This is a genomic window from Faunimonas sp. B44 (assembly GCF_052655945.1).
In genome coordinates this window covers 1-55956 of sequence record NZ_JBQYEX010000011.1, presented here as the reverse complement: position 1 = coordinate 55956, position 55956 = coordinate 1, and the positions used below count along the sequence as shown (strand labels likewise).

Here is a 55956-nt window from a genome sequence, read left to right as displayed (position 1 = left end):
CGAAGAAGCCGGTCAGGATGCCGACCGGCTTCCAGCATTACGGGCTGCGCAAGGGCTAGGCCGTCTCTCCGGCGAAGATCTCCTTCCGGATGATGGCGTGGACGCCCCAATTGCCGTCCACGACCTGCGTGATGCCGAAGTCGACGCCGACCGACATCAGCGAGATCGCCTCGTCCTCGGTGAGGCCCTTCGCGTGCATCAGGAACTGCCGCATCTTGCGGAACGCATCGCGCAGCGCCCCGTCCACGGACGACTTGCCGTAGATCTCCGACTGCGCCTGCGGCCCGAGCTCCTCGAGGTAGTTGCGGTAGGTGAAGCCGTGGACGACCCAGTCGTCCTTGGTCTCGAGCATCGGGTAATCGAGCCCTTCGAGGGCGGTCCCGGCGAGATCGGCCTTCTTGTGCACGATGAGCTGGAACGTGCCGGTGAGGGAGCATTCGATCGCGGTGCCGCACAGCTCCGAATCGCCCTGTGAAGCGTGCGGGTCGCCCATCGAGACGAGCGCGCCCTCGACCGCGACCGGGTAGTACATGGTCGCGCCCTTGCCGATGCGCCAATTGTCCATGTTGCCGCCGAAATAGCCGGGCGGGATGGAATCGACGAAATCGGCCTCGCTCGGCGCAAGCGCGATCACGCCGAAATGGGGCCGGATCGGCACGCGGACGTTCTTCAGCACATCGAAATTCCGGCTGGTCGTGGAATGATCGACCGGTACGCCCGGATAGTCGATGGTCTGGTGGACGACGCCGAACGGGTCGGTCTGCGGCACCCAGCGGAAATTGTAGACCGCCCGCGCCCAGTTCCGCTCGCCGGTCGCGTCGATCTCGTAGATCGTGACGACCTCGCGCTCCTTGGGCTCGGTCACGAGGTCCTTGTAGTGGAAGCCCCACCAGGCGGCCGCGTTGCTGCCGAACGCCTTGCCCTTGAATTGGGCATTCGCCGAAGGGCGCGGCGTCACGTCGAGGATGCGGACCTCGAGCACGTCGCCCGGCTCCGCGCCCTCGACGTAGATCGGGCCGGTCATGATGTGCACGCCCATGCCTTCGCCGGCGCCGCGGCCGTAGACCGAGGCGTCCATCGGCCCCGCGCCGCGCCGGTCCACGTTCTTCCGCTCCTTCGTCCAGTGATAGACGCTCTCCGCGCCGGGATCGCCCTCGACCATGCGCTCGGCGTCGTCATTGGCGTGGTGGGTGAGCGTCTCGACCGTGACGTAGTCGCCCGAACGCACGCGGGCCCGCGGCTCCAGCAGCTTGCTGAAATAGCCCCAATGGACGGTCTGGTCGTTCGCGGACAGGTGCACGTGCTGCTTCTGCGCCGGCTGGTGCGCGGCGGCCATCTCGGCCATGGCCGGCGTGATCAGGGAGAGCCCGCCGGCGCCGAGCGCAGAAAGCCCGCCGGCGCCGACGAAGGCCGACTTTAGGAAGGAGCGCCGCTCATGGTCCATCTCGGCCATGAACGCCGCCCGGTGTTGCTCGAACTCCGGACAGGACCTGTCGTCACCGATGCACATCTCGAACTCCTCATGCCGCGGAGCCGCGCTCCGCCGCATCGGCCGATACAAGCCGCGTGCCAGAAGCGCTGGGGGAGGTGTCTTGCAGCGAGGCGCCGCATCGGCGCGCGATCGGACGCCAGCCCGTGACCTGCACGCGACCGTGACCACGTAGCCCATGCGACGGGGTTGAATTCGCGCGCCCGCAGCGCCTTATGCTCATGCGACCATTCAGGAGGCCCGACGTGCTGGAACGCACCCCGAACGGCGACCAGCGCCGCGACGAGATGATGGCGGTGAGGCTGCCGGCCGACCATCCGCCCGTGCGGGCGAAACGCATCGGCGTGCTGCTCGTGAACCTCGGCACACCGGACGGCACCGACTACTGGCCGATGCGGCGTTACCTCAGCGAGTTCCTGTCCGACCGGCGGGTGATCGAGTGGCCGCGCGCCGTCTGGTACCCGATCCTGCAGGGCATCGTGCTCAGCACCCGGCCGAAGAAGAGCGGCGCCGCCTACGACAAGATCTGGAACCGCGAACGGAACGAATCGCCGCTCAGGACCTTCACGCGCGCGCAGGCCGACAAGCTCGCCGTCGAACTCGCCACCGAACCGGAAGTCACGGTCGACTGGGCGATGCGCTACGGCCGGCCGTCCATGAAGGAGCGGCTGGAGCATCTCCAGCAGCAGGGCTGCGAACGCATCCTGATCTTCCCGCTCTACCCGCAGTACAGCGCCTCCACGACGGCGACGGTGAACGACAAGGCCTTCGAGGCGCTGATGGCGATGCGCTGGCAGCCGGCGATCCGGACCGTGCCGCCCTATCACGACGAGCCGGTCTATATCGATGCGCTGGCGGAGACCATCGAGGCCAAGCTCTCAAGCCTCACTTTCGAGCCGGAGGTGGTGATCGCCTCCTATCACGGCATCCCGCAATCCTACTTCGACAAGGGCGATCCGTATCACTGCCACTGCCAGAAGACGTCGCGGCTGCTCTCAGAGCGGCTCGGCTGGCCGAAAGGACGGCTGATCACGACATTCCAGTCGCGCTTCGGGCCGGAGGAATGGCTGAAGCCCTACACCGACGAGACGGTGAAGCGGCTCGCCGACGACGGCGTGAAACGGCTGGCGGTGCTCAATCCGGGCTTCGTCTCGGATTGCCTGGAGACGCTGGAGGAGATCGCCGAGCAGAACGCGGAATTCTTCCACGAGCATGGCGGCGAGCAGTTCGCCCACATTCCGTGCCTCAACGACAGCGTCCAGGGCATGCGCGTCATCTCGACCGTCGTGCTGCGCGAGCTCCAGGGCTGGATCTGAGGGCACGGTCTGCGAGGAGGCCGGGCCGAGGGGTGCCCGGATCGCCAGCTCGGGAACCGTTCAAAGGGCCTTCGCCATCCGCAACAGCGGCACCGGGGCTCCGCCGCTTGCGTCGGAGACGTCTTCGATCGGCCGATAGCCACAGGCCCGGTAAAGAGGTTCGCCTGACATCGTGGCCATGACCTCGACCCGCCTGAAGCCTTCGCTTCGCGCGGCTGCCTCGCAGAGTTCGAGAATCAGGCGCCCCACGCCGCGGCGCGTGAAGCCCGGATGCGTATACATGGCACGCACGCGGGCGGCGTCATTTGCAGGGTCGAGCAGCGCCGCATCGCGCCCGGGCGAGTCGTCGCTGCCGTAGAGCGTTGCCCGTCGGCTCCAGCCGCCGCAGCCGGCCAGCTCGCCGTTCTGCTCGACCACGAAATACGTGCCGTCATCGATGAGACGGCTGTCCAGGCCCATGATGGTTCGGCTCGAAGCAATCTGTTCCTCGGTGAGGAACGGCTTCTGAAGCTCGCCGATGGCAGCATTCATCAGGCTGGCGAGCGCGGGGATATCGGCGGGGGTCGCCAGCCGATGATCCAAGGGAATCTCCGCATTCTTCATCGGGTCCATCCGATCTGCTTCGCGGTCGGCACGGGGCGGGACATTCGGCCCATGCAGGGCCGGGCGCTGCGCGGCCGCGCCCGAGTGCCCCATCCGCGGGTCCAATACCAAGTCGCCGCCGGGCCGGGCCTGCTATAGGATGCCGCCCCAAACGGGCCGGCACGGGGGCGGCCGCGGCGGGGGATTGGCATGATCGGCTTCGACATTGCGGTCATCGTTCTGGTGATCCTGGTGGTCCTGGTCCTGTTTTCCGGGATCAAGACCGTGCCGCAGGGCTACAATTACACGATCGAGCGGTTCGGGAGATACACCCGAACGCTGCATCCCGGGCTGAACCTGATCGTCCCGTTCGTCGACCGCGTCGGCGCCCGCATGAACATGATGGAGACGGTGCTCGACGTGCCGAGCCAAGAGGTCATCACGCGCGACAATGCGACGGTGACGGCAAACGGCGTCGGCTTCTACCAGGTCCTCAACGCGCCGCAGGCGGCCTACGAGGTGAACAACCTCGAGAACGCGATCATCAATCTCACCATGACGAACATCCGCTCGGTCATGGGCTCGATGGACCTCGACGAATTGCTGTCGAACCGCGACGAGATCAACGAGCGGCTGCTGCGGGTGGTCGACGCGGCGGCGGCGCCCTGGGGCATCAAGATCACCCGCATCGAGATCAAGGACATCGATCCGCCGCGCGACCTGATCGATTCCATGGCGCGCCAGATGAAGGCGGAGCGCGAGAAGCGCGCCACCGTGCTGGAGGCGCAGGGCGAGCGGGAGGCGAAGATCCTGCGGGCGGAGGGCGAGAAGCAGGCGCAGATCCTGGAGGCCGAGGGCCGGCGCGAGGCCGCGTTCCGCGATGCGGAGGCGCGCGAGCGCGAGGCAGAGGCCGAAGCGAAGGCGACCGAGATGGTCAGCCGCGCGATCGGGCAGGGCGACATGCAGGCGATCAACTATTTCGTCGCCCAGAAGTATATCGAGGCGCTCGCCGCCTTCGCCAATTCGGCGAACCAGAAGACCTTCCTGATGCCGGTGGAGGCGTCGGCGGTGATCGGCGCGCTCGGCGGCATCGGCGAGATCGCGCGCCAGGCGTTCAGCGGCGATCCGGCGCGCGACGCGCGGCCGGCCCGCGCACCCGGCCGGGTGCCGGCCTCGCCGGCTGCCGGACCTCTGCCCGGCCGGGAACCGGCGCCATGATCGCAACGATCGTCGAGGCGCTCGGCGGCTGGGCCTGGTGGGTCCTCGGGCTCGTGCTGCTCGGCGTCGAGATCCTCGCCCCGGGGTTCCTGTTCCTCTGGTTCGGCATCGCCGCCATCCTGATCGGGATCGGGTCGCTGCTCTTCGCCTGGCCCTGGCAGGTGCAGGTGATCGGCTTCGCCGTTCTCTCGGTGGTGACGGCGGTCCTCGGCCGGCGGCTGATGGGCTCCCTCAGCACGTCCTCCGACGCCGCCCCGCACCTCAACGAGCCCGCCATGCGGTATGTCGGCCGCAGCTTCGTGCTGACCGAGCCGGTCGCGAACGGGGCGGGCAGGGTCCGCGCCGACGACAGCGTGTGGCGCATCGAAGGGCCGGACAGCCCGGCGGGCGCCCGCATCAGGATCGTCGGCGCGCGCGGGACGACGCTGCTGTTCGAGCCGGCCCCAGAGGCTTCCGGCGTGGCGGGCGGAGGCTAGGCGTCAGCCTGTTGCGCTTTGCTGCTCACAACGGCTGGTCCTTTTCGAACTCGGTCTGATCGGGCGAGGGCGCAGTAGGCTACGTCAACCGCAAGCGGACACTGCGAGGCTTCACTAGTAGCGGTTGACGCGCTGGAATGAAGCAGCCCGGGTGTCTCTAATTGATCAGAACGAGTACGCTTACTGAGCCATCCAGGCGATTTCTCTGGCGAGTCCCACAAGTACGGATTGCGATGTATGCTGATCCCTTTAGCTCTTGCTCTGACTTTCCGACGCGTTGACCGTGCTTCAATCTGGAGCAATCTAACAAACTCATGACGGGCGCGCCAGACTTGCTTCCGCAAGAATTCTCCGTCGTGTCTTCCGCTCTTCGCCAAAATACGAGCTACGTAGAACGTTTTTAGAACTTCATCCAATATCTTTACGCGATAACCTTTTTCATTGTCGGGAACTGGAACATCTGGAAAGAAGAAGCGCCCCTCGTCAATTAGAGAACTTGCTTTTTGGCTGAGCGCTTCTGCGGTATTCCTGTCAAAAGTCGCGCCATCATAAAATGGGTCACAGGTTGATTCGAGTTCCGCCATTAGGCGGATCACCCGCATACCCCACTCTGTCACTTCGACATCCCTTTGACGTCTTCTTGCACTGTAGTCGATGTACACTTGAACCGCAGCCAAAACGAGTCCTAACAGCGCTATCCCTGACGCCACGATAGCTTCGACTGGCAGCCACACGGCGTCCCCCAACTCGCCCTATGAGTGTCTCATGTTGCCCAGCATTGGTTAGGCAACGCAAGACAATAGAAGTGGCGACTCCGACGGTATAGCTAGGCGACGCCGATCCGCAGCAAATCGTGGAGGTGGACGATGCCGACCGGCTTCTCGTCCTCCACCACAAGGAGGGCGGTGATGGCGGCGGAGTTGAGGCTTTCGAGCGCGCTGGCGGCGAGCGCCTCAGGGCCGATCGTGCGCGGGCTCCTGGTCATCACGTCCTCCACGCGGCGGCTCATGATGTCGCCGTTGAGGTGGCGGCGGAGGTCGCCGTCGGTGATGATGCCGACGAGCTCGCCGCCTTCATCGGTGACGCCGAGGCAGCCGAACCCCTTCTGGCTGATGAGGATGATCGCCTCGTCCATGCGGGTGCTGAGGGGCGCGAGCGGCACCCGTTCGCCCGTGTGCATGATGTCGCGCACGTGCATCAGGCTGGCGCCGAGGCTGCCGCCGGGGTGGAAGGTGTGGAAGTCGGCGGCCGTGAAGCCGCGCCGCTCCAGGAGCGCGATGGCGAGCGCGTCGCCGAGCGCGAGCTGGATGAGCGCGGAGGTGGTCGGCGCGAGGCCGTGCGGGCAGGCCTCCTCGATCCGCGGCAGGGTCAATGCGACGTCGGCGGCCTGGGCGAGCGTCGAATCGGGCCGCGAGGTCATGGCGACGAACGGCACCCGGAAGCGCCGCGAGTAGAACACGACGTTCTTCATCTCGGCCGTCTCGCCCGACCAGGAGAGCGCCAGGACGACGTCGGACGGCGTGACCATGCCGAGATCGCCGTGGCTCGCTTCGGCCGGGTGGAGGAAGAAGGCCGGGGTGCCCGTGGAGGCCAAGGTGGCGGCGACCTTCGCGCCGATGTGGCCGCTCTTGCCCATGCCGGTCACGATGATCCGGCCGGTCGCCCGCGCCAGGAGATCGCAGGCGCGGTCGAAGGCGGTGCCGAGGTCGCCCGAAAGCGCTTCCGCGAGTGCAGCGAGGCCCCGCGTCTCCGTCTGAACCGTCCGCAGGGCGGCATCGGCGGACGACGGGCGCAACACATTCAGCTTCCGGCTCAACGGCATCCAGAGTTCCCTTTCGGCAGCGATTTAGCACGGGCGCGCGTGCGGAGGCGAGCGGGTTGTCGGCAACGTCCTCTTAACCATGTCGCTTTACGGTTTGGAAAGGAGGCCGGCACGGGGCCGGCAGACGGCTGAAAGGCGGCTTTTCGAGCCATGGGACCGCGCGTTCTCGCATTCGCCGGCCTGCTGGCTGCGGCGGGGTTCCCCGCCGTGGCGCATGCACAGGCGGGGAGCGAGGTCGATTTCATCCTGCGCGGGACGTCGTCGCCGGCACTGGCCGACGTCACCGGAGCGATCGGAGAGCCGGAGCCGGTCTTGGACAATGTCGGGAACAGCTCGCTTCCCGGTGTGGACGACCCGCTCGGTCCGGCGCTCGCCGGGCCGGTCGCGGACGAGGAACCGGCGCGCCGGCCGCGGCGGCCGCTGCCCGGCCGGATGGAGGACGAGGAGGATCCGTTCGCGCCGGTCGGCGTGAGCCTCTCGACCTTCCTGATCCGCCCGTCGATCGAGATCGGGGTGTCGGCGACGGACAACGCGGCGCTGACGCCGCGCAAGAAGGCTGCCGTCGGGCTTCTCGTCGCGCCCGATATCGAGATCACGTCGGACTGGTCACGCCATGCGCTGGAGGCGCGGCTCCGCGGCTCGGCCATCTATTACGGCGACGAGGAGATCGACGAGCGGGAAGGGTCGGCGGAGGTGCGGGGGCGGTACGATGTCTCCAGCCGGACGAACCTCAACGCCGCGCTCGGCTACCGGACGGACCTCGACCGCTACACCGATCCCGAGACGCCGGCGGGGGCCGTCGAGCGGCCCGCCAGGCACCTCCTCTACGGCGAGGCCGGCGCCACCCATCGCTTCAACCGCCTTTCCGTGACCGCGACCGGACGGGTCGAGCGGAGCATCTACGACGACGTCGCGGTCGCGGGCGGCGGGACCGTCTCGCGCTCCGATCTCGACAACACCGATTACGGGCTCCGCCTGCGGGGCGCTTACGAGATGGCGGTGATCTCGCCTTTCGTGGAGGTCGCCGGCGGGGCCACGCACTACGACGAGGCCGGTGCCCCCGGCACGCGGCGGAGCACGCCCTGGGGGGAACTCCGGGGCGGCATCATGGTCGACCTCGGGCCGAAGCTCGAGGGCGAGGTGTCGCTCGGCTACCGGCGCGAGCAGGCGCGCGATCCCGCCGTGAAGGATCTCGACGCGCTGATTGCCGCCGCCGCGCTGATGTGGTCGCCACGGCGCCTCACCGAGGTCCGGCTCGATCTCTCGACCGACACCCGCCCCACCTCGCTTCCGGGCTCTGCGGGGTCGGTGGTCTATGCCGGCACGCTGACGCTCTCCCGCCGGCTGCGGGAGGCGCTCAGCGCGGAGGCAGGGGTGGGCGTGGACTACGAGCGCTTCGCCGGCATTTCGCGCGACCAGATCGGCTACCGCGGCTTCCTCGGCTTCACCTACAATTTCAGCCGCGGCCTTGCGCTGGTCGGGCGCTACGAATACGAGCGCGTGGACGGCAGCGACCCCGCCGCGGATGCGGAGGCGAACACGGTCAGCCTGCGCCTCCGGCTGCGCCGGTGAGGGCGCCGGCACGCTCCTTCGATCGGAGGAGGGGGCGCGGCGAAACGCAGGAGATGGCCATGCCCCGCATTCCCGCGGTCGACCCGGATCGGCTCACGGCCGCCCAGCAGGCAGTCCACGACAGAATCGCCGGCGGGGAGCGCGGCGCGGTGCGCGGCCCCTTCCAGGTCCTCCTCCACAGCCCGGAGGCGGCCGACGTCGTCCAGGAGGCCGGGCGCTATCTGAGGTTCCATTCGGTGCTGCCGGAGCGGGTCCGCGAGCTCGCGATCACGGTCGTGGCGCGGCACTGGCATGCGGACTACGAGTGGGCAGCCCACGCGCCGAAGGCCGAACAGGCCGGGGTGCCGCGTCCGGTTATCGACGCGATCGCCACGGGGGCGGCGCCGGACCTCGACGAGAGCAACGACCGGATCGCGTACGATTACGTTTCGGCGGTCCTGAGATCGTCGGGATTCGATCCCGTTCCGGAAGCGGTGCTTGCGGCGGCCCGGGAGGCCTTCGGGATCGACGGGCTCGTCGATCTGACGGTGCTCACCGGCTATTACTCGATGCTCGCGATGGTGCTGAACACGTTCGAAGTCCGTCCCGCGGGGGACGGTGTGCCCTGGCGCGGCGGCGCCTGAACGACGCGGGCGCGCATGCCGGGCTTCAGCCGCCCGGCCGCTTCTTCGGCCGGCAGTAGAGCTCCAGGCGATGGCTCACGATCTCGTAGCCGTAGCGGTCGGCGATCTCCTCCTGCAGCTTCTCGATCTCGGCCGACCGGAACTCGATGATCTCGCCCTTCTCGATGTCGATCAGGTGGTCGTGGTGGCGCGCGTCCGCGATCTCGAAGCGGGCGGAGGCGCCTTCGAAGGCATGGCGGTGAACGAGGCCCTGCTGCTCGAGCGCTGCAAGCGTCCGGTAGACGGTCGCCAGCGACATGGTCGAGTCGATCTCGCGGGCCCGGCTGTGCAGCTCGTTGGCGTCCGGGTGGTCTTCCGACTCGGCGAGCACCTTCAGGAGCGCGGTGCGCTGGCGCGTAATGCGAACGCCGTCCGCCCTCAGCGCCTCTTCCAGCCGGCTGGCCTGACCCTTCGCCCTCGCCATGATACGCGCGCCCACCTCACCTCGGCCGATCCTGCCGGCATGGTAGCCCATCGCGGCAGTGCGCGCAGCCGTTCAAGCCCGGATCTGCCCGGTGCGGGCGGAGCGAAGGACGGTTCGAGCGAAGGCCACCGTGAAGGCGAGCGTCATCAGGAGCACGATGGTCGGAGCCGGCGCGCTGTCGATGAAAAAGCTGAGATAGACCCCGAAGAAGGACGCGAGCACCGCGATCGCGACCGCCAGGGCGAGCATGGCGCCGAAGCGGCGGGTGAGGAGAAAGGCGATCGCGCCGGGGGCGATCAGCATGGCGATCGCGAGGATGATCCCGACTGCCTTCAGCGCGCCGACGATGGTGAGGGACAGGATCGCAAGCAGGCCGTAATGCAGCACCCTGACCGGGAGCCCCACCGCCTTGGCCTGCGCCGGGTCGAAGGCGTGGAGCAGGAGGTCGCGCCATTTCGCGGCGATGATGCCGCCGACGAGGACGGCGATCGCCCCGCTCTCCGCGACGTCGCGCCAGCCGACGCCGAGCATGTCGCCGAAGAGGATGTGGTCGAGATGCACGTCGGCCTGGATCTTCGTGTAGAGCACGATGCCGAGGCCGAACATGCCGGAGAAGACGACGCCCATCACGGTGTCCTGCTTGATCCGGCTGTTCTCCTTCAGGAATCCGGTGGCGAGCGCGCACGCCATCCCCGCGCCGAAGGCACCGATCGCGAGCGGGATGCCGGCGATGTAGGCGAGCACCACGCCCGGCAGGACGGCATGCGAGATCGCGTCGCCCATCAGCGACCAGCCCTTCAGCACCAGGAAGCAGGAGAGGAGGGCGGTCGGGACTGCGACCAGCACCGCTATGACGAGGGCGGTGCGCATGAACTCGAACTGGAACGGCAGCAGCGCGGCGGCGGCGAACTCGCTCATCGCGGCGCCTCCAGCGCCTCGGACGCGCGGCGGCGCGCCGCGAGCAGGCCGTGCTTCGGCGCAAGCACGAAGGCGGCAAGGAAGAGCAGCGTCTGTAGCACGACGATGATCCCGCCCGTGGCGCCGTCGAGGAAGTAGCTCCAATAGGCGCCGACGAAGCTCGTCGCGGCGCCGATGGCGACGCTGAGGGCGATGAGGCGGGGAAAGCGGTCGGTGAGCAGATAAGCGGTCGCGCCCGGGGTCACGACCATCGCGATGACGAGGAAGGCGCCGACCGTCTGGAGTGCCGCGACGGTCGAGGCGCTGAGGAGCGTGAAGAACACGACCTTGAGCAGCGTCGGATTGAGCCCGATCGACCGGGCGTGGCTCTCGTCGAAGAAGACGACCATCAGGTCCTTCCACTTGGCGAGGAGGATTGCCAGCGAGACGAAGCCGATGATCGCAAGCTGAATCGTGTCCTCCGGCGTGATGGCGAGCACGTTGCCGAGGATGATGGTCTGGATATTCACCGAGGTGGGCGAGAGCGAGACCATGAACAGGCCGAGCCCGAAGAAGGAGGTAAAGATCAGCCCGATGATCGCGTCCTCCTTCAGCCGGGTGCGCTGGTTGAGGAACAGCATGGCACCGGCGGCGAGCGTGCCGGAAAAGAAGGCGCCGAGCGCGAAGGGCAGGCCCAGCATGTACGCGCCGGCGACGCCGGGCACGATCGAATGGGAGAGCGCGTCGCCGATGAGCGACCAGCCCTTCAGCATCAGATAGGCCGAAAGGAAGGCGCAGACGGCGCCGACCAGCGCGCTCACCCACATGGCGTTCACCATGTAGCCATAGGAGAACGGCTCGAGCAGCAGCGCCATCCGCTCAGCCTTTCCCGTTCCGGCCGGGCGGGGCGCCGTTCGCGCCGTAGAGGACGAACGGCCGCTCATCGTCTGTGAGGACGCCGACCGGACGGGGCATGCCGGCGGCGGTTTCGCCGATCACGAAGTGGCGGAGCACGCCGCCGAAGGTTCGCTCGAGGTTCGCCTGCGTGAAGATCTCCGCGGTCGGCCCGTAGGCCAGCACGGTGCCCTTCAGGAGCACGGTGCGGTCGCAGAACTCGGGCACGCTGCCGAGATTGTGGGTGGAGACGAGCATCACGCGCCCCTCGTCGCGGAGCGCGAGGAGGAGCGCCACGATCGCCTCCTCGGTCTTCACGTCGACGCCGGTGAAGGGCTCGTCGAGCAGGATGACGCGGCCGTCCTGCGCGAGGGCGCGGGCGAGGAACACCCGCTTCTTCTGGCCGCCGGAAAGCTCGCCGATCTGGCGCTTCCGGAAATCCAGCATGCCGACGCGGCCGAGCGCCGCCTCGACGGCGGCGTGGTCCTCCGGCCGCGGGATCCTCAGCCAGTTCATGCGGCCGTAGCGGCCCATCATGACGACGTCCTCGACGAGGACGGGGAAGTCCCAGTCGACGTCCTCGCTCTGCGGCACGTAGGCGACCAGGTTTTCCTTGAGCGCAGCCGGGACCGAGCGGCCGAGGATCGAGATCGATCCCCGCGCGGTGCGGACGAAGCCCATGACGGCCTTGAAGAGCGTGGACTTCCCGCTGCCGTTCACGCCGACGAGCGCCGTAACCGAGCCCGTCGGGATCTCGAACGTGGCGTCCCGGAGCGCGGTGTGCCCGTTGCGGTAGGTGACGGTGACGTCCTCGACCGCGAGCCCCGAGCCCGGCGCTCCGGGGGCCATCGGCGCTGCCTGGTTCACGTTCATTGCGCGAGGCCTTGCGCGATCGTCTCTGCCGTCACGCGCAGGAGATCGACATAGGTGGGCACCGGCCCGTCCGGCTCGCTGAGCGAATCGACGTAGAGCACGCCGCCGTAGCGCGCGCCGGTCTCGCGCGCGACCTGCTCGGCCGGCTTGGGCGAGACGGTGCTTTCGCTGAAGACGACGCCGATCCCGTTCTTCCTGATGGCGTCGATCACCTTGCGGACCTGCTGCGGCGTCCCCTGCTGGTCGGCGTTGACCGGCCAGAGGAAGAGCTCCCGCAAGCCGAAATCGCGCGCGAGATAGCTGAACGCGCCTTCGCTGGTGACGAGCCAGCGCTTCTCTTCCGGAATGGCATCGAGGGCGGCCCGGATCGGGGCGACCGCCTCCTCGATCCGCGCCTTGTAGGCTTCCGCGTTGGCGCGGTACGCGTCGGCATTCTGCGGATCGTGGGCGACGAAGGCGTCGCGGATGTTGTCGACGTAGACGAGAGCGTTCGCGGGCGACATCCAGGCGTGCGGGTTGGGTTTGCCCGCGTAAGGGCCGTCGCCGATGCTCATCGGCTCGATCCCGTCGGAGACGACGGCGCTCGGGACGTCGCGGAGGTTCTGGAAGAACTTCTCGAACCAGCGCTCGAGGTTGAGGCCGTTCCACAGGATCAGCTGCGCGTCCTGAGCCTCGAGGAGGTCACCCGGCGTCGGCTGGTAATTGTGGATCTCGGCGCCGGGCTTGGTGATGGATTCCACGACCGCCGCATCGCCCGCCACGTTCTGCGCCATGTCGGCAATGACGGTAAACGTGGTCACCGCCTTGAACTTCCCGGCCGCCGAAGCCCCCGCCGGCATCAGCCCGAAAGCGAGCGCCGCAGCGAGGGCGAAGCCGCGGTAGCGCGTACGATCGACCATGCCGTCCCCGATGTTGTTGCGAACCATTCGCAGCGAGATCGCACATCCGAACTGAAGATGCAACTCATTTGCAGGAAGCGGCACGCCGAGTTCGGCGGCGGCCTGCGGCCGGCGTACACGTTTCCGCCGACCGCTCTAGATGAACTCCTGCGCGGCCATTCGCGGCGCGCGCGGGCCAGCCGGAGGAAAGCTGCAATGTCCGTTATCCGCATGATCTTCGTCACGGTGCCCGGGGACATGACCGACCGGGCCGTCGGGAACTGGAAGACCGAATGCGCTCCGCTGATGATCCGGCAGCCGGGCTGCCGCTCGGAGCAGCTTCTGCAGTCGACCGACAATTCGGGCGAGTTCATCTCCTATTCCGAATGGGATTCGGAGGAGAGCATCGAGCGCTACCTGCAGAGCGAGGATCACCAGGAGATCAAGCGCCACAACCGCAACATCGAGGGTGCGTCGGTTTCGATCAGGCATTACCGGCCGGTCGACTGACGGGCCGCGATGCCGTCGGGCTGTGGCGCAAGGCCGCCCGCATGCAGAAACGGCCGCGGGCGGTGCCGCGGCCGTCTCTATGTCGTGCCGGCGAGGTTCGGCGCGCGGAGCGCGCCTACGCCGCCTTCGCCTTCTGGTTGACCGCCTTCTCGGCGAGCTGCGTCAGGAGCGCGTCGGTCTTCTTCTCCTCCTTGAGCGTCTCCTCAAGGAGGCCGACGGCGTCCTTCATGCCGAGCTGGGCGGCCCAGGTGCGCAGCGTGCCGTAGCGCGAGATCTCGTAGTGCTCAATCGTCTGGGCGGAGGCGAGGAGGCCCGCATCGAGTGCGTCGCTGTCCTTGAAGTCCTCCATGATCTCCTTGCCTTCCTCCACGAGGCCCTGCATGGCCTCGCAAGGCTTGCCCTGCGGCCGGCGCTCCATGATCTCGAAGACCTTCTCGAGACGCTCGATCTGGACCTCGGTCTCGTCGCGATGCGTCTCGAACGCCTTCCGCAGCTCGTCCGATTCGGCCGCCTTGGCCATCTTCGGCAGCGCGCGCAGGATCTGCTTCTCAGCGTGATAGACGTCCTTCAGCGTGTCCTGGAAGAGATCCTGGAGCGTCTTCTGCTTCGTCGCCATGAAAGTCCCCTCTGTCAGAGAAAGCGACTCAACCGCCGCGGGGGAGGAACGTTCCGCCACGCCGGATTGCGTACCGTCCGGGGCGGAGCATTCGATTGGCGCGGTCGAACCATCGCAGCGTGTGCGAGTTAGGGGACCGATGCTCGCGGCGGCGCAAACCCGGCCGGCGCGCGGCGCCGCCAATTCCCGCTCAGGTTACAGGCACGGTGCTCGGCTTTGCACATTCCGGACAATCTGGTTCTCGTCTTCGGCGGCGGCAACGCACTCGGCGCCTACCAGGCCGGCGCCTATGAGGCGCTTCACGAGCGCGGCCTTTCGCCGACGCGCCTCGCCGGCGCGTCGATCGGAGCGGTCAACGCGGCGCTCATCGCAGGCAACCCGCCCGATCGCCGGGTTCCGCGGCTGCGCGCCTTCTGGCGCCTCGCCGAGCAGTTCGGAAAGGCGACCCCGTCCGGCAGCATGCCGCCCGGGCGCGGCTCCTTCCTGACGAAGCGGATGGCGGCCGCACAGTCGATGGCGACGGGGCGGCCGGGGCTGTTCTCGCCGCGCATGCCGGGCCTCTGGTCGGCGCTGCCCGGAATGCCGGAGGACGTGAGCCTCTTCGACACCAGGCCGCTGCTCGCGACGCTGCGGGAGCTGATCGACTTCGATCTGCTGAACGAGGGCACGCTGCGCTTCACGGCCACGGCCGTCGACGTGGAGACCGGCGCCGACGTCTTCTTCGACAGCGCGACGATGCGGATCGAAGCCGAGCACATCCGGGCGAGCGCCGCGTTCCCGGTCGCCTATCCGCCGGTCGAGATCGACGGGCGCATGCTGGTCGACCCGGGGCTGTCGGCCAACCTGCCGCTCGCCGCGGCGCTTTCCGAACCGCCCGATACGGATTCGGTCTGCCTGGCGCTCGACCTGTTCGCGATCGAGGGCAGGCGCCCGGCGTCCCTCGGCGACGCCGCGATCCGCGCCCAGGACATCGTGTTCGCGTCGCAGGGGCGGCGCGCCATCGATGCGCTTGCGACGGAATACCGGCTGCGGGACGCGCTCCGGGCATCGGCGCGGCAGCCTACCCGTCGCCGCGGAGGTGGGCAGGAGCCTGCGTCGGGACGGGTCACGGTGCTCCACGTCGTCTACTCGGACGACGGGCACGAGGTCGCCGGCAAGATGCTCGACTACTCGGCCGATTCGGTCGGGCGGCGGTGGGCCTCCGGGTTTCGCGACATGCGTGCCGCGCTGGCCGCGCTCGAGCAGCTGCCGGAGCCGGGCGCGTCGGCGAGCTTCTCGGCCTACCGGCTGGAGAAGGGCCGGTTCGGCCCTGCGGGCCAGGCAGCGGCATAGCCGCCCCGCGCGGTCCAGGCCCGGGCGTCGCGGGCGCAGGCCTCGCGCCTCTTGAGGGCGGTCTTCGGCGGGGCGGAATGCCGCGGCAGAGTTGCAGCAGCTTGCCGGTGCCTGCAGCGCACCGTAGTCTGGAACCGTTCCAAACAAGAGGCCGACATGCTGATGCCGCAAGCGCTCGCCGCCTTCACGGGGAAGCGCCGCTTCGATGATCTTTCCGAGCAGGAGGTGCTCGCGCTCGCCATCTCGTCGGAGGAGGAGGACGGGCGCATCTACGCGGCCTATGCCGCCAAGCTGAGAGACCAGTATCCCGCCAGCGCGGCGGTTTTCGACGGCATGGCTGCGGAGGAGGGCGGGCACCGCCGCGCGCTGATCGAAACCTATCGCCGCCGGTTCGGGGACGTCATCGTTCCGATCCGGCGCGAGCACGTGGCCGACTTCTATGCGCGCCGCCCGGTCTGGCTGGTCGAGAACCTGGCGCTCGATCGGATCCGGCAGGAAGCCTTCGACATGGAGCGGCAGGCGCAGACCTTCTACACCCTGGCGGCCGCGCGCTCCACCGACGCCGAAACCAGGAAGCTGCTCGGCGATCTCGCCGCCGCGGAGGCGGGCCACGAAGCGCTGGCGGGCCGCCTTTCCGAGGAGCATCTCGGGGCCGAGGAGCGCGGCCTGGAGGACGAGGCCGCGCGCCGCCAGTTCATCCTGACATGGGTGCAGCCGGGATTGGCCGGCCTGATGGACGGCTCGGTCTCCACGCTCGCGCCGATCTTCGCCACCGCCTTCGCCACGATGAACCCGTGGACGACCTTCCTGGTCGGCCTGTCCGCCTCCGTCGGCGCCGGCATCTCCATGGGCTTTACGGAGGCCGCGCACGACGACGGGCGCCTCTCGGGGCGCGGGGCGCCGTGGAAGCGGGGGCTCGCCTCCGGCGTGATGACCACGCTCGGAGGGCTCGGCCATGCCTTGCCCTACCTGATCCCGAACTTCTGGGCTGCGACCACGCTCGCCCTCGTCGTCGTCTTCGTCGAGCTGTGGGCGATCGTCTGGATCCAGAACCGGTTCATGGAGACGCCGTTCCTGCGCGCCACCTTCCAGGTGGTGCTGGGCGGCAGCCTTGTGCTGGCGGCGGGCATCCTGATCGGCGGCGCCTGACCCGCCGTTCCGATCCGCCTGATGCGCAGGCGGGCTGCCGTGCGAGCCCCGTGCGCGGTTTGCATGCAGTGCCGAAAGCGTCTCTGCTGCGGGAATGGAGCCCAGTCCTGATTCGGCCGCCCGGGGGCGCAGCGATTTCCTCGGCAGCCTCAACGAGGCGCAGCGGCGCGCGGTTGAACTGGCCGCCGCGGGAGGGGATGCGGGCCCGCTCCTCGTCATCGCCGGCGCCGGGTCGGGCAAGACCAACACGCTCGCCCATCTGGTGGCACAGCTTCTCCTGAACGGCGCCGATCCCCGGCGGATCCTGCTCCTCACCTTCTCCCGCCGCGCGGCGAGGGAGATGACGCGGCGTGCGGAGCGGATCGCCGCGGCAGCCATCGGGACCGGCGCCGCCGGCGCGGCGCTCGACTGGGCCGGCACGTTCCACGGCATCGGCGCGCGGCTGCTGCGCGATCATGCCCATGCGATCGGGATCGATCCCGCCTTCACGATCCACGACCGGGAGGATTCGGCCGACCTCATGAACCTCGTCCGGCACGAGCTCGGCTTCTCGAACCTGCCGAGGCGCTTCCCGATGAAGGGGACGTGCCTGGCGATCTATTCCCGCACGGTGAATTCGGAAGCCGCGCTCGAGGACGTGCTCGCCGCCGCCTTTCCGTGGTGCGCGGAATGGGAGGAAGAGCTCCGGTCCCTCTTCGCCGCCTATGTCGAGGCGAAGCAGCGCCAGAACGTTCTCGATTACGACGACCTGCTCCTCTACTGGGCGCAGATGGTCGCGGAGCCCGCGATCGCCGCGGAGGTGGGCGGGCAGTTCGACCACCTCCTCGTCGACGAGTACCAGGACACCAACAGCCTGCAGGCCTCGATCCTGAAGGCGATGAAGCCCGACGGATGCGGGCTCACGGTCGTCGGCGACGACGCGCAGTCGATCTATTCCTTCCGATCGGCCACGGTGCGGAACATCCTCGACTTTCCGACCGCCTTCGCGCAGCAGGGCCGAGTCGTGACGCTCGACCGGAACTACCGTTCGACGCAGCCGATCCTGGCGGCGGCCAACGCCGTCATCGGGCTCGCACGCGAACGCTTCACGAAGAATCTCTGGACCGAACGAACCTCCGGCGAACGGCCCAGGCTCGTCTCGGTCCGCGACGAGGCGGGCCAGGCGGACTTCGTCGTGGCGAAGGTCCTGGAGAGCCGGGAAGGGGGCATACCCCTCAAGGCGCAGGCGGTGCTCTTCCGTGCCTCGCATCACAGCGGCCCGCTGGAGGTGGAGCTCACCCGCCGGAACATCCCCTTCGTGAAGTTCGGCGGCCTGAAGTTCCTGGAGGCGGCGCACATCAAGGACGTGCTCTCGATCTTGCGCTGGGCCGAGAATCCGCGCGACCGCGTGACGGGATTCCGGGTGCTCCAGCTCCTGCCGGGGATCGGGCCGGCGAACGCCGCGAAGGCCGTGGATGCGGCCGGCTCCGCCGGGGATGCGCTGAAGGCCCTGACGGCGTTCGCGCCGCCGGCGCGCGCGGCCGCGGACTGGCCGGCATTCATCGGCCTGATGGCGGACCTGCAACGGGCGGGATGGCCGGCCGAGATCGAGCGCGCGAGGCGCTGGTACGAGCCCCATCTCGACCGGCTCTACGAGGATGCTGCCCTGCGCCGCGCCGACATCCTGCAACTGGAGCAGATCGCCGCCGGCTATGGGTCGCGGGAGAAGTTCCTGACCGAGCTTACGCTCGACCCGCCGGACGCCACGAGCGACGAGGCGGGCGTTCCGCTGCGCGACGAGGATTACCTCATCCTGTCCACGATCCACTCGGCGAAGGGGCAGGAGTGGACGTCCGTCTTCGTGCTCAATGCCGTCGACGGCTGCATTCCCTCCGATCTCGGCACCGGCACGACCGAGGACCTGGAGGAGGAGCGCCGGCTCCTCTACGTCGCGATGACGCGGGCCAAGGACGATCTCCACCTCGTCATGCCGCAGCGCTTCTTCACGCATGGCCAGGCGGCGCGCGGGGATCGGCACGTCTATGCGGCGCGCACGCGCTTCATCCCGGATGCGATCCTCCAGGCGTTCGAGCTCTCGGCCTGGCCGCGGGCATCGGCCGCCCCCGGCTCCGAGGGCGCCCGGCAGGGCCCGGCGGTGGACATCCGCGAGCGGATGCGCGCCATGTGGCGTTAGGGCGAGGTCCGCACTGGACTTTGCCGCCGGAGGCTGAATTCTCGGGCCGCATGAACATCCTTCTCCATGCCGGGCTGCATCGCTGCGCGACGACGGCCTTCCAGTTCTGGCTGGAGGCAGAGCGCGCGAACCTCGCCGGTGCGGGCATCGCCGTCCTGACGCCGCAATCGACGCCCGGCACGCCATTCTCGGCGCTCGCCCGGAACGCGGCGCGCGCTTCGCCCGCGGCCGCCGGGGCAGCGCGGCTGGAGGCGTGGCTGCGCGATTACGTCGCCGAGATCGCAGGCCGGAGCGAATGGCTGGTCGTCAGCGAGGAGAACCTGTTCGGCCCGATGCCGGGCGTCCGGCCGCGCCTCATGGCCGGCCTGGACGCCGGCGCGGCGATCCTGCGGCGTGCGCTGCCCGACGCCGAGATCCACGTCCTCGTCGCGCTTCGCGAGCCGAAGCGGTTCCTCGCCTCCGCCTACAAGTTCCGCCTGAGCGTCGGCGACGTCCGGCCGCCGGAGGCCTTCGCGGTGAGCCTCGACCCGGCGGGCCTGTCCTTCCGCACGCTGTTCGACCGGCTGGTCGCGGCGTTCGGGCGCGAGCGGGTGGCGCTCGTCGATTTCGAGCGGATCGTGGCGACGCAAGGGGAGGAGTACATCGACCGCGCCGAGCGCATAACCGGGCGAGCGTGGCCGCATGCCCGTCCCCTGCCGATCGCCAACGAGACCTATCCGGACGTCATTGCAGCGGCAGTGGCGACGCTGAACGAGGCCGGGCTCGGGATCGGGAAGGCGGCGATCCAGGAAGGCTGTGCGCTCGCCGATGCGCTGCGGCGGCCGCACAATGCCGCGCCGGACATCCGGCGCGACCTCGCGGACCGGCTCGCGGCGATGCTCGCCACTTCCGCCGTTCCGATGCCGCGGCTCGTGACGGGTCAGGCGCGGTTCGGCCTCGCCGAGCGCCTCGGCCGGATGGGCGGGGGACGGCTGGTCTCGCGGGCAGCCCGCGAACGGATCGCGGCGGCCGTCCAGGCCGCGGCCGCCGGCGGACCCGGCGTGGCCGATGCGCTCTGGAACGCCCTCCCGGCGGAAAGCCGGACGCGCCTCGTCGAGGACTACGAGGCGCTGAAGCCGCTCACCGCGCCAGAAAGCGAGGCGACGCGGGCGGCCGCGGTCCGCTCAGGCGGTTGACGGGCCGGCGGCTCCGGACTCGTTCATCGCCAGCGCGGCCTGGGCGGCGGCGAGCCGCGCGATCGGCACGCGGTAGGGCGAGCACGAGACGTAGTCGAGCCCGATCGCCTCGCAGAACTTGATCGAGGCGGGGTCGCCGCCGTGCTCGCCGCAGAGGCCGAGCTTCAAGTCCGGCTTGGCCTTGCGGCCCTCATTGGCGCCGACCCGCATCAGGATGCCGACGCCCTCGGTGTCGAGGGTGATGAAGGGATCCTTCTCGATCAGCCCCATCTCCTGGTAGACGCCGAGGAAGCTCGCCGCGTCGTCGCGCGAGATGCCGTAGGTCGTCTGCGTCAGGTCGTTGGTGCCGAAGGAGAAGAAATCCGCCGCTTCGGCGATCTCCTGGGCCCGAAGGGCGGCGCGCGGCAGCTCGATCATCGTGCCGACGGTGTATTCGACAGCCTGTCCGAGGTCCTGCGCGACCGCGGCGGCCGTCTTGTCGATTGTCGCCTTCATGCGGTCGAGCTCGGACCGCATGCCGATGAGCGGGACCATGATCTCCGGGATGACCGGCTCGCCGGTCCGGCGGGCGGCTTCGGCCGCGGCCTCCAGGATCGCGCGCGTCTGCATCTCGGTGATTTCCGGGAAGGTCAGGAGCAGGCGGCAGCCGCGATAGCCGAGCATCGGGTTGGTCTCGGTGAGCGCCATCGCGCGTTCGCGCAGGAGCGCGGGGTCGACGCCCATCACGATCGCGACTTCGCCGATCTCCTCGTCCGTCTTCGGAAGGAACTCGTGGAGGGGCGGATCGAGCAGCCGGATGGTGACCGGCAGGCCGCGCATGATGGTGAAGAGCTCGACGAAGTCCTGCCGCTGCATCGGCAGGATCTTGTCGAGCGCGGCGCGGCGGCCCTCGGTGGAGTTGGCGAGGATCATTTCGCGGACGGCGATGATCCGGTCGCTTTCGAAGAACATGTGCTCCGTGCGGCAGAGCCCGATGCCTTCGGCGCCGAACTCGCGCGCGGCCCGCGCATCGTTCGGGGTGTCGGCGTTGGCGCGGATGCCGAGCCGGCGAACGCCGTCGGCCCATCCCATGAGGGTCGCAAACTCGCCGGTCATCTCCGGCTGAAGCATGGCGACCCTGCCTTCCATCACCTCGCCGGTGCCTCCGTCGATGGTGATGACCTCGCCCTCGCGCCAGACCCGGCCGCCGATCGACATCGTGCCGGCGCGATGGTCGATCTTCACGCTGCCGGCGCCGGACACGCACGGCTTGCCCATGCCGCGCGCCACGACGGCGGCGTGGCTCGTCATGCCGCCGCGGCTGGTCAGGATGCCGCGTGCGGCGATCATGCCGTGGATGTCCTCCGGGCTCGTCTCGGCGCGAACCAGGATGACCGCGCGACCGTCCTTGTTCCGTGCGGCCGCTTCCTCGGGGGTGAAGACGATCTCGCCGGTGGCCGCGCCCGGAGAGGCGGGCAGGCCGCGCGCAACCACGTTCCGCGCCGCCTGCGGATCGAGGGTCGGGTGCAGCAGCTGGTCGAGGGCGGCGGCGTCGATCCGCATCACCGCCTCCCGCTCCGTGATGAGGCCCTCGGCGGCCATATCGACGGCGATCTTGAGCGAAGCCTTGGCGGTGCGCTTGCCGGAGCGCGTCTGCAGCATCCAGAGCTTGCCGCGCTCGATCGTGAACTCGAGGTCCTGCATGTCGCGATAATGGGCCTCGAGACGCTCCGCGATGGTGCGGAACTCGGCGAAAGCCTCGGGCATCGCCGCCTCGAGCGAAGGCGCCTCGCTGCCCGCCTCGATGCGCGCCCGCTCGGTGAGGTCCTGCGGCGTGCGGATGCCGGCGACGACGTCCTCGCCCTGGGCGTTCACCAGGAACTCGCCGTAGAGCTCCTTCGCGCCGGTCGCCGGATTGCGCGTGAAGGCGACGCCGGTGGCCGACGTCTCGCCCATGTTGCCGAACACCATGGCCTGCACGTTCACGGCGGTTCCCCAGTCGGCGGGGATGTCGTGGAGCTGGCGATAGGCGATCGCGCGATTGTTCATCCACGAGCCGAACACGGCGCCGATCGCGCCCCAGAGCTGATCCTCCGGGTCCTGCGGGAAGGGGCGCTCGAGCAGTTCCTCCACCAGCGCCTTGTAGCGCTCCACGACGAGCTTCCAGTCCTCGGCGGTGAGGTCGGTGTCCTGTCCGACGCCGCGCTTCTCGCGCTCGATCTCGAGGATCGCCTCGAACTCGTGATGGTCCACGCCGAGCACGACGTTGCCGTACATCTGGATGAAGCGGCGATAGGAATCGTAGGCGAATCGCGGGTCGGCCGCCTTGGCGAGCGCGTTCACCGTCTCGTCGTTGAGGCCGAGATTGAGGACCGTGTCCATCATGCCCGGCATGGAGGCGCGCGCGCCGGAGCGGACCGAGACGAGCAGCGGGTTCCGGGGGTCGCCGAAGCGGCGGCCGGTCAGCCGGGCGACGTGCTCCAGCGCGGCCTGCACCTGCGCCACGAGGTCCTCGGGATAGCTGCGGCCGTGGGCGTAATAGTAGGTGCACACCTCGGTCGTGATGGTGAAGCCGGGCGGAACGGGGAGGCCGAGGCTCGCCATCTCGGCCAGATTGGCACCCTTGCCGCCGAGAAGATCCCGCATCGCGGATGCGCCTTCCGCCTGACCATCGCCGAACGTGTAGACCCACTTCGCCATCGGGAGCTCCTTCTTGCGCCGGCGCGTGGAGCCGGACGTGCTCTGCTCTTCGGCGGTTCTGCTATCCCCTATGGATACGTTACACAATGGCCCGCTCGCGCGCGGCCGTCCGGCGTACGAACGTGCGGCGGCGGCGGGATCAGCGGATGACGATGTCGAGGCCGAGGTCGAGCACCGGGGCCGAATGCGTGATCCAGCCCGAGGAGAGGAAATCCACCCCGGTCTCGGCGATGGCCGCGGCAGTCTCGAGCGTGATCCGGCCGGAGGCTTCCAGTACGGCTCGCCCGGCAGTGATTTCCACGGCCTCGCGCAGCGTGTCCGGGGCCATGTTGTCGAGGAGCACGACGTCCGGCCGTTCCGTCAGCGCCTCGCGCAGCTGGTCGAGCGTGTCGACCTCCACCTCGACCCGCACGAGGTGGCCGGCAAAGGCTTTGGCGCGCCGGATCGCCTCGGCGACCGAGCCGCAGACGGCGATGTGGTTGTCCTTGATGAGGACGGCGTCGTCGAGGCCGTAGCGGTGGTTCGAGCCGCCGCCGCATTTCACGGCGTACTTCTCGAAGGCGCGCAAGCCCGGCGTCGTTTTGCGGGTGCAGGTGATGCGGGCGCGCGTATGCGCGATCGAACCGGCGAATCGCGCGGTGGCGCTCGCAACGCCTGACAGGTGCCCGAGGAAGTTGAGGGCGACGCGCTCGGCGGACAGCAGCGGGCGCGCCGGGCCGGCGATGCGGGCGACGGCCGTGCCGGGGGAAAGACGCGCGCCGTCGCCCGCGAGCGCCTCGAAGGCGAGGTCGGGGCTCATCAGCCGGAACGCGGCGCGGGCGAGCGGCAGGCCGGCGAGGACGCCCTCCCGGCGGGCGACGATGACGGCTTCCGCAACGGCTCCGACCGGAATGGTCGCGGCCGAGGTGATGTCCCCGGCGCCGCCGAGATCCTCCAGGAGCGCCGCCGAGACGGCAGCATCCACGAGCGGCGGCGGCAGGTCCGGGAGCATGGTCGGCATCAGGCGGCGATCGCGTGACGGGCGGCCTGTTCGGCGTCGGCGAGCGTGAGGAAGGTCCGCCGCGCGAAGACGGGGTCGGCTTCCGGGAAGTCGCTGCGGTAGTGCCCGCCGCGGCTTTCCTGACGGGCGAGCGCGGCGCTGGCGACGAGGCGCGCCACCACCAGCGCGTTCTTCATCGCCGGACTGCGCGCCTGGTGGCCGAGGTCGGAGAAGATGGCAAGCGCCTCCACCAGACCGGTCCGGGTGCGCACGACCCCGACGTCGCGGCTCATCGTGGCGCGCAGCATGCGCATCGCGTCGTCGTCGCCGGCCTCGGCGAAACGGGCCTCGCCCGCCGGGGCGTCCGGCCAGGGCACCATCTTGTGGTTGGGCAGGAGGCCCTGGATGTCCTCGGCGATGCGGGCCGCGAAGACGACCGCCTCGAGGAGCGAGTTCGACGCGAGCCGGTTGGCGCCGTGCGCGCCGGTCGAGGCCGCCTCGCCGCAGGCCCACAGGCCGTCGAGCGAGGAGCGGCCGCGCGCGTCCACGTGCACACCGCCCATGTGGTAATGGGCCGCCGGCGCGATCGGGATCAGGTCGCCGACGGGGTCGATGCCGGCGGCGCGGCAGGAGGCGTAGACCGTCGGGAAGCGCTCGGGGAACGAGCCGCCGATCGCGGACCGGCAATCGAGGAATGCGCCGCGGCCGGAGCGTCGCGCCTCGTGGACGCCGCGGGCCACGATGTCGCGCGGCGCGAGCTCACCGTCCGGGTGAATCTCGAGCATGAACCGCCGGCCCTCCGAATCGACGATCGTCGCGCCCTCGCCGCGGAGCGCCTCGGTGGCGAGGGGAGCGGGATCGGTGCCGATGTCGACGGCGGTCGGATGGAACTGCACGAATTCCGGATCGGCGATCAGGGCTCCGGCACGCGCCGCCATTGCGAGACCCTCGCCGCGCGCCTCCGGAGGGTTGGTCGTGACCTCGTAGAGATGGCCGATGCCGCCCGAGGCGAGCACGACCGCGCGGGTCGCGAAATGCAGCCGGTCCGACAGGCCGCCGCGTCGGTCGCGGGCGACCACCCCGGTGACGTACTGGCCCTCCGTGCGCAGCTGCTCGCCGACGAAGCCCTCCAGCACGCGGATGGACGGCGTGCGGCGCACGGCGGCAACGAGCGCGCTCATGATCGCCTTGCCGGCCATGTCGCCGCTGACCCTGACGATCCGCCGCTGCGAATGCGCCGCCTCGCGGGAGAGGCGGAGCGCGCCGTCGAGATCGCGGTCGAAGGGGACGCCGTATTCGAGGAGGTCGTGGACCCGGTCCGCGGCCTCGGCCGCCATGCCGCGGGCGATCCGCGCGTCCACCAGCCCGGCGCCGGCGGCGATCGTGTCGGCGAGGTGGGACTCCACCGAATCGCCGGGCCCGACGGCGGCCGCGATTCCGCCCTGCGCCCAGGCCGAGGAGGCGCCTTCCCCGATCGGCGCGCCGGTGATGATCGTGACCGGGCGCGGCGCGAGCTTGAGCGCGCAGAACAGGCCGGCGAGACCGCCGCCGAGGATGACGACGTCGTCGATGCCGGCCCAGGACCGGGGAGGGAAGGAGGAGATCATCGGCCTCGGCATCCGCGCGGCGCGCCCCGGTGAGCCGTCCCGGCGCGCCGCCCGCCGGAACCGTGCAGGTTCTGATCCTCCCGGAGGAGGGCCGGTCCTCAGCTCTTCAGATTGACCATCCGCTCGACCGAGCGGCGCGCGCGCGCGGCGACGGCGGGGTCGATCATGACCTCTTCCCGCATGTAGACGAGGGAATCGAGGATCTTCGGCAGCTGGATCCGCTTCATGTGCGGACAGAGATTGCAGGGGCGAACGAAGCTCACCTCCGGCGTCTCGCTCGCCACGTTGTCGGCCATCGAGCACTCGGTGACGAGGAGCACCTTGGGCGGCCGCTTCTGCTTCACCCAGTCGATCATCTTCGCCGTGGAGCCGGTGAAGTCGGCGACCGCGATGACGTCGGGCGGGCACTCCGGATGGGCGATGATCCGGATCGAGGGATCGGCCGCCCGGTAGGCTTCCAGCTCTTCGGCGGTGAAGCGCTCGTGGACCTCGCAGGCGCCGTGCCAGGAGACGATCTCCACCTTCGTCTGCGAAGCCACCCATTTCGCGAGATAGCGGTCGGGGAGCATGATGACCCGCGGCGCGCCGAGGCTCTCGACGACCTGCACCGCGTTCGAGGACGTACAGCAGATGTCGACCTCCGCCTTCACGTCTGCGGTGGTGTTCACATAGGCGACGATCGGCACGCCCGGGTAGGAGTCGCGCAGCCTCCGGACATCCTCGCCGGTGATGGAAGCGGCGAGCGAGCAGCCGGCCTCGCTGTCCGGGATGAGCACGACCTTGTCGGGGCAGAGGATCTTCGACGTCTCGGCCATGAAGTGGACGCCGCACTGCACGATCACCTCGGCGTCGGCGCGGGCCGCCTCCTGGGCGAGCTGAAGGGAATCGCCCACGATGTCGGCGACGCAGTGGAAGATCTCCGGCGTCTGGTAGTTGTGCGCCAGGACGACGGCGTTCCGCACCGCCTTCAGGTCGTTGATCGCCTTGATGTAAGGGGCGAACACGGGCCATTCGACGGCCGGCACGACGTTGCGGACCCGCTCGTATAGGTGCCGCGTCGCCTCCGCGACCTCGGGCGTGTAGGCGAGATCCGGATAGGGTAGGGCCGGAAACCGGTCGCTTCTCGCGCGGCGGCCGATCGCGCTCTCCCGTACAGCCTCGATGAACGCCATCGCCCCGGTCTCCCCTCGTGGTTATGCTCACAATGAGCATAAGTGGGCGCAAGAAATGACCGGCACTGCCGGTCTGCCGGCTACATAATCGCCGATCGCCCGCTTCGCAAGACTGTCACAAACAGGCTGCCGCTGCAGCCGCCCAAGACCGCGATGCGGCAATCGGCGCAGCCCCCGCGGCAGGGCAGCGTTTCCGATCGACCAATTCCGTCCACCCAAAGCATCAGAACTATGCAATTTTCCAGTTCGCGCCGGCACGCTATGGCTGCCGAAAAGCTTGGGAAAGGCGCCGCCATGGCATTCTCGCAGGCCGGTTCCGCGGGGCGCATTGTCGTCCGCGCGCTGCCTCTGGTGATCGTCGCCGGATGCTTGATTTCGATGCTGTCGTTCGGACCACGCTCCGTGATGGGCCTTTTCCTCGCGCCCATGACGGAGGCGCGGGACTGGACGCGCGAGACCTTCGCGCTCTCGATCGCCCTTCAGAATCTCCTCTGGGGCTTCGGCCAGCCCATCGCCGGCGCGCTCGCGGACCGCTGGGGCTCCGCACGGGTGCTCGCCGGCGGCGGCCTCATCTACGCGACGGGGCTCTTCATCATGAGCTGGGCGCCGACGCCGCTCTGGCTGCACGCCTCGGCGGGCGTCCTGATCGGCATCGGACTGGCTGCGGCCTCCTTCTCCATCGTGCTGGCCGCCTTCGGGCGACGGGTGCCGCCCGAGAGGCGATCGATCGTGTTCGGGATCGGGACGGCAGCCGGATCCGCCGGCCAGTTCGTCTTCGCCCCGCTCGGCCAGGCGCTGATCGCCAATTACGGCTGGTCGCAGGCGCTCGTCTTCCTCGCCGTGTTGATGCTTGCCATCCCGGTTCTCGCACTCGCCTTCGCCGGCACCCCCGCTGCGCCGGCGGGGCCGGTGCGCGAGCAGAGCCTGCGCGAGGCGATCGGCGAGGCCTTCGCCTGGCGCAGCTACAATCTGCTGGTGGCCGGGTTTTTCGTGTGCGGCTTCCATGTCTCCTTCATCACGACGCACCTGCCGCCCTACATCGTCGACATCGGGCTTTCGCCGCAGGTGGGCGCGTGGGCGCTCGCCCTGATCGGCCTCTTCAACATCGTCGGCTCGCTCGCCTCCGGCGTCATCGCGCAGCGCTTCTCCAAGCCGATCTTTCTGGCCCTGATCTATCTGGCGCGGGGCGTCGCCATCACGCTCTTCGTCCTGACCCCGCCGAGCACGGTCACGGTGCTCGCGTTCGCCGCCGCGATGGGGCTGTTCTGGCTCTCCACCGTGCCGCCGACCTCCGGCCTTGTGGCGATCATGTTCGGGCCGCGCTATCTCGCGACCCTGATGGGGATCGTGTTCTTCTCCCACCAGGTCGGGGCCTTCCTGGGCGTCTGGCTGGGCGGCCGCCTCTATGACCAGACCGGCTCCTATGACATCGTCTGGTGGCTGGGCGTGGCGCTGGCCGTGTTCGCCGCCGTCGTGCACTGGCCGATCCGGGAGCGGCCGGCCCCGGGGGTCGTCCCCGCCTGACCATGAGTCGGTTCGGGGTCCAGCGTATGAACAGAGCGGCAGCCGGGGAGGCGGGCGTGGCGGAGCGGTTCCAGGCGATCCTGGTCGAGCGGGACGAGGCGAAGAAGCAGTCCGTGCGGATCGTCGAGCTCGGGCTCGGCGACCTCATGGAAGGCGACGTCGTCGTGCGAGTCTCCCATACGACCGTCAATTACAAGGATGCGCTCGCCGTCACGGGCAAGGCCCCGGTCGTCCGGCGCTGGCCGATGATCCCAGGCATCGATTTCGCCGGCGAGGTGGTCTCGTCCGAACACCCGGCCTTCAAGGCGGGCGACCCGGTCATCCTCAATGGCTGGGGCGTGGGCGAGACGCATTACGGCGGCTTCGCAGGGGTCGCGCGCGTGAAGGGCGACTGGCTCATCCAGCGGCCGCACGGCTTCACCGCCGAGCAGGCGATGGAAATCGGCACGGCCGGCTATACCGCGATGCTCGCGGTCATGGCGCTCGAGCGCCACGGCATCACGCCCGAGCGCGGGCCGGTGCTCGTCACCGGCGCGGCCGGCGGGGTCGGCTCGGTCGCGATCGCGCTGCTCGCACGGCTCGGGTACCGCGTCGTCGCCTCGACCGGCAGGGCGTCGGAGGCGAGCTACCTGACGAGCCTCGGCGCGACCGAGATCATCGCCCGCGAGGAGCTTGCCGGCGAGGGGCGGCCGCTCGGCAAGGAGCGCTGGGCGGCCGGGATCGACGCGGTCGGGTCGGCGACGCTCGCCAACGCGCTCTCGATGACGAGCTATGGCGGCGCCGTCGCAGCCTGCGGCCTGGCGGGCGGCATGGACCTGCCGGCGACGGTGGCGCCCTTCATCCTGCGCGGCGTGTCGCTGCTCGGCATCGATTCGGTCATGGCCCCGCGGCCCCTCCGCGAAGAGGCCTGGCGACGGCTTGCTGACGATCTCGACGTCGGGAAGCTCGGCGCGATGACCCGGCGGGTCGCGTTCGAGGACGTTCCGGAGGCCTCGGCCGATCTCCTCGACGGCAAGGTGAGGGGCCGGCTGGTGGTGCCGGTCCCCTAGTCGTCCGAAGCTCGGCTGCCGGATCGGCCGCCGGCGGCGTCAGCGGTTCTGCTGCGGCTGGTCCGAACCGGGTCCGGGCCCGCCCATTCCTGGGCGGCCGGCGCCAGGCCCGCCGCCGGGACCGGGCCGGGGCCCGCCGGGACCCATCATCCCCTGCAGCATCGGCCTGATCGCCTCCACGCACTCGCGGGTGGAATCCTCGTCGGCGCACTTGGCCACGATCCGGCCGCCGCCCGGGCGTTCGAACATGAAGAAGGCGCCCCGGCCGGCCATGCCGTAGCCCATTCCGTGGTGCATCCGGCGGTGGGTGGAGGCACCCGCTCCGCGGGGCTGGCCGCGGTCGCGCGCATCCCGCCGGTCACGGCGCTCCTGCCGTTCGCGCTGGACGCCCTCGAGGTCCGATCCGGGGGCGATCTCCGGGATGCTGCCCGGCGCGCCGACGGGCGGCGGCGAGGATGGCGGTATCGGCAGATCGGAGCGCGGGCCGGGCGGCGTCTGCGCGAGCGCTGCGGTGCCGCACAGGGCCAGGGCAGCGACGAACGTCGTCAATCCTCTCACGGCCATTTCCTTTCGCTTCTCGTCGACCCCCACCGGCGGCAACGGGCCGGTCGGGAGGCGGGTTCCCTACGCGCCGGCGAAGGGCGCCGATGCGCGGCCCGGCCTTGCGAGCCTCTTCGAAATTCGTCATGAGGATTCCACTTTCGAGCCATTTAGCCGCCGCAAGATCGTTCCATCGGGGGGCGCCATGACGATCCTTTCGCGCAGACAGACGCTCACGCTCGGCCTGGGCGCCGCGCTTGCAGCCGCGCTCTCCGGCCGGGCCGGAGCCGCGGCGGGCAATCCCCTGGTCAGGTTCGGCGAGCCGCGGCCCTTCTCGTTCGAGCTCCTGAAGGAGCGGGCGGAACGGCTCGCCCGCGAGCCCTTCCGGGACGGGCGGTCGCCGCATTCGGCGATCCTCGAGCGGATCGACTACACGGCGTTCCACGAGATCAAGTTCCGCGCCGACCATGCCCTGTGGGGAGACGAGGAGCCGCGGCCGGCGGTGCAGCTCTTTCATCTCGGCAAGTACTTCCAGGAGCCCTGCTCGATCCACGTGCTCGAGGCCGGCGAGGCGCGCGAGGTGCTCTACCGGCAGGACCTGTTCGACATGCCGGCCGACAGTCCGGCGCAGGACCTGCCCGACGATGTCGGATTCTCGGGGTTCCGCCTGATGAATCCGGAGCAGTACGGCGACTGGTTCGCCTTCCTCGGCGCCTCCTATTTCCGCTCGGCCGGCGAACTCGACCAGTACGGCCTCTCGGCGCGCGGCATCGCCATCAACACCGCGATGCCCGTACCGGAGGAGTTCCCGCGCTTCTCCGCATTCTGGCTGGAAGCGCCGGCGCAGGCCGCCGCGGAGCTCACCGTCTATGCGCTTCTCGACGGGGCGAGCCTCACCGGCGCCTACCGCATCGCCTGCCGTCGCGACGGCGCGGTGACGAACGATGTCGAGGCCGTCCTCCACCCCCGCCGCGCGATCGAGCGGCTCGGCGTCGCGCCGCTCACCTCCATGTTCTGGTACGGCGAGGGACAGCGGGTGCAGGCGATCGACTGGCGGCCCGAGATCCATGATTCCGACGGCTTGGCGATCCGGACCGGCTCCGGCGAGCAGATCTGGCGGCCGCTCAACAACCCGCCGACGGTCATGACCAACAGCTTCGTCGACGAAAGTCCGAAGGGGTTCGGGCTCCTCCAGCGCGACCGCGACTTCCGCAACTATCAGGACGACGCGGTGTTCTACGAGAAGCGGCCGTCGGTCTGGGTCGAGCCGGTCGGCGCCTGGGGCGCGGGCGAGGTACAGCTCGTGGAGATCCCGACCGTCGACGAGATCCACGACAACGTCGTCGCCTACTGGGTCCCGCGCGATCCGGTCGTGCCCGGCCAGCCGCTGGAGTTCCGCTACCGGCTGCACTGGGTGCGGGAGGTGCCGCAGCCTGCAGATCTCGCACGGGCCGACAGCCTCTATGTCGGCGTCGGCGGGATTCCGGGCCAGGAAAGGCCGGAGGGGGTGACGAAGTTCGTGGTGGACTTCGTCGGCGGCCGGCTCGCGGAGTTCGACGCGGAATCCGGGGTTGAGCCGGTCGTGTCGCTCTCCCGGGGGCGGCTGGGCGAGTCCGGCTGCTATCCGGTGCAAGGGGACCGCGGCCGGTTCCGGGCCGCCTTCGATGTCGCCGCCGTGGGCGAGGTCCCGGTCGACATGCGCCTGCACCTGCGACATCAGGGCGATGCGCTGACGGAGACGTGGCTCTACCAGTTCTTCCCGGACTTCGCGCGGCCCCGGCCGACCTGAGGAGGCCCTAAGGCGCGAATTCCGCGCCGGGATCGCGCGCGAGCGCCTCGACGGTATGGGCCTGGAGGCGCTGCGTCACCTCGAGCGCGTCTCCCTCGGCGATCCACTCGGTCGCCACGGGACGCCCGATGCGGATGCGGAAGGTCTTGCCGCGCTTGTTGAGGAGCTCGTGGAAGACGGTCATGTCGCGCAGTTCCGTGTTCCATTGCGCGAACCAGTAGAACAGCCCGGAATTGCGCGATTCCACGTGCATCGGCACGATCGGAACGGCGTGCTTGCGGGCGAGCGTCACGGCCGAGATCTGCCACGGCCGCTCGTTGAGGCGGCCGTCCTTCCAGTAGGCGATGCGGCCGGAGGGGAAGAGGACGACGGCGCGCTGCTCGAGGAAGGCGCGCGAGGACAATCTGAGCGTCTCCTTGGTCTTGGTGTGGTTGCGGTGCTCCTCCCGCCACTCGACCGGGATCAGCACGTCGGCGAGCCGCGGATTGACCCGCACCGCGTCCCGGTTCGTGAAGATCGCGATGTCCGGCCGCACCGCCTTCAAGGCGTCGAAGACAGCGACGCCGTCGGCGATGCCCGTCGGATGGTTGGCCGCAACCACGAAGGCGCCGCTCCGCGGCACGTTCTCCAGCCCGACGACGTCGAGATCGAGGGCGAGGAGGCCGCTGATGAAATCCATGGCGGCGGCCGAGCCCAGCGGAGCGAGGGCGTCGGCCATCCGTACCGCCTCGTCGTAGCGCAGGATGCGATAGAGCAGGGGCTTCAGCAGCGGCCACGCCCAGCTCTCGACGATCTTCTGTCCGCGTTCCGCGATCAGCTGGTCCACGACATGGGTGTCCATCCGGATCGCGTCGACAGGGATGTCGCTGCTGCGCAGCCGGCCCGAGTCCCCCGCTTTCGCCATTACCGAGATCCGCCCCTTGGTGACAAAAGGCCTAGGACGTGCCAGAAGCGGGGTCAAGCTGCCTCACCCGGACGCGGACCGGGCCGATGCGGACGCGGGCAGCATGACGAGGAGGACTCGATGAAGCTGCCGACGAGAGTGGTCGCGCCGATGGCAACTGCACTGCTGCTTGGGGCCTGCATGGGTCCGCTTGCGCAACGCCAGGCGCCTCCTCCCGCTCCGCCGCCGCTTCCCTCCGCACCCGTCGGCCGCGTCGCGCAGACCCCGCTGCCGCCTCCTGCCGCGCCCATGGCGCCGGGACCGATGCAGCAGGGACCCATGACGCAGGGGCCCATGGCAGAGGCTGCACCGGGACTGCCGCCCGGACCCGGCCTGCCGTCCGGGCCGGGAGGGCCGCCGACCGGCCCCGCCGGCCAGCAGACTGCGGCTGTCGCCCCAACCGCTGGTGCGCAGCCCGGACCTGCCCCCGCCGCCGGCGGCGTGGATGTCGGCCGGACCGACCTCCTCGGCGGCTGGACGGTGAGTTCCGGCGGCAGCTCGTGCCAGCTCTTCATGTCGCTGACCTCCTGGTCCGGCGGCTACCGGGCGACCACGCGCGGGTGCTCCGCCCCGGCGCTGCAGGGCGTATCGGCCTGGAACCTCGAAGGGCGGCAGGTGACGCTCGTCGACCAGTCCGGCGCAACGGTCGCGCGCCTCTATCCGTCGTCGAAGACGCAGTTCAACGGCCAGACTTCGGGCGGCGCCGCGGTCTCGTTCAGCCGCTAACGCCGACGGCGCTCCCGACGGAGCGCCGCCCGCGCCGTTCCCGCCAGCGCGCGCTCGCCGGAGGCAAGGCGTCCCGACGCCGGGGGCCGTGGCCCGGCTGAGGTATCGCCGGCGCGCAGGCCAGGCCTGCACACCCGTTCTTGCACTGCAGCATCGACGCCTCTATCGCTCGTCTGCGATGTGGAGCTGAGATGCGGGAATCCATCCTTCGCCGCTACGATGCGCTGGCACAGGCGGGGACGCTCGAGCCGGACCCCGTGCAGCGCGCCCTCGCGGGGCGCCTGGACCGGCTCGTCGAGACGCTCGCCGAGCGCCGGCTCGGTTCGAAGAAGAAGGCCTTCGGGTGGCTGTTTTCGCGCGCGCAGGCGCAGCAGCCGGCGGGCCTCTACATCTGGGGCTCCGTCGGGCGCGGCAAGACGCTGCTGATGGACCTCTTCTTCGCGGCCGCGCCGAACGAGCGCAAGCGCCGCGTCCATTTCCACGAGTTCATGGACGAGGTGCACCGACGGCTCGAGGCGTTCCGGCGCAAGCTGCGCAGCGGCGAGGCGAAGGGCGACGATCCGATCCCGCCGGTGGCGGCCGAGATCGCGGCGGAGACGCGCCTGCTCTGCCTGGACGAGTTCGCGGTCAACGACATCGCCGACGCGATGATCCTCAGCCGGCTCTTCGAGAGCCTGTTCAGGCGTGGCGTCGCGCTGGTCGCGACATCGAACACGCCGCCGCACGCGCTCTACAAGGACGGGCTGAACCGCGCGCTGTTCCTGCCCGCGATCGCCCTGATCGAGAAGAACATGGAGGTGTTCCACCTCCAGGCGCCGAAGGACTACCGGCGCGACAAGGCGGGCACCGCGGCCGTCTATCTCACGCCCGCAGGGCTGGCCGCCGACCAGAAGCTCGACAGGATCTTCCGCGAGCTCACCGGCCGCGAACGCGGCGAGCCGACGAAGCTTGACGCCGGCAGGCGCAAGATCCCCGTCCCGCAGGCGGCCGACGGCGTCGCCCGCTTCACCTTCGGCGAACTCTGCGCGGTGCCCCTCGGGGCGGCGGACTATCTGAAGATCGCGCGCGCGTTCGAGACGATCCTCGTCTCGGACATCCCGGTGATGACGCCGGCGACGCGCAACGAGGCCAAGCGCTTCATCAACCTCATCGACACGCTCTACGACAACGGCGTGTGCCTGATCGCGTCGGCCGAAGCGCCCCCCGACACGCTCTGGCGCGGCCAGACGGGCGTGGAGGCGCAGGAGTTCAAGCGCACGGCTTCGCGGCTCATCGAGATGCAGTCCGACGCCTACCGGAGCCGGAGCGCCGCCGCGCGCCGAAGGGCCTGCGTCTGAAGCGCGGAATCCCGCGCGTGCAGCTGGATGCAATCGGCTACGGAATCGGCCCGCGGCGACTTGCCTCACCACGGCAATCGCGGTAGTGACCACGCAACCGTTGGACCCGACCTTTACGTAAACGGAAGGCAAGCAAGGCTCATGGCCCGCAACAAGATCGCCCTGATCGGCTCCGGCCAGATCGGCGGCACCCTCGCTCATCTCGCCGGCCTGAAGGAACTCGGCGACATCGTCCTGTTCGACATTGCGGAAGGCGTTCCGAACGGCAAGGCGCTCGACATCGCGCAGTCCTCGCCGGTCGAAGGCTTCGATGCGCGGATCTCGGGCACGCAGGGCTACGAGGCGATCAGCGGCGCCGACGTCGTGATCGTCACCGCCGGCGTTCCGCGCAAGCCGGGCATGAGCCGCGACGACCTCCTGGAGATCAATCTCCGGGTCATGGAGCAGGTCGGCTCGGGCATTCGCAAATATGCGCCGGACGCCTTCGTCATCTGCATCACCAACCCGCTCGACGCGATGGTCTGGGCGCTGCAGAAGTTCTCCGACCTGCCCGCCAACCAGGTCGTCGGGATGGCCGGCGTGCTCGACAGCGCGCGCTTCCGCTATTTCCTCGCCGACGAGCTCGGCGTGTCGGTCGAGGATGTGACGGCCTTCGTGCTCGGCGGGCACGGCGACACCATGGTGCCGCTTACCCGCTATTCGACGGTCGCGGGCATTCCGCTCCCGGATCTGGTGAAGATGGGCTGGCTCGACGGCAAGCGGCTCGATGAGATCGTGCAGCGCACGCGCGACGGCGGCGCCGAGATCGTCGGCCTCCTGAAGACCGGATCGGCCTTCTACGCGCCGGCGGCGGCCGCGATCTCCATGGCCGAAAGCTATCTGCGGGACAAGAAGCGGGTGCTGCCCTGCGCGGCCTACCTGCAGGGGCAGTACGGGCTCAACGGCATCTATGTGGGCGTGCCGGTCGTGATCGGTGCAGGCGGCGTCGAACGGGTCATCGAGATCGATCTCGACCGCGCCGAGCGTCAGATGTTCGAGAAGTCGGTGCAGTCGGTCGAAAGCCTGATCGAGGCCTGCCGCAAGATCCAGCCGTCCCTGGCCTGACAATTGCCATTGTCATGCCGAAGGGACGGCATAGGTAGGGATCGAGCCGGCCTTCGGGCCGGCTTCTTGTCAAGTTCGCGCCCGGAGAGCTTCGGCTCGCGGGTTCGAAGGGGCGCCGGGTCGCTTGAGGGGGAGCGTGCCAGGCACTTGCGGCTCACGACGGGGCCGAGGGAACAGAGGGCGTCCGGAACGAGCCGGGCGGCCGCAGAGCGGGAGCACGGGCCGAAGAGGTCCGGACAGATCTGATGCCAAGGCAAGACGCGAACGAAGCCTTTCAAACCTCCTCATTCCTCTATGGCGGCAACGCCTCCTATCTCGAAGACCTCCACGCGCAGTTCCAGCAGAATCCCGCCTCCCTCGACGAGGAGTGGCGGGCGTTCTTCACCGGCCTGAAGGACGACCGCGAGCGGGTCATGGCGGAGGCGCGCGGTGCGAGCTGGCGCCGGCCCGACTGGCCGATCCTCGCCAACGGCGAGCTCGTCGCCGCGCTCGACGGAAACTGGACGCCGATCGAGGCCCGGGTCATCGACAAGGTGAAGGGGGCCGCGCAGGTTCGCGGCGTGGAGCTGACGGAACCGGAGGTGCTGCAGGCGACGCGCGATTCCGTTCGTGCGCTCATGATGATCCGCGCCTACCGCATGCGCGGGCACCTGCACGCGAACCTCGATCCGCTCGGGCTGGCGCCGCTGCGCGACCACGAGGAGCTCCATCCGTCGACCTACGGCTTCACGGAAGCCGACTACGAGCGACGGATCTTCATCGACAACGTGCTCGGGATGCAGTTCGCGACGATCCCGGAAATGCTGTCGATCCTGCGGCGGACCTACTGCTCCACCCTCGGCGTGGAGTTCATGCACATCTCCTCGCCGGCCGAAAAGCAGTGGATCCAGGAGCGTATCGAGGGCCCCGACAAGGAGATCACCTTCACGCCGCAGGGCAAGCGGGCGATCCTCAACAAGCTCGTCGAGGCGGAGGGCTTCGAGAAGTTCATCGACGTCAAGTACACCGGCACGAAGCGGTTCGGCCTCGATGGCGGCGAGTCGCTCATCCCGGCGCTCGAGCAGATCATCAAGCGCGGCGGTCATCTCGGCGTCAGCGAGATCGTGCTCGGCATGGCCCATCGCGGCCGGCTGAACGTGCTCGCGCAGGTGATGGGCAAGCCGCACCGCGCCATCTTCCACGAGTTCAAGGGCGGCTCCTTCACGCCGGACGACGTCGAGGGCTCGGGCGACGTCAAGTACCATCTCGGCGCATCCTCGGACCGCGAGTTCGACGGCAACAGGGTCCACCTGTCGCTGACGGCCAATCCCTCGCACCTCGAGATCGCGGATCCCGTCGTCCTCGGCAAGGCACGCGCCAAGCAGGACCAGCTCGAGGACAAGAAGCGGGCGCAGGTCCTGCCGCTCCTCATCCACGGCGACGCGGCCTTCGCCGGCCAGGGCGTCGTGGCGGAGTGCTTCGGCCTGTCCGGCCTTCGCGGCCACCGCGCCGGCGGCTCGCTGCACTTCATCATCAACAACCAGATCGGCTTCACCACGAACCCGCGCTTCGCGCGCTCCTCGCCCTATCCCTCGGACGTCGCGAAGATGGTCGAGGCGCCCATCCTGCACGTGAACGGCGACGATCCCGAGGCGGTGGTGTTCGCGGCCAAGATCGCGACGGAGTTCCGCCAGCGCTTCCACAAGCCGGTCGTGGTGGACATGTTCTGCTACCGCCGCTTCGGCCACAACGAGGGCGACGAGCCCTCGTTCACGCAGCCGCTGATGTACAAGGCGATCCGCAACCATCCCACCACGCTCGAAATCTATGCCGAAAAGCTCGTCGCCGAGGGCGTCGTGTCGCGCGAGGAGGTCGACGGCGTCCGCGCGGAATGGCGCCAGAGGCTCGAGGAGGAGTTCGAGGCCGGGCAGGCCTACCGCCCGAACAAGGCGGACTGGCTGGACGGGGCGTGGTCCGGGCTGACAACGCCGCAGGCCGGGGACGAGCGACGCGTCAGCGAGACCGGCGTCGCCGGCGACGCGCTCCGCGAGATCGCCAAGCGGCTCGCCCGCACGCCGAAGGACTTCAAGGTCCACCGCACGATCCAGCGCTTCCTCGACAACCGCAAGGCGGTGATCAAGAGCGGCGAGGGGATCGACTGGGCCTTCGGCGAGGCGCTCGCCTTCGGCTCCCTCCTCAAGGAAGGCTACAAGGTCCGCCTGTCGGGTCAGGACGTCGAGCGCGGCACGTTCTCGCAGCGCCACGCGGTGCTCTACGACCAGGAGACGGAGAAGCGCTACACCTCGCTCAACCATCTCGGCGGCGAGCAGGCGAAGTTCGAGGTCATCAATTCCATGCTCTCGGAGGAAGCGGTGCTCGGCTTCGAGTACGGCTATTCGCTCGCGGAGCCCAACTGCCTGACGCTGTGGGAGGCGCAGTTCGGCGACTTCGCCAACGGCGCCCAGGTGGTCATCGACCAGTTCATCTCGTCCGGCGAGCGCAAGTGGCTGCGCATGTCGGGGCTCGTGATGCTCCTGCCGCACGGCTACGAAGGGCAGGGGCCTGAGCACTCGTCGGCGCGCCTGGAGCGCTATCTCCAGATGTGCGCCGAGGACAACATGCAGGTCGCCAATTGCACGACGCCGGCGAACTACTTCCACATCCTGCGCCGGCAGATGCACCGCAGCTTCCGCAAGCCGCTCATCCTGATGACGCCGAAATCGCTGCTCCGGCACAAGCGCGCGGTGTCGCGGCTTGAGGATCTCGCCGAGGGCTCGACCTTCCACCGCCTGCTCTTCGACGACGCCGAGGTGCTGCCGAACCAGGAGATCAAGCTCGTCGAGGACGCCAAGGTCAGGCGCATCGTGCTGTGCTCGGGCAAGGTCTATTACGACCTGTACGAGGACCGCGAGAAGCGCGGCGTCGACGACGTCTACCTCCTGCGCGTCGAGCAGCTTTACCCGTTCCCGCTGAAGGCGCTCTGCGAGGTCCTGAACCGCTTCCCCGAAGCCGAGATCGTCTGGTGCCAGGAGGAGCCGCAGAACATGGGCTCCTGGTTCTTCGTCGAGCCGCGCATCCGCGCCGTCCTCGACATGATCAAGGCGCCGCACCGGGCGCTGCGCTACGCCGGCCGGGCGGCCTCCGCGGCGACGGCGACGGGGCTGATGAGCAAGCACCTGAAGCAGCGCGACCAGTTCCTTGAAGAGGCGCTCGGCTGAGCGCGTCGGGCGCAGGACAGATTGGAAGGGTGAGATGGCAACGGACATCAAGGTTCCGACGCTCGGCGAATCCGTGACGGAGGCGACCGTCGGCCAGTGGTTCAAGAAGGAGGGCGACCAGGTCGCGCAGGACGAGCCGCTGGTCGAGCTTGAGACCGACAAGGTGACGATCGAGGTGCCGGCGCCAGCCGCCGGCCGGCTCGAGGCGATCGTCGTCAAGGAGGGCGAGACCGTCGGCGTCGGCGCCGTGCTGGGCAGCCTCGCTGCGGGCGCGACCGGCAAGGCCGCACCAATCAATGCCGGGCCGGAGCAGCCCCAGGAGCGGCTTCAGCCGAAGCCCGAGGCCGCCGCGGCGCCTGCTTCCAAGCCCGCCGGAACGGAGATGCCGCCGGCGCCGGCCGCGCGCAAGCTGATGGCCGAGCGCGGCATCGCCGCCGAGGAGGTGTCCGGGTCGGGCAAGCGCGGGCAGGTGCTGAAGGGCGACGTGCTCGGCTACCAGCCCGGCGCCGCGGCGGCGCCGCCTGCGCCCGTTGCGGTGCGCGCACCCTCCGCGCCCTCCGACGAGGAACGGGAGGAGCGGGTCCGCATGACCAAGCTCCGCCAGACGATCGCCCGCCGCCTCAAGGACGCGCAGAACACGGCCGCCATGCTCACCACGTTCAACGACGTGGACATGAGCGCTGTGATGCAGCTCAGGAAGGACTACAAGGACCTCTTCGAGAAGAAGCACGGCGTGAAGCTCGGCTTCATGGGCTTCTTCGTGAAGGCCTGCGTGCACGCGCTGCGCGAGCTGCCGGCGGTGAATGCCGAGGTCGACGGCCAGGACATCGTCTACAAGAACTACTACCATGTCGGCGTGGCCGTCGGCACCGAGCGCGGCCTGGTCGTGCCGGTCGTGCGCGACGCGGACCAGCTCTCCATCGCCGAGATCGAGAAGAAGATCGGCGATCTCGGCCGCCGTGCCCGCGACGGGCAGCTCAAGCTTGAGGAGATGCAGGGCGGCACCTTCACGATCACGAACGGCGGCATCTACGGGTCGCTGCTCTCCACGCCGATCCTGAACGCCCCGCAATCCGGCATTCTCGGCATGCACAGGATCGAGGAGCGGCCGGTCGTGGTCGGCGGCCAGGTCGTGGTGCGGCCGATGATGTACCTCGCGCTTTCCTACGACCATCGGATCGTCGACGGCCGCGAGGCGGTCACCTTTCTGGTCCGCGTGAAGGAAGCGATCGAGGACCCGCAGCGCCTCGTGCTGGACCTGTAGCGCCGGACGGCTCCGCGCGGCGGCCCCGATTCCCTCGAAGTTCCGAGCTCCTCCAGAAGCAGAGACCAGCAATGGCTGACACCTACGACCTCGTCGTCATCGGCACCGGGCCGGGCGGCTATGTCTGCGCGATCCGTGCGGCGCAGCTCGGGCTTTCCGTCGCTGTGGTGGAGAAGCGCGAGACCCATGGCGGCACGTGCCTGAACGTCGGCTGCATCCCGTCAAAGGCGCTGCTCCACGCCTCGGAGATGTTCGAGGAGGCGGGGCACGGCTTCGACAAGCTCGGCATCAAGGTCGCCCCCGAGCTCGACCTTGCCGCGATGCTCGCGCACAAGGACGCGACCGTGAAGGGGAACGTCGACGGCGTCGCCTTCCTCTTCAAGAAGAACAAGGTGACGAGCGTCCACGGCACCGGCCGGATCCTCGCGCCGGGGCGCGTGGAGGTCACGGCCGAGGACGGAGGGCGACAGGAGATCGCCGCGAAGGCGATCGTGATCGCCACGGGCTCGGATTCGACGCCGCTCCCCGGCGTCGAGATCGACGAGAAGCAGGTCGTGACCTCGACCGGCGCGCTCGAGCTCAAGGCCGTGCCGAAGCACCTCGTGGTCGTCGGCGCCGGCGTGATCGGGCTGGAGATCGGCTCGGTCTGGCGGCGGCTCGGCGCCGAGGTGACGGTCGTCGAGTTCCTTGACCGCATCCTGCCCGGGATGGATTCCGAGATCGCGAAGCAGGCGCAGCGCCTCTTCCAGAAGCAGGGGATCGCCTTCCGCCTCGGCATGAAGGTGACGGCCGCCGAGCCGCACAAGGGTCATCTCGACGTCACGATCGCGCCCGCGGCCGGTGAGGGGCAGCCCGAGAAGCTCCATGCCGACGTGGTGCTGGTCGCGATCGGCCGCCGCCCCTACACGGAGGGGCTCGGGCTAGAGGAGGTCGGCGTCGCACTCGACGAGCGCCGCCGCGTGAAGGTCGACGGTCATTTCCGGACGAGCGTGGAGGGCATCTACGCCATCGGGGACGTGATCGCCGGCCCGATGCTCGCCCACAAGGCCGAGGACGAGGGCGTGGCCGTCGCCGAGATCCTCGCCGGCCAGGCCGGCCACGTGAACTACGAGGTCATCCCGGCCGTCGTCTACACCATGCCGGAGATCGCTTCGGTCGGCCGCACCGAGGACGAGCTGAAGGAGGCGGGGGTCCAGTATCGCGCGGGCAAGTTCCCGTTCACGGCCAACGGCCGCGCGCGCGCCATGAACCGCACCGACGGGCTCGTGAAGATCCTCGCCGACGCCGAGACGGACCGCGTGCTCGGCGTCCATATCCTGGCGGCCGGCGCGGGCGAGATGATCCACGAGGCGGCGGTTCTGATGGAATTCGGCGGCTCGTCGGAGGATCTCGGCCGTACCTGCCATGCCCATCCGACCATGTCGGAGGCCGTGCGCGAGGCCGCGATGGCGGCCAGCTTCAAGCCGATCCACATCTGATTCGCCTGCTCCGGCCAAAAAAGCGCCGGCCCAGGGGCCGGCGCAAGAGACTTGGACTTGGAGTAGGAGATCTGAAGAACGCGCCGGACGCTATTTCGTTGCAGGCGTCGTGGCGGTCTGCGCGACGATCGTCGGCTTCGCCTCCTGTGCGGTCGTGGAAATCGCCGGCTTATCGGCGGCCTTGCTGGCCATGACGTGCTGTTTGTTGGCGCTGCAATCTGCCGAAGCTGCGGTTGCCGTGAGCGCGAGGGCCGAAGCCGCGACCAGCGTTGCCGTCAAGCTGCGCATCGGGAATGCCTCCGTTCTGGGTGCGGGCGATGTCGATCGCGCGCGGACAGTGGGAATGCTAGGCCTGTCGCGGCGCCCCGGCCAGATGGGCGGCCTCACTTCGACGTGAACGCCGGTCAGCCCCGCGGGTGCGCCTTGCGATAGACGTCGAGCAGGCGCGCGGTGTCGACCGCGGTGTAGATTTGCGTGGTGGAGAGGCTGGCGTGACCGAGGAGCTCCTGAATGGTCCGGAGGTCGCCGCCCGCACCGAGCAGGTGGGTCGCAAAGGAGTGACGCAGCGCATGCGGCGTGAGCGAAGGCTCGATGCCGAGCGCCCCGCGCAGCCGCTCGACCGCAAGCTGGATGATTCGCGGCGACAGGGGACCGCCTTTCGCGCCCCGGAACAGGGGGTCGCCCGGCGCGAGCGCGAACGGGCACGCGGCGATGTAAGCCTCGACCGCACGGCTCACGACCGGGAGCACCGGCACGACGCGCTCGCGCCCGCCCTTGCCCACCACCCGGATCGCCCGGGCGGCCCCGACCGGCGCCGCCGCGCGGGTGAGGCCGAGCGCCTCGGAAATGCGCAGCCCGCAGCCGTAGAGGAGCAGGAGGACGGCGGTGTCGCGGGCGGCGATCCAGGGCTCCGCCGCGAGCACGTCCGCCCCGTCCACCACCCGCTCGGCGTCGGATACCGTGAGCGCCTTGGGCAGGCTCTTCGGCTGTCTGGGCGATCGGATCGTGACGAAGGCCGTGGTGGAGGCGAGCCCGCGGCGGTCGAGGAAACGGGCGAACGAGCGCAGCGCCGCGAGCTGGCGGGCGAGCGTGCGCGCGCCGACGCCCTCGTTGCGGCGCGCGGCGAGGAAAGCCCGGATGTCGGCCGTGCGGAGCTCCGAAACGGATGCGCAGCCGGGCGGCTCGCCGATGTGTCGCGTCAGGAAGGTCAGGAACTGCCAGAGGTCGCGCGCGTAGGCCTCGACCGTCTTCGGCGACAACCGCCGCTCGTGCGCCAATTGGTCAGCCCAGGCCTCTGCCGCCTTCTGCAGGTCGGGGCGGGCGGCAACGAGAATGGATGGGGCGGACATGGCGCGAGCCTCCGTGTAGAGGGTTAATGCGCCGTGAAGCCCGGCGCCGCCAGGCCGTTCCTGAAATGGCGAATGACGGAGACGATCTCGTGAGAATTGCCCCGGCGGCGGAGAGGCTGCGAATCGCCATCCTTTACGGCGGCCGTTCGGCCGAGCACGACGTCTCCGTGATGTCCGCGACGAACGTGATCGGCGCGCTCGATCCCGTGCGGTATGACCCGGTGCCGGTCTACATCACCAGGTCAGGCCTCTGGCTCCTGGGCGCCTTCGAGGCGGGTGTCCTGGCGAAGCCGGAGAGCGGAACGGAGATCTGCCTCGTTCCGGGCGGGCGCGGCCGGGCGATCGCAATCCCCTCGCACGGCAGCCCCTACGACCTGCCGAGGATCGACGTCCTCTTTCCCGTCCTGCACGGCCTCCACGGCGAGGATGGCTCGGTCCAGGGGCTCGCGGAGGTCGCCTGCGTGCCGCTCGCCGGGTGCGGCATCCTCGGCTCGGCCGTCGCGCTCGACAAGGACGTCGCCAAGCGGCTGCTCGATGCGGCCGGACTGCCGACCGCGCGCTCGATCACCATCGTCGAGGGCCGCCCGCCCGCCTTTGCCGAGATCGAGCAGGCCCTCGGCCTGCCGGTCTTCGTGAAGCCGGCGCGACAGGGCTCCTCGGTCGGCGTGAGCAAGGTGGCGAATGCGGCCGAGTTCGACGCGGCACTTGCGGAAGGCTTCAGGCACGATCGCAAGCTCCTCGCCGAGGCGTTCATCCGCGGGCGCGAGATCGAGTGCAGCGTACTGGAGGATGAAGCCGGCGGGCTGTTCGTGTCGCGGCCCGGCGAGATCGTGCCGGCGGAAAGCCACGGCTTCTACAGCTACGACGCGAAATATGTCGACGAGGCGGGCGCCGCCCTGAAGGTGCCGGCGGACCTGCCGCAGGATGTCGAGGCGCGCATCCGGGAGATGGCGGCAGAGGCCTTCCGCGCGCTCGGCTGCGACGGCATGGCGCGGGTGGACTTCTTCGTGACGGCCGACCTGGAGGTCCTCGTCAACGAGGTCAACACGATCCCCGGCTTCACGAACATCAGCATGTACCCGAAGGCGATGGCCGCGAGCGGCGTCGGCTATGCCGAGCTCATCGACCGGCTCGTGACGCACGGCCTGGCCCGGGCCGGGGCATAGGCCGGGCCGCACGCCATCGCAGCTTCCGCCTCTTGCGGACCACTACGAGCCCGAAGAGGCCCGAGAAACTTGTTCTTTTCAGAGAATGGTTTGTCCGGTCTTCTTCCAGTCATTCATGAACATCGCGAGCCCGGCATCCGTGAGCGGGTGCTTCACGAGGCCCTTGAGGACGGTGGGCGGGACGGTCGCCACGTCGGCCCCGGCCATCGCCGCGAGCCTGACGTGATTCTGGTTCCGGATCGAGGCGGCGAGGATCTGCGTCTCGATGTGCGCGTAATTGTCGAAGATCGTCCGGATCTCCTCGATCAGCTGCATGCCGTCGAGCCCGATGTCGTCGAGCCTGCCGATGAAGGGCGAGACGAAGGTCGCGCCGGCGCGCGCCGCGAGCAGCGCCTGGTTCGCCGTGAAGCAGAGCGTCACGTTCACCATCCGGCCCTCGCCCGAAAGGATGCGGCAGGCTTTCAGGCCGTCCCAGGTGAGCGGCACCTTGATGGCGACGTTGTCGGCGATCTCGGCGAGCTTGCGCCCCTCCGCCAGCATGCCCTCGGTGTCGAGCGCGGCCACCTCGGCGGAGACGGGCCCCTCGACGATCGAGCAGATTTCCGCCACCACGTCGTGGATGGAGCGCCCGGCCTTCATGATCAGCGACGGGTTGGTCGTCACGCCGTCGAGCAGGCCTGCCTCGGCGAGATCCCTGATGTCCGCGATTTCGGCGGTGTCTGCGAAGAACTTCATGGTGCCCCCGAATGGCTTTGCGCATTGCGGCTCGCGCCGGTCGCGGTCCTTCTAGTGGAATGAGTCGCCTTCGTCAGCCGCATCGCGCAACGCGGGCCGTCCGGTGACGGTCGAAGTCAGCGTCCTCGTCCCGGTGGCGGTCGAGGGGCCGTACACCTATGCACATGACCGCCCGCTCGCGCCGGGCACGCTGGTCGTGGTGCCGCTCGGGCCGCGCAAGATCGTCGGCGCGGTATGGCCTGCCAGCGGTGGCGGCGTGGCGGCGAAGCGGCTGCGCGCGGTCGAGCATGTCTTCAATGCCCCGCCGCTGCCCGAATCGCTCATCCGCTTCGTGGACTGGGTGGCGCGCTACACGCTGACGCCGCCCGGCATGGTGCTGCGCATGGTCCTCCGCGTGCCGGCCGCGCTCGAGCCCGAGCGGCCGATGTCGGGCGTCCGGCTCGCGGGGCCGCCGCCTGCGCGCATGACGGAGGCGCGGCGCAAGGTGCTGGAGGCAGCCGCCGATGGGCTCGCCTGGTCGAAGTCCGGCCTTGCCGCCGCGGCCGGCGTCTCGCCCGGTGTCGTCGACGGCCTCGTCGATTGCGGCACGCTGGCGCTGATCTCGATCCCGCACCGCCTAATCGCCGCCGCCCCCGATCCGGATTTCGACAGGCCGGACCTCAGCGCGCCTCAGGCGGCGGCCGCCGAGGCGATGGTCGCCGCGGTGCGCGCGGAGGCGTTTTCAGCTGCGCTCCTCGACGGCGTCACCGGCGCCGGCAAGACGGAGACCTATTTCGAGGCGGCCGCCGAGGCGCTCCGCCGCGGCCGCCAGGTCCTCGTGCTGCTGCCCGAGATCGCGCTCACGCTCGGCTTCCTGGACCGCTTCGCGAGCCGATTCGGCAGCCGGCCCGCGGAATGGCATTCCGAGCTGCCGCCGCGCATGCGCGAGCGGGTCTGGCGCGGCGTGGCGAGCGGCGAGGTGAGGGCGGTCGTCGGCGCCCGCTCGTCGCTCTTCCTGCCCTTCGCCGAGCTCGGCCTGATCGTCGTCGACGAGGAGCACGAGGCCGCCTACAAGCAGGAGGAGGGCGTGCTCTACAATGCGCGCGACATGGCGGTGGTGCGCGCGCAGCTTTCCGGCTTGCCCATCGTGCTGGCCTCCGCCACGCCTTCGGTGGAGACCTGGGTCAACGCGAAATCCGGCCGCTACCGCCATCTGCAGCTGCCGGCGCGGTTCGGCGGCGCGGCGCCGCCGGAGATCAGGGTGGTGGACCTCCGGCGGACGCCGCCCGAACGCGGCCGCTGGATCGCGCCGCCGCTCGTCGCCGCGATCGAGGAGACGATCGCGGCCGGCGAGCAGGCGCTCCTCTTCCTGAACCGCCGCGGCTACGCGCCGCTGACGCTCTGCCGGACCTGCGGCCACCGCATGGCCTGCCCGAACTGCTCGGCCTGGCTCGTCGACCATCGCTTCCGGCGCGTGCTCGCCTGTCACCATTGCGGTCATGAGGAGCGGCGGCCGGAAATCTGCCCGCAATGCGGCGATGCCGACAGCCTCGTCGCCTGCGGGCCGGGCGTGGAGCGCCTGCAGGAGGAAGTCGTCGAGCGCTTCGCCGGCGCGCGCACGCTGGTGCTCTCGAGCGACGTCGCGGGTGGGATTCAGCGAATGCGCCAGGACCTCGCGGCGATCGAGCGCGGCGAGATCGACATCGTGATCGGCACGCAGCTCGTCGCCAAGGGCCACAACTTCCCCGGCCTGTCGCTGGTCGGCGTGGTCGATGCCGATCTCGGCCTCGCCAATGGCGATCCGCGCGCGGCGGAGCGGACCTTCCAGCTCCTCACGCAGGTCACGGGCCGGGCGGGGCGGGCGGGCCAGAGGAGCCGCGGCCTGCTGCAGACCTACGCGCCGGACCACCCGGTGCTGAAGGCGATCGTCGCCGGCGACCGCGAGCGCTTCTACGAGGAGGAGGCGGAGGTGCGGCTGCGCGGCGGCCTGCCGCCTTTCGGCCGTCTTGCCGCGATTCTCGTGACGGCGGAGGACCGCGCCTCGGCCGAGTCACAGGCCCGGGCGATGGCGCGCGTCGCGCCGGCGGAGGAGGGGCTCCGGCTCCTCGGCCCGGCGGAGGCGCCGCTCGCCGTGCTGCGCGGCCGCCACCGCTTCAGGCTCCTCGTCCAGGCGCGCTCGTCCGCGCTGCTCCACGCCTGGCTCGCATCCTGGCTCGCGGCCTGCCCGAAGCCGCGCGGCAGCGTGCGCGTCGCCGTCGACGTCGATCCGATCAGCTTCCTCTGAGCGCTGACCCGGCGCGGCGGGGACTGCGACAATGGGTCGGGAATGCGGCGCCTGCCCGTGTTGCACCCCCCATGACCCTATGCTAGACGACGCCCGGCCGGCACCCGGCCTTTGCCGGGCATCCTCCGCCATGCCCAGAACATTCCACCCGCGTCCGCCTCCCGTCGGGCCGTTGCGAGAGAGAATCGCGTGACCGATCGCACCTCGTCAGTCTCCGGTGTCGCCGAGCGCTACGCTTCGGCGCTGTTCGACCTGGCCAAGGACGAGTTGCGGCTGATCTCCGTGGAATCCGACCTGAACAAGGTCCGCGAGCTGCTCAACGAGAGCGCCGACCTGCGGCGGATGGTGGCGAGCCCGGTCTTCTCGGCAGAGGAGCAGGAGCGCGCGATCGCCGCCGTGCTCGAGCGCGCCGGGATCGGCGGCCTCGTCGGCAATTTCGTGCGGCTCGTCGCGCACAACCGGCGACTGTTCGCGCTGCCCGGCATCCTGACGGCGTTCCAGAACCTGATGGCGCGCGATCGCGGCGAGGCGACGGCGCAGGTGACGTCGGCGCAGCCGCTTTCGGAAGACCAGAAGAACGAGCTGAAGGCGGTCATCCGCGATCGCCTCGGCAAGACAGTCACAATCGAAGCGAAGGTCGATCCCGCGATCCTCGGCGGTCTGATCGTCAGGGTCGGGTCGCGCATGATCGACACCTCGCTCCGCACCAAGCTCATGACAATGAAAACCCATCTCAAAGAGGTCGGCTGATGGATATTCGGGCCGCAGAGATCTCCTCCATCCTGAAGGAGCAGATCCGGAATTTCGGCAAGGAGGCGGAGGTCTCCGAGGTCGGGCAGGTGCTGACCGTCGGCGACGGCATCGCCCGCGTCTACGGCCTCGACAACGTCCAGGCCGGCGAGATGGTCGAGTTCGACGGCGGCATCCGCGGGATGGCGCTGAATCTCGAAGCCGACAATGTCGGCATCGTGATCTTCGGCAGCGACCGCGAGATCAAGGAAGGCGACACGGTCAAGCGGACCGGCGCGATCGTGGAAGTGCCGGTCGGCATGGGCCTTCTCGGCCGCGTGGTCGACGGCCTCGGCAACCCGATCGACGGCAAGGGCCCGATCCAGTCGACCGAGCGCCGCCGCGTCGACGTCAAGGCGCCGGGCATCATCCCGCGCAAGTCCGTGCACGAGCCGATGTCGACCGGCCTCAAGGCGATCGACGCGCTGATCCCGGTCGGCCGCGGCCAGCGCGAGCTCATCATCGGCGACCGCCAGACCGGGAAGACCGCCATCATCCTCGACACGTTCCTGAACCAGAAGCCGGCCTTCGACCAGGACATCGAGAACCGCAAGCTCTACTGCATCTACGTCGCGATCGGCCAGAAGCGCTCCACGGTGGCGCAGTTCGTGCGCGTCCTGGAGGAGCGCGGCGCCCTCGACTATTCCATCATCGTCGCGGCGACCGCCTCGGATCCGGCGCCGCTGCAGTTCCTCGCCCCGTTTGCCGGCTGCGCCATGGGCGAATACTTCCGCGACAACGGCATGCACGCCGTCATCGCCTATGACGACCTCTCCAAGCAGGCCGTCGCCTACCGCCAGATGTCGCTGCTGCTGCGCCGTCCGCCCGGCCGCGAGGCCTATCCCGGCGACGTCTTCTACCTGCATTCGCGGCTCCTGGAGCGCGCGGCGAAAATGAGCGACGCCAACGGCGCCGGCTCGCTGACCGCGCTGCCGGTGATCGAGACGCAGGCGAACGACGTGTCCGCCTACATCCCCACCAACGTGATCTCGATCACGGACGGCCAGATCTTCCTGGAGACGGACCTGTTCTACCAGGGCATCCGTCCGGCGGTGAATGTCGGCCTTTCGGTCTCGCGCGTCGGCTCGGCCGCGCAGGTGAAGGCGATGAAGCAAGTCGCCGGCACCATCAAGGGCGAGCTCGCGCAGTACCGCGAGATGGCGGCGTTCGCGCAGTTCGGCTCCGATCTCGACGCCGCCACGCAGCGCCTCCTCAACCGCGGCGCACGTCTGACCGAGCTCCTGAAGCAGCCGCAGTTCTCGCCGCTGAAGACGGAAGAGCAGGTCGCCGTGATCTTCGCCGGCGTGAACGGCTACCTGGACCGGCTGTCGATCGGCCAGGTGCGCGAGTTCGAGGACGGGCTCCTCACGCTGCTGCGGACCGAGCACGCCGACCTCCTCGAGCAGATCCGGACGGAGGCGCAGATCACCGACGCGATCCGCGACCGCCTGAAGACGCTGCTCGACCGCTACGCGAAGAATTTCGCCTGACCCCGCGGCCCGCACGGAGATAGCGCCGGATGGCGAGCCTAAAGGATCTGCGAAACCGAATCGCCTCGGTGAAGGCGACGCAGAAGATCACCAAGGCCATGCAGATGGTCGCGGCGGCGAAGCTCCGCCGCGCCCAGGAATCGGCGGAAGCCGCGCGGCCCTATGCGGAACGGATGGGCCGCGTGCTCGCCAACATCGCCGCGTCGGTGGCCGGCGCCGAGGGCGCGCCGACGCTGATGGCGGGAACGGGACGCGAGGACACCCATCTCCTCGTGGTCTTCACCGCCGAGCGCGGCCTCGCCGGCGCGTTCAACTCCTCGATTGCGCGGCTCGCCCGCGACGATGCGCGGCGCCTGATCGCGCAGGGCAAGACCGTCAAGATATTCCTCGTCGGCAAGAAGGGTTACGATATCCTGCGCCGCGAGTTCGCGTCGCTGATCGTGGACCGGATGGACTTCCGCTCCGTCAAGCAGATGTCCTTCGCGCAGGCGCAGAGCGTCGCGGTGAAGGTGCTCGAGCGCTTCGATGCCGGCGAGTTCGACGTCGCGACCATGTACTTCTCGCAGTTCCGCTCGGTGATCCAGCAGATCCCGACGGCGCAGCGGCTGATCCCGGTCGAGATCTCGGGCACCGGGAACGGCCAGGCGGCGGGCGGCGCGGTCTACGAGTACGAGCCGAGCGAGGAGGAGATCCTCGCCGACCTGCTGCCGCGGAATCTGGCGATCCAGATCTTCCGCGCGCTGCTGGAGAACGCGGCCTCCGAGCAGGGCGCCCGGATGAGCGCGATGGACAGCGCCACCCGCAACGCCGGCGACATGATCGAGGGCCTGTCGCTCTCCTACAATCGCCAGCGTCAGGCGCAGATCACGAAGGAACTGATCGAGATCATTTCGGGTGCGGAGGCGCTCTGACGCGCCTCATTCTCGCCCGCCGGTCCGGCGAGGCGAGCTGCCCCCGGGTACAGAGTAGTTTGCAGGCGCAGCGTTCGGCGCGCCCAGGATGAACGAGGACATGATGGCGAACGGAACAGACACGCAGCATACTGGCTCGGTGCGGCAGGTGATCGGCGCCGTCGTGGACGTGCAGTTCGAAGGAGAGCTTCCGGCGATCCTGAACGCGCTGGAGACGGACAACCACGGCAATCGCCTGGTGCTCGAGGTGGCCCAGCATCTCGGCGAGAACACGGTCCGCACGATCGCCATGGACTCCACCGACGGCCTCGTCCGCGGCCAGCCCGTGCGCAATACCGGCGCGCCGATCTCCGTGCCCGTCGGCGATCTGACGCTCGGCCGCATCATGAACGTCATCGGCCAGCCGGTCGACGAGGCCGGCCCGCTCGACACCGGCGTCACCCGCGCCATCCATCAGCCCGCGCCGTCCTATGTGGAGCAGTCGACCGAGTCGGAGATCCTGGTCACGGGCATCAAGGTCGTCGACCTGCTCGCGCCTTACGCTAAGGGCGGCAAGATCGGCCTGTTCGGCGGTGCCGGCGTCGGCAAGACCGTGCTTATCATGGAGCTCATCAACAACGTCGCGAAGGCGCACGGCGGCTATTCCGTGTTCGCCGGCGTCGGCGAGCGCACGCGCGAGGGCAACGATCTCTATCACGAGATGATCGAGTCGGGCGTGAACAAGAAGGGCGGCGGCGAGGGCTCGAAGGCCGCGCTGGTCTACGGCCAGATGAACGAGCCGCCGGGCGCCCGCGCCCGGGTCGGCCTGACCGGGCTGACCGTCGCCGAGCATTTCCGCGACCAGGGCCAGGACGTGCTCTTCTTCGTCGACAACATCTTCCGCTTCACGCAGGCGGGCTCGGAAGTGTCGGCGCTGCTCGGGCGCATTCCCTCGGCGGTGGGCTACCAGCCGACGCTCGCCACCGACATGGGCGCGCTGCAGGAGCGCATCACGACGACCACGAAGGGCTCGATCACCTCGGTGCAGGCGATCTACGTGCCTGCAGACGACCTCACCGACCCCGCGCCGGCGACGTCCTTCGCCCATCTCGACGCGACGACCGTGCTGTCGCGCTCGATCGCGGAGAAGGGCATCTATCCGGCGGTGGACCCGCTCGATTCCACCTCGCGCATGCTCTCCCCGATGATCGTCGGCGAGGAGCACTACCAGGTGGCGCGCCAGGTCCAGCAGACGCTGCAGCGCTACAAGTCGCTCCAGGACATCATCGCCATTCTCGGCATGGACGAGCTTTCCGAAGAGGACAAGCTGACGGTGGCGCGCGCCCGCAAGATCGAGCGCTTCCTGTCGCAGCCCTTCTTCGTCGCCGAGGTGTTCACCGGCGCTCCGGGCAAGCTCGTCGACCTCGCCGACACGATCAAGGGCTTCAAGGGGCTCGTGGAAGGCGAGTACGACCACCTGCCGGAGGCGGCCTTCTACATGGTCGGCACGATCGAGGAAGCGGTCGAGAAGGCGCAGCGCCTGGCGGAAGCGGCGTAAGCCGCAAGCGGGGACAGTTCCATGGCCGGACCGCTTCGTTTCGAACTCGTGTCGCCCGAGCGCCTGCTCATCTCGGAAGAGGTCGCGCAGGTCGTCGTGCCGGGCGCCGAAGGTTACTTCACGGTGCTGCGCGACCACGCGCCGTTCATGACCACGATGAAGCCGGGCGTGGTGGAGATCACCGGGACCGGCGGCGAGGTGCGCCGCATCTACGTACGCGGCGGCTTTGCGGACGTGAACGAGAGCGGCCTGACGGTGCTCGCCGAGTTCGCCAGCCGCGTCGAGGACCTGCGCCCGGACGAGATCGCCCGGCAGATCAGGGACGCGGAGGAGGACCTCGCCGATTTTGGCGACGACCACATCCGCCGCACGGCCGCCGAGAAGCACCTCAACGACCTCCGCGACGTCCAGCGCTGGATCAGCCCCGCCTGAGCGGGCAGCGATCCTCATGACGCCGAACGATTCGAGAGCCGCCGCCCGCCGGCGGCTCTTGCCGTTCATGGCGGCAGCGCTGGCTCTGATCCCGCTCGCGGCCGCGGCCGTGGCGCTCGCCGGCAAGGCGGCACTGCCGACGCGGTTCGCAGCGACGGCCGTGGCGGCCGGCGATCCGGTGGCGGCGTTCGGCACCGCGGTGGTCGCCCGTGGGGAAGCGGGCCTGCTGCACGCCCCCTCGATCGCTCCCACTCCGGACGGCGAATTGATTGCGGTCTGGTTCGAGGGGTCCCGCGAAGGGGCTGCGGACGTCGAGATCCGGTCGGCGCGCTTCTCGGGCGGCATATGGCAGCCGTCCCGGGTGGTGACCTCGGCCGCGGCGACGGCACGCGAGCTCGGCCGCCACATCAAGACGGTGGGCAATGCCGTCCTCGTCCCGAACGGGGACGAGCTCTGGATGGTCTATGTCAGCGTGAGCCTCGGCGGCTGGGCGACGAGCCAGCTCAACCTCAAGCGCTCGCCGGACGGCGGCGAGACCTGGACCGCGGCCGAACGGCTCGTCACCTCGCCGTTCCTCAACCTCTCCACCCTCGCCAAGACCCGCGCGATCCGTCTCGACGACGGCCGCATCGCCTTGCCCGCATATCACGAGATGGCCGCGAAGCTGCCGGAGCTGGTGGTTCTCGGTCGCGACGGCCGCGTCGCGGACAAGCGGCGGATGGGTGGCTGGGGCCGGATCGCGATCCAGCCGGCGGTCGCCCCCCTCGACGGCGAGCGTGCGCTCGCGCTGATGCGGCGCGCCCGTGTGCGGGACCCGCACGTGTTCGCGTCGGAAACCGCAGACGGCGGGCGCACCTGGTCGACCATCCGCCCGACGGACCTCCCGAATCCCGGCGGCCCCGTCGGCCTGCTGAGGCTGGACGAGGGCACGCTGCTGCTCGCCTTCAACGACAGCGCGCGCCGGGAGACCGACCTGACGCTCGCGCTGTCCCGCGACGGGGGTGCTTCCTGGCAGCGGATCGCGGTGCTGGCGGAGATGGATCCCGCCGGCCCGGGCGAGATCACCTATCCCTTCATGACGGCCGACGGCGAGGGAATGATCCATGTCGTCTGGGCCGACCGGCGGGACAGGACCATCCGGCACGCGCGCTTCAACCGCGCCTGGGTCGCGGACAGAGCAGGGCAGGCGCCGTGACGCCTGGCGAGGGTGTCTGGATCGCGGAACGGCTCGGCACGGCGCTGCTCCTTTTCGCGTCCGGGATGGCGCTGTCGGCGCTGTTTCGCGGCGGGGTGCGGGCGCGCATCCTTGCCGGGCTCGCGATGCTCGGCGCTGCGGCGGTCGTTCCGTACGGAACGTCCACCGGCTTCGGATTCCTCTTCGCGATCACGGGCCCGCTCAGCGCCGCCGGCCTGCTGGCCCTCCTGCTGGCGATCGGCGCGCTCGCCGGGATGTCGGGGAACCTTGGAGAAACCGTCGGTCGGGGCGCCCCGCTCGTCGGCATTCTCGGGCTCTTCCTCTACCCCGCCGCCGTCGGGCTCGGCACGTGGGACCCATACGCGCTCGGTTTCGCCGGGCTCGCCCTCCCGGCGATCCTCGCTGGGGTGCTCGCTGCCGGATTGGCGCAGCGCTCGGTGATCGTGCCGCTATGGATCGGGGCCGGTGCCCTCGGCTGGCTTCTCGGGCTCTACGGCTCGCAGAACCTCTGGGACTACGTCGTCGACCCGCTCGCCTGGTTTGCGGCGCTCGTCGTCATGCTCGCCTCCGCGGCAGGCAGTATCCGCCGCCGCGTCAGAGCATCATCGCGCGCTGCGGCTGGCGATCGGTGAGGGCGTGCCGGAGCTTCTCCAGCGCGCGGTTCTCGATCTGCCTCACGCGCTCCTTCGAGATGCCGAGCTTCTCGCCGAGCGATTCGAGCGTTGCGCCGTCCTCGGTGAGCCGCCGCTCGCGCACGATCCGGAGCTCGCGCTCGTTGAGCGCGGCGAGCGCCTGGTTGAGCCACGTCACCCAGCGCTCGTGATCGATCGCCTCGCCCACCGTCTCGTCCTGGAGCGGACTGTCGGCGGCGATGAAATCCTGCCGGTCGGAGCCTGGGCCGTCGGTCTCCACCACCGGCGCATTGAGCGAGAGGTCGGGGCCGGACAGGCGTGAATCCATGAGCGCGACATCGTCCTTGGAGACGCCGAGCGCGGTCGCGATCTCCTCGTAGAGGATCGGCTCGTTCATCGGCTCGGTGCCGCGCGAGAGGCGGGCCCTGAGCCGGCGGAGATTGAAGAACAGGGCCTTCTGCGCCGAGGACGTGCCGCCGCGGACGATGGACCAGTTGCGAAGGATGTAGTCCTGGATCGAGGCCCTGATCCACCACGTCGCATAGGTGGAGAACCGCACCTGCCGCTCCGGCTCGAAGCGTGCGGCCGCCTCCAGCAGCCCGACATGGCCCTCCTGGATGAGGTCGCTCATGGATAGGCCGAAATGGCGGAAACGGGCGGCGATGGAGATCACGAGCCGCATGTGGGCGGCGGTCAGCCTGTGGAGCGCCTCCTGGTCGCGGGCGTCTTTCCAGCGGACGGCGAGGTCGTGCTCTTCCTCGCGCTCCAGATACGGTGCCTTCATGGCTGCGCGGACGATGTGCCGACGCGAAGTACCGTAATCCGACATGGCCTGCTCCGCTGGTCCCGCTGCCGCCGGGGGACTGCCCACCGGCGGACATCAGCATCAACGAGCGGTGGCGGAATCGGTTCACTCGCAAATGCGAAAACCCGGCCGGGGCCGGGTTCTCGACAGTTCGAATGGTGCGGCGCCCGCGGCCCGCAGCCGCGGTGCGGGCAGGGTCAGGCGGCTTCGTCCTGCGCCTCTTCCTCGGCGGCGGTCGCGCGCTTCCGCTTCGGGCTCGCCTCGATCGACTTCTCGATCTTGGTGACGGCCTCGCTCTCGGAGATCCGCTCGACGGCGGCGAGTTCACGCGACATGCGGTCGATCGCCTGCTCGTAGAGCTGGCGCTCCGAATAGGACGGCTCGGGCTGGCTCTCGGAGCGGTAGAGGTCGCGCACGACCTCCGAAATGGCGATCAGGTCGCCGGAATTGATCTTTGCCTCGTACTCTTGCGCGCGCCGGCTCCACATCGTGCGCTTCACGCGCGCGCGGCCCTTCACGATCTCCAGCGCCTTCGCGACGGTCTCCTCGTCGGCGAGCTTGCGCATGCCGACCGAGGCCGCCTTGCCGACCGGAACGCGCAGCGTCATCTTGTCCTTCTCGAAGCTGATGACGAACAGCTCGAGCTTCATCCCGGCGACTTCCTGTTCCTCGACGTCGATGATGCGCCCGACGCCGTGGGCCGGATAGACGATGCTTTCGGTCGTACGAAAGCCCTGACGCTGAACCGCCTTCTTTGTCGTCATACGATTGAAACTCCTGCTCGCTCCGACAGCCTCAGCAACCGCGCTGAAGCTGGACCGCTTCCAAGTCTCGCAGGGCCTTCGCCGCGCCACTCGGCCGAGACGAGAACGGGCCTGCGCTGCACACGGTTACTGCAGCGCACGCGTCCTCCCCCAAAAAGGCTGCCGGAATTTTCCCGCGTTCGGGATGACCTTGGAACCTGCCTTACATAAGGCAAAACGGGCAGAAAATCAAGATTTTGCTGCGGCGCAAGGCAGGAGCGTGCGCCTGCGACCCTCGCGAACGACCATTTGACCCGTTCAGTCGCCCTGGCCGGGCTCCGGGGTGAAGTACTTGTCGAACTTGCCGGCCTCGCCGTCATGGGCCTTGGCGTCCTCCGGCGGCTCGCGCTTCACGGTGATGTTCGGCCACTTGTCGGCATAATCGGCGTTGAGGGCGAGCCAC

The 55956-nt window shown here is 69.4% G+C and carries 50 protein-coding genes (1 of these 50 only partly in view); 29 read left to right on the top strand and 21 right to left on the bottom strand.

What is annotated here, in order from left to right; translation table 11 throughout:
- Positions 1 to 59, top strand: partial view of a CoA-binding protein gene (locus ACUN0C_RS16180; protein WP_445467429.1) — the 3' portion only. It extends 466 nt beyond the left edge of the window; the window shows 59 of its 525 coding nt (coding positions 467-525); its start codon lies beyond the left edge, outside the window; it ends in the stop codon at positions 57 to 59.
- Here ACUN0C_RS16180 and ACUN0C_RS16175 read toward each other — a convergent pair.
- Positions 56 to 1510 carry an acetamidase/formamidase family protein gene (locus ACUN0C_RS16175; RefSeq protein WP_445467428.1) on the bottom strand — a complete coding sequence of 485 codons (1455 nt, stop codon included), beginning with the start codon at positions 1508 to 1510 and terminating at the stop codon, positions 56 to 58. The two genes, ACUN0C_RS16180 and ACUN0C_RS16175, sit on opposite strands and share 4 nt — an antisense overlap.
- A 266-nt stretch (positions 1511 to 1776) precedes the next feature.
- On the opposite strand from ACUN0C_RS16175, the gene hemH reads away from it, so the two are divergent.
- Positions 1777 to 2805: a ferrochelatase gene (gene hemH, locus ACUN0C_RS16170; protein WP_445467457.1), complete on the top strand. Its 1029-nt coding sequence runs from the start codon at positions 1777 to 1779 to the stop codon at positions 2803 to 2805.
- 60 nt (positions 2806 to 2865) lie between these two features.
- Here the strand turns inward: hemH and ACUN0C_RS16165 are convergent, their stop codons facing one another.
- Positions 2866 to 3417, bottom strand: a complete 552-nt coding sequence (locus tag ACUN0C_RS16165; protein WP_445467427.1) for a GNAT family N-acetyltransferase — start codon at positions 3415 to 3417, stop codon at positions 2866 to 2868.
- 180 nt (positions 3418 to 3597) lie between these two features.
- On the opposite strand from ACUN0C_RS16165, the gene ACUN0C_RS16160 reads away from it, so the two are divergent.
- Positions 3598 to 4605, top strand: a complete 1008-nt coding sequence (locus tag ACUN0C_RS16160; RefSeq protein WP_445467426.1) for an SPFH domain-containing protein — start codon at positions 3598 to 3600, stop codon at positions 4603 to 4605.
- Positions 4602 to 5081, top strand: a complete 480-nt coding sequence (locus ACUN0C_RS16155; RefSeq protein WP_445467425.1) for an NfeD family protein — start codon at positions 4602 to 4604, stop codon at positions 5079 to 5081. The genes ACUN0C_RS16160 and ACUN0C_RS16155 overlap by 4 nt, the downstream gene beginning before the upstream one ends.
- 826 nt (positions 5082 to 5907) lie before the next feature.
- Here ACUN0C_RS16155 and ACUN0C_RS16150 read toward each other — a convergent pair.
- Positions 5908 to 6903, bottom strand: coding sequence for a KpsF/GutQ family sugar-phosphate isomerase (locus ACUN0C_RS16150; RefSeq protein ID WP_445467424.1), 996 nt, complete (start codon positions 6901 to 6903; stop codon positions 5908 to 5910).
- A gap of 150 nt (positions 6904 to 7053) precedes the next feature.
- On the opposite strand from ACUN0C_RS16150, the gene ACUN0C_RS16145 reads away from it, so the two are divergent.
- Entirely contained in the window at positions 7054 to 8475 is a 1422-nt protein-coding gene (locus ACUN0C_RS16145; RefSeq protein ID WP_445467423.1) for an outer membrane beta-barrel protein, read from the top strand.
- A 59-nt stretch (positions 8476 to 8534) separates the two neighbouring features.
- The gene (locus ACUN0C_RS16140; protein ID WP_445467422.1) at positions 8535 to 9098 is read left to right on the top strand and encodes a carboxymuconolactone decarboxylase family protein; all 564 of its coding nucleotides are present in this window, start codon (positions 8535 to 8537) and stop codon (positions 9096 to 9098) included.
- Positions 9099 to 9123: 25 nt separating this feature from the next.
- On the opposite strand, the gene ACUN0C_RS16135 is transcribed toward ACUN0C_RS16140, so the two are convergent.
- From ACUN0C_RS16135 to ACUN0C_RS16115, 5 genes are all read right to left on the bottom strand, one after another.
- Positions 9124 to 9561: a Fur family transcriptional regulator gene (locus ACUN0C_RS16135; protein ID WP_445467421.1), complete on the bottom strand. Its 438-nt coding sequence runs from the start codon at positions 9559 to 9561 to the stop codon at positions 9124 to 9126.
- A gap of 72 nt (positions 9562 to 9633) precedes the next feature.
- Complete coding sequence (locus tag ACUN0C_RS16130; RefSeq protein ID WP_445467420.1) at positions 9634 to 10479, bottom strand: metal ABC transporter permease; 846 nt, start codon at positions 10477 to 10479, stop codon at positions 9634 to 9636.
- On the bottom strand, positions 10476 to 11333 hold the full coding sequence (locus ACUN0C_RS16125; protein WP_445467419.1) for a metal ABC transporter permease: 858 nt from the start codon (positions 11331 to 11333) through the stop codon (positions 10476 to 10478). Before ACUN0C_RS16125 ends, ACUN0C_RS16130 begins: the two co-directional genes overlap by 4 nt.
- Positions 11334 to 11337: 4 nt before the next feature.
- Positions 11338 to 12225 (bottom strand): manganese/iron ABC transporter ATP-binding protein, encoded by an 888-nt coding sequence (locus tag ACUN0C_RS16120; protein WP_445467418.1) that lies wholly within the window; start codon positions 12223 to 12225, stop codon positions 11338 to 11340.
- The gene (locus ACUN0C_RS16115) at positions 12222 to 13124 is read right to left on the bottom strand and encodes a metal ABC transporter substrate-binding protein (RefSeq protein WP_445467456.1); all 903 of its coding nucleotides are present in this window, start codon (positions 13122 to 13124) and stop codon (positions 12222 to 12224) included. The genes ACUN0C_RS16120 and ACUN0C_RS16115 overlap by 4 nt, the downstream gene beginning before the upstream one ends.
- Positions 13125 to 13319: 195 nt before the next feature.
- On the opposite strand from ACUN0C_RS16115, the gene ACUN0C_RS16110 reads away from it, so the two are divergent.
- Entirely contained in the window at positions 13320 to 13613 is a 294-nt protein-coding gene (locus ACUN0C_RS16110) for an antibiotic biosynthesis monooxygenase family protein (protein WP_445467417.1), read from the top strand.
- A 115-nt stretch (positions 13614 to 13728) separates the two neighbouring features.
- Here the strand turns inward: ACUN0C_RS16110 and ACUN0C_RS16105 are convergent, their stop codons facing one another.
- Entirely contained in the window at positions 13729 to 14229 is a 501-nt protein-coding gene (locus ACUN0C_RS16105; RefSeq protein ID WP_445467416.1) for a YciE/YciF ferroxidase family protein, read from the bottom strand.
- A gap of 216 nt (positions 14230 to 14445) precedes the next feature.
- Here ACUN0C_RS16105 and ACUN0C_RS16100 point away from each other — a divergent pair, with 216 nt between their 5' ends.
- The 4 genes from ACUN0C_RS16100 (at position 14446) to ACUN0C_RS16085 (ending at position 20058) form a co-directional block, all read left to right on the top strand.
- Complete coding sequence (locus ACUN0C_RS16100) at positions 14446 to 15561, top strand: patatin-like phospholipase family protein (protein ID WP_445467415.1); 1116 nt, start codon at positions 14446 to 14448, stop codon at positions 15559 to 15561.
- 156 nt (positions 15562 to 15717) lie between these two features.
- Complete coding sequence (gene mbfA, locus ACUN0C_RS16095) at positions 15718 to 16710, top strand: iron exporter MbfA (protein WP_445467414.1); 993 nt, start codon at positions 15718 to 15720, stop codon at positions 16708 to 16710.
- Positions 16711 to 16804: 94 nt separating this feature from the next.
- Positions 16805 to 18883 (top strand): ATP-dependent helicase, encoded by a 2079-nt coding sequence (locus tag ACUN0C_RS16090; RefSeq protein ID WP_445467413.1) that lies wholly within the window; start codon positions 16805 to 16807, stop codon positions 18881 to 18883.
- Between the two features lie 50 nt (positions 18884 to 18933).
- Positions 18934 to 20058 carry a hypothetical protein gene (locus ACUN0C_RS16085; RefSeq protein ID WP_445467412.1) on the top strand — a complete coding sequence of 375 codons (1125 nt, stop codon included), beginning with the start codon at positions 18934 to 18936 and terminating at the stop codon, positions 20056 to 20058.
- On the opposite strand, the gene ppdK is transcribed toward ACUN0C_RS16085, so the two are convergent.
- The 4 genes from ppdK to nadA all read right to left on the bottom strand — a co-directional run bounded on the left by ppdK (position 20047) and on the right by nadA (position 26495).
- Positions 20047 to 22737, bottom strand: a complete 2691-nt coding sequence (ppdK, locus tag ACUN0C_RS16080; RefSeq protein WP_445467411.1) for a pyruvate, phosphate dikinase — start codon at positions 22735 to 22737, stop codon at positions 20047 to 20049. The two genes, ACUN0C_RS16085 and ppdK, sit on opposite strands and share 12 nt — an antisense overlap.
- Before the next feature lie 139 nt (positions 22738 to 22876).
- Positions 22877 to 23737, bottom strand: a complete 861-nt coding sequence (gene nadC, locus ACUN0C_RS16075) for a carboxylating nicotinate-nucleotide diphosphorylase (protein WP_445467410.1) — start codon at positions 23735 to 23737, stop codon at positions 22877 to 22879.
- The gene (locus ACUN0C_RS16070; protein WP_445467409.1) at positions 23737 to 25323 is read right to left on the bottom strand and encodes an L-aspartate oxidase; all 1587 of its coding nucleotides are present in this window, start codon (positions 25321 to 25323) and stop codon (positions 23737 to 23739) included. The genes nadC and ACUN0C_RS16070 overlap by 1 nt, the downstream gene beginning before the upstream one ends.
- Positions 25324 to 25421: 98 nt before the next feature.
- Positions 25422 to 26495, bottom strand: a complete 1074-nt coding sequence (gene nadA, locus ACUN0C_RS16065; protein WP_445467408.1) for a quinolinate synthase NadA — start codon at positions 26493 to 26495, stop codon at positions 25422 to 25424.
- Between the two features lie 294 nt (positions 26496 to 26789).
- On the opposite strand from nadA, the gene ACUN0C_RS16060 reads away from it, so the two are divergent.
- Positions 26790 to 28019, top strand: a complete 1230-nt coding sequence (locus ACUN0C_RS16060) for an MFS transporter (RefSeq protein ID WP_445467407.1) — start codon at positions 26790 to 26792, stop codon at positions 28017 to 28019.
- Between the two features lie 56 nt (positions 28020 to 28075).
- Entirely contained in the window at positions 28076 to 29068 is a 993-nt protein-coding gene (acuI, locus tag ACUN0C_RS16055) for an acrylyl-CoA reductase (NADPH) (protein WP_445467455.1), read from the top strand.
- Between the two features lie 39 nt (positions 29069 to 29107).
- Here acuI and ACUN0C_RS16050 read toward each other — a convergent pair whose 3' ends face one another.
- Positions 29108 to 29626 (bottom strand): hypothetical protein, encoded by a 519-nt coding sequence (locus tag ACUN0C_RS16050; RefSeq protein WP_445467406.1) that lies wholly within the window; start codon positions 29624 to 29626, stop codon positions 29108 to 29110.
- 187 nt (positions 29627 to 29813) lie between these two features.
- Here ACUN0C_RS16050 and ACUN0C_RS16045 point away from each other — a divergent pair, with 187 nt between their 5' ends.
- The gene (locus tag ACUN0C_RS16045) at positions 29814 to 31397 is read left to right on the top strand and encodes a glucan biosynthesis protein (protein ID WP_445467405.1); all 1584 of its coding nucleotides are present in this window, start codon (positions 29814 to 29816) and stop codon (positions 31395 to 31397) included.
- Positions 31398 to 31404: 7 nt separating this feature from the next.
- Here ACUN0C_RS16045 and ACUN0C_RS16040 read toward each other — a convergent pair whose 3' ends face one another.
- Entirely contained in the window at positions 31405 to 32301 is an 897-nt protein-coding gene (locus tag ACUN0C_RS16040) for a 1-acyl-sn-glycerol-3-phosphate acyltransferase (RefSeq protein ID WP_445467404.1), read from the bottom strand.
- A gap of 318 nt (positions 32302 to 32619) precedes the next feature.
- Here ACUN0C_RS16040 and ACUN0C_RS16035 point away from each other — a divergent pair, with 318 nt between their 5' ends.
- The 6 genes from ACUN0C_RS16035 (at position 32620) to lpdA (ending at position 41446) form a co-directional block, all read left to right on the top strand.
- Positions 32620 to 33066 (top strand): AprI/Inh family metalloprotease inhibitor, encoded by a 447-nt coding sequence (locus tag ACUN0C_RS16035; RefSeq protein ID WP_445467403.1) that lies wholly within the window; start codon positions 32620 to 32622, stop codon positions 33064 to 33066.
- 191 nt (positions 33067 to 33257) lie between these two features.
- On the top strand, positions 33258 to 34403 hold the full coding sequence (gene zapE / locus ACUN0C_RS16030; RefSeq protein WP_445467402.1) for a cell division protein ZapE: 1146 nt from the start codon (positions 33258 to 33260) through the stop codon (positions 34401 to 34403).
- A gap of 141 nt (positions 34404 to 34544) precedes the next feature.
- Positions 34545 to 35507 carry a malate dehydrogenase gene (gene mdh, locus ACUN0C_RS16025; protein WP_445467401.1) on the top strand — a complete coding sequence of 321 codons (963 nt, stop codon included), beginning with the start codon at positions 34545 to 34547 and terminating at the stop codon, positions 35505 to 35507.
- A gap of 245 nt (positions 35508 to 35752) precedes the next feature.
- Positions 35753 to 38704, top strand: a complete 2952-nt coding sequence (locus ACUN0C_RS16020; RefSeq protein ID WP_445467400.1) for a 2-oxoglutarate dehydrogenase E1 component — start codon at positions 35753 to 35755, stop codon at positions 38702 to 38704.
- Between the two features lie 34 nt (positions 38705 to 38738).
- Positions 38739 to 39968, top strand: a complete 1230-nt coding sequence (odhB, locus tag ACUN0C_RS16015) for a 2-oxoglutarate dehydrogenase complex dihydrolipoyllysine-residue succinyltransferase (protein ID WP_445467399.1) — start codon at positions 38739 to 38741, stop codon at positions 39966 to 39968.
- Between the two features lie 71 nt (positions 39969 to 40039).
- The gene (gene lpdA / locus ACUN0C_RS16010) at positions 40040 to 41446 is read left to right on the top strand and encodes a dihydrolipoyl dehydrogenase (RefSeq protein ID WP_445467398.1); all 1407 of its coding nucleotides are present in this window, start codon (positions 40040 to 40042) and stop codon (positions 41444 to 41446) included.
- Positions 41447 to 41536: 90 nt separating this feature from the next.
- On the opposite strand, the gene ACUN0C_RS16005 is transcribed toward lpdA, so the two are convergent.
- Together ACUN0C_RS16005 and ACUN0C_RS16000 are read right to left on the bottom strand one after the other, a co-directional pair.
- Positions 41537 to 41734 (bottom strand): hypothetical protein, encoded by a 198-nt coding sequence (locus ACUN0C_RS16005; protein WP_445467397.1) that lies wholly within the window; start codon positions 41732 to 41734, stop codon positions 41537 to 41539.
- A 116-nt stretch (positions 41735 to 41850) separates the two neighbouring features.
- On the bottom strand, positions 41851 to 42795 hold the full coding sequence (locus ACUN0C_RS16000; RefSeq protein WP_445467396.1) for a tyrosine recombinase XerC: 945 nt from the start codon (positions 42793 to 42795) through the stop codon (positions 41851 to 41853).
- 65 nt (positions 42796 to 42860) lie between these two features.
- Here ACUN0C_RS16000 and ACUN0C_RS15995 point away from each other — a divergent pair, with 65 nt between their 5' ends.
- Positions 42861 to 43961, top strand: coding sequence for a D-alanine--D-alanine ligase family protein (locus tag ACUN0C_RS15995; protein ID WP_445467395.1), 1101 nt, complete (start codon positions 42861 to 42863; stop codon positions 43959 to 43961).
- A gap of 78 nt (positions 43962 to 44039) precedes the next feature.
- On the opposite strand, the gene fsa is transcribed toward ACUN0C_RS15995, so the two are convergent.
- Entirely contained in the window at positions 44040 to 44696 is a 657-nt protein-coding gene (fsa, locus tag ACUN0C_RS15990; protein ID WP_445467394.1) for a fructose-6-phosphate aldolase, read from the bottom strand.
- 103 nt (positions 44697 to 44799) lie between these two features.
- Here fsa and ACUN0C_RS15985 point away from each other — a divergent pair, with 103 nt between their 5' ends.
- The 8 genes from ACUN0C_RS15985 to ACUN0C_RS15950 all read left to right on the top strand — a co-directional run bounded on the left by ACUN0C_RS15985 (position 44800) and on the right by ACUN0C_RS15950 (position 53945).
- Entirely contained in the window at positions 44800 to 46959 is a 2160-nt protein-coding gene (locus ACUN0C_RS15985; protein WP_445467393.1) for a primosomal protein N', read from the top strand.
- A 189-nt stretch (positions 46960 to 47148) separates the two neighbouring features.
- On the top strand, positions 47149 to 47709 hold the full coding sequence (locus ACUN0C_RS15980; protein WP_445467392.1) for a F0F1 ATP synthase subunit delta: 561 nt from the start codon (positions 47149 to 47151) through the stop codon (positions 47707 to 47709).
- Positions 47709 to 49238, top strand: a complete 1530-nt coding sequence (atpA, locus tag ACUN0C_RS15975) for a F0F1 ATP synthase subunit alpha (RefSeq protein ID WP_445467391.1) — start codon at positions 47709 to 47711, stop codon at positions 49236 to 49238. Before ACUN0C_RS15980 ends, atpA begins: the two co-directional genes overlap by 1 nt.
- Positions 49239 to 49267: 29 nt before the next feature.
- Complete coding sequence (locus ACUN0C_RS15970) at positions 49268 to 50149, top strand: F0F1 ATP synthase subunit gamma (RefSeq protein WP_445467390.1); 882 nt, start codon at positions 49268 to 49270, stop codon at positions 50147 to 50149.
- Between the two features lie 103 nt (positions 50150 to 50252).
- Positions 50253 to 51686 carry a F0F1 ATP synthase subunit beta gene (gene atpD, locus ACUN0C_RS15965; RefSeq protein ID WP_445467389.1) on the top strand — a complete coding sequence of 478 codons (1434 nt, stop codon included), beginning with the start codon at positions 50253 to 50255 and terminating at the stop codon, positions 51684 to 51686.
- A gap of 21 nt (positions 51687 to 51707) precedes the next feature.
- A complete protein-coding gene (locus ACUN0C_RS15960; RefSeq protein WP_445467388.1) occupies positions 51708 to 52118 on the top strand; it encodes a F0F1 ATP synthase subunit epsilon in 411 nt (136 codons plus the stop codon).
- Positions 52119 to 52134: 16 nt separating this feature from the next.
- Complete coding sequence (locus ACUN0C_RS15955) at positions 52135 to 53313, top strand: sialidase family protein (protein ID WP_445467387.1); 1179 nt, start codon at positions 52135 to 52137, stop codon at positions 53311 to 53313.
- Positions 53310 to 53945: a hypothetical protein gene (locus ACUN0C_RS15950; RefSeq protein ID WP_445467386.1), complete on the top strand. Its 636-nt coding sequence runs from the start codon at positions 53310 to 53312 to the stop codon at positions 53943 to 53945. Before ACUN0C_RS15955 ends, ACUN0C_RS15950 begins: the two co-directional genes overlap by 4 nt.
- Here ACUN0C_RS15950 and ACUN0C_RS15945 read toward each other — a convergent pair.
- The 3 genes from ACUN0C_RS15945 to ACUN0C_RS15935 all read right to left on the bottom strand — a co-directional run.
- Complete coding sequence (locus ACUN0C_RS15945) at positions 53908 to 54774, bottom strand: RNA polymerase factor sigma-32 (protein ID WP_445467385.1); 867 nt, start codon at positions 54772 to 54774, stop codon at positions 53908 to 53910. The two genes, ACUN0C_RS15950 and ACUN0C_RS15945, sit on opposite strands and share 38 nt — an antisense overlap.
- A 173-nt stretch (positions 54775 to 54947) precedes the next feature.
- The gene (locus ACUN0C_RS15940; RefSeq protein WP_445467384.1) at positions 54948 to 55514 is read right to left on the bottom strand and encodes a CarD family transcriptional regulator; all 567 of its coding nucleotides are present in this window, start codon (positions 55512 to 55514) and stop codon (positions 54948 to 54950) included.
- A gap of 297 nt (positions 55515 to 55811) precedes the next feature.
- A partial coding sequence (locus ACUN0C_RS15935; RefSeq protein WP_445467454.1) for a DUF3470 domain-containing protein occupies positions 55812 to 55956 on the bottom strand: 145 nt, incomplete at its 5' end.

What these genes read in the sequence shown, in the direction of transcription:
- ACUN0C_RS16175 (WP_445467428.1), bottom strand. Translation starts at nt 1,510, where the DNA reads ATGTGCATCGGTGACGACAGGTCCTGTCCGGAGTTCGAGCAACACCGG.
- hemH (WP_445467457.1), top strand. Translation starts at nt 1,777, where the DNA reads ATGATGGCGGTGAGGCTGCCGGCCGACCATCCGCCCGTGCGGGCGAAA.
- ACUN0C_RS16165 (WP_445467427.1), bottom strand. Translation starts at nt 3,417, where the DNA reads ATGGACCCGATGAAGAATGCGGAGATTCCCTTGGATCATCGGCTGGCG.
- ACUN0C_RS16160 (WP_445467426.1), top strand. Translation starts at nt 3,598, where the DNA reads ATGATCGGCTTCGACATTGCGGTCATCGTTCTGGTGATCCTGGTGGTC.
- ACUN0C_RS16155 (WP_445467425.1), top strand. Translation starts at nt 4,602, where the DNA reads ATGATCGCAACGATCGTCGAGGCGCTCGGCGGCTGGGCCTGGTGGGTC.
- ACUN0C_RS16150 (WP_445467424.1), bottom strand. Translation starts at nt 6,903, where the DNA reads ATGCCGTTGAGCCGGAAGCTGAATGTGTTGCGCCCGTCGTCCGCCGAT.
- ACUN0C_RS16145 (WP_445467423.1), top strand. Translation starts at nt 7,054, where the DNA reads ATGGGACCGCGCGTTCTCGCATTCGCCGGCCTGCTGGCTGCGGCGGGG.
- ACUN0C_RS16140 (WP_445467422.1), top strand. Translation starts at nt 8,535, where the DNA reads ATGCCCCGCATTCCCGCGGTCGACCCGGATCGGCTCACGGCCGCCCAG.
- ACUN0C_RS16135 (WP_445467421.1), bottom strand. Translation starts at nt 9,561, where the DNA reads ATGGCGAGGGCGAAGGGTCAGGCCAGCCGGCTGGAAGAGGCGCTGAGG.
- ACUN0C_RS16130 (WP_445467420.1), bottom strand. Translation starts at nt 10,479, where the DNA reads ATGAGCGAGTTCGCCGCCGCCGCGCTGCTGCCGTTCCAGTTCGAGTTC.
- ACUN0C_RS16125 (WP_445467419.1), bottom strand. Translation starts at nt 11,333, where the DNA reads ATGGCGCTGCTGCTCGAGCCGTTCTCCTATGGCTACATGGTGAACGCC.
- ACUN0C_RS16120 (WP_445467418.1), bottom strand. Translation starts at nt 12,225, where the DNA reads ATGAACGTGAACCAGGCAGCGCCGATGGCCCCCGGAGCGCCGGGCTCG.
- ACUN0C_RS16115 (WP_445467456.1), bottom strand. Translation starts at nt 13,124, where the DNA reads ATGGTCGATCGTACGCGCTACCGCGGCTTCGCCCTCGCTGCGGCGCTC.
- ACUN0C_RS16110 (WP_445467417.1), top strand. Translation starts at nt 13,320, where the DNA reads ATGTCCGTTATCCGCATGATCTTCGTCACGGTGCCCGGGGACATGACC.
- ACUN0C_RS16105 (WP_445467416.1), bottom strand. Translation starts at nt 14,229, where the DNA reads ATGGCGACGAAGCAGAAGACGCTCCAGGATCTCTTCCAGGACACGCTG.
- mbfA (WP_445467414.1), top strand. Translation starts at nt 15,718, where the DNA reads ATGCTGATGCCGCAAGCGCTCGCCGCCTTCACGGGGAAGCGCCGCTTC.
- ACUN0C_RS16090 (WP_445467413.1), top strand. Translation starts at nt 16,805, where the DNA reads ATGGAGCCCAGTCCTGATTCGGCCGCCCGGGGGCGCAGCGATTTCCTC.
- ACUN0C_RS16085 (WP_445467412.1), top strand. Translation starts at nt 18,934, where the DNA reads ATGAACATCCTTCTCCATGCCGGGCTGCATCGCTGCGCGACGACGGCC.
- ppdK (WP_445467411.1), bottom strand. Translation starts at nt 22,737, where the DNA reads ATGGCGAAGTGGGTCTACACGTTCGGCGATGGTCAGGCGGAAGGCGCA.
- nadC (WP_445467410.1), bottom strand. Translation starts at nt 23,737, where the DNA reads ATGCCGACCATGCTCCCGGACCTGCCGCCGCCGCTCGTGGATGCTGCC.
- ACUN0C_RS16070 (WP_445467409.1), bottom strand. Translation starts at nt 25,323, where the DNA reads ATGATCTCCTCCTTCCCTCCCCGGTCCTGGGCCGGCATCGACGACGTC.
- nadA (WP_445467408.1), bottom strand. Translation starts at nt 26,495, where the DNA reads ATGGCGTTCATCGAGGCTGTACGGGAGAGCGCGATCGGCCGCCGCGCG.
- ACUN0C_RS16060 (WP_445467407.1), top strand. Translation starts at nt 26,790, where the DNA reads ATGGCATTCTCGCAGGCCGGTTCCGCGGGGCGCATTGTCGTCCGCGCG.
- ACUN0C_RS16045 (WP_445467405.1), top strand. Translation starts at nt 29,814, where the DNA reads ATGACGATCCTTTCGCGCAGACAGACGCTCACGCTCGGCCTGGGCGCC.
- ACUN0C_RS16040 (WP_445467404.1), bottom strand. Translation starts at nt 32,301, where the DNA reads ATGGCGAAAGCGGGGGACTCGGGCCGGCTGCGCAGCAGCGACATCCCT.
- ACUN0C_RS16035 (WP_445467403.1), top strand. Translation starts at nt 32,620, where the DNA reads ATGACGCAGGGGCCCATGGCAGAGGCTGCACCGGGACTGCCGCCCGGA.
- zapE (WP_445467402.1), top strand. Translation starts at nt 33,258, where the DNA reads ATGCGGGAATCCATCCTTCGCCGCTACGATGCGCTGGCACAGGCGGGG.
- mdh (WP_445467401.1), top strand. Translation starts at nt 34,545, where the DNA reads ATGGCCCGCAACAAGATCGCCCTGATCGGCTCCGGCCAGATCGGCGGC.
- ACUN0C_RS16020 (WP_445467400.1), top strand. Translation starts at nt 35,753, where the DNA reads ATGCCAAGGCAAGACGCGAACGAAGCCTTTCAAACCTCCTCATTCCTC.
- odhB (WP_445467399.1), top strand. Translation starts at nt 38,739, where the DNA reads ATGGCAACGGACATCAAGGTTCCGACGCTCGGCGAATCCGTGACGGAG.
- lpdA (WP_445467398.1), top strand. Translation starts at nt 40,040, where the DNA reads ATGGCTGACACCTACGACCTCGTCGTCATCGGCACCGGGCCGGGCGGC.
- ACUN0C_RS16005 (WP_445467397.1), bottom strand. Translation starts at nt 41,734, where the DNA reads ATGCGCAGCTTGACGGCAACGCTGGTCGCGGCTTCGGCCCTCGCGCTC.
- ACUN0C_RS16000 (WP_445467396.1), bottom strand. Translation starts at nt 42,795, where the DNA reads ATGTCCGCCCCATCCATTCTCGTTGCCGCCCGCCCCGACCTGCAGAAG.
- ACUN0C_RS15995 (WP_445467395.1), top strand. Translation starts at nt 42,861, where the DNA reads ATGGCGAATGACGGAGACGATCTCGTGAGAATTGCCCCGGCGGCGGAG.
- fsa (WP_445467394.1), bottom strand. Translation starts at nt 44,696, where the DNA reads ATGAAGTTCTTCGCAGACACCGCCGAAATCGCGGACATCAGGGATCTC.
- atpA (WP_445467391.1), top strand. Translation starts at nt 47,709, where the DNA reads ATGGATATTCGGGCCGCAGAGATCTCCTCCATCCTGAAGGAGCAGATC.
- ACUN0C_RS15970 (WP_445467390.1), top strand. Translation starts at nt 49,268, where the DNA reads ATGGCGAGCCTAAAGGATCTGCGAAACCGAATCGCCTCGGTGAAGGCG.
- atpD (WP_445467389.1), top strand. Translation starts at nt 50,253, where the DNA reads ATGGCGAACGGAACAGACACGCAGCATACTGGCTCGGTGCGGCAGGTG.
- ACUN0C_RS15960 (WP_445467388.1), top strand. Translation starts at nt 51,708, where the DNA reads ATGGCCGGACCGCTTCGTTTCGAACTCGTGTCGCCCGAGCGCCTGCTC.
- ACUN0C_RS15955 (WP_445467387.1), top strand. Translation starts at nt 52,135, where the DNA reads ATGACGCCGAACGATTCGAGAGCCGCCGCCCGCCGGCGGCTCTTGCCG.
- ACUN0C_RS15945 (WP_445467385.1), bottom strand. Translation starts at nt 54,774, where the DNA reads ATGTCGGATTACGGTACTTCGCGTCGGCACATCGTCCGCGCAGCCATG.
- ACUN0C_RS15940 (WP_445467384.1), bottom strand. Translation starts at nt 55,514, where the DNA reads ATGACGACAAAGAAGGCGGTTCAGCGTCAGGGCTTTCGTACGACCGAA.